Source organism: Blastococcus sp. KM273129, assembly GCF_021698995.1.
Taxonomy (GTDB): domain Bacteria; phylum Actinomycetota; class Actinomycetes; order Mycobacteriales; family Geodermatophilaceae; genus Blastococcus.
On record NZ_SSXB01000013.1, the window covers coordinates 1 to 55,472 of the forward strand.

The 55,472-nt window shown below is 72.6% G+C and carries 66 protein-coding genes and 2 pseudogenes (1 of these 68 running past the window's edge); 60 read left to right on the forward strand and 8 right to left on the reverse strand.

Features of this window, described 5'->3' with window-relative positions; all coding sequences use genetic code 11:
* The 3 genes from E9565_RS05690 to E9565_RS05700 all read left to right on the forward strand — a co-directional run.
* A partial coding sequence (locus E9565_RS05690) for a hypothetical protein (RefSeq protein WP_236834302.1) occupies positions 1–558 on the forward strand: 558 nt, incomplete at its 5' end.
* Positions 559–1,050: 492 nt separating this feature from the next.
* Positions 1,051–4,443: a DNA-directed RNA polymerase subunit beta gene (rpoB, locus tag E9565_RS05695; protein ID WP_374201413.1), complete on the forward strand. Its 3,393-nt coding sequence runs from the start codon at positions 1,051–1,053 to the stop codon at positions 4,441–4,443.
* 93 nt (positions 4,444–4,536) lie between these two features.
* Positions 4,537–8,442 (forward strand): DNA-directed RNA polymerase subunit beta', encoded by a 3,906-nt coding sequence (locus E9565_RS05700; RefSeq protein ID WP_236825803.1) that lies wholly within the window; start codon positions 4,537–4,539, stop codon positions 8,440–8,442.
* A gap of 229 nt (positions 8,443–8,671) precedes the next feature.
* On the opposite strand, the gene E9565_RS05705 is transcribed toward E9565_RS05700, so the two are convergent.
* Positions 8,672–9,712: an LLM class F420-dependent oxidoreductase gene (locus E9565_RS05705; RefSeq protein WP_236834303.1), complete on the reverse strand. Its 1,041-nt coding sequence runs from the start codon at positions 9,710–9,712 to the stop codon at positions 8,672–8,674.
* 522 nt (positions 9,713–10,234) lie between these two features.
* Between E9565_RS05705 and rpsL the strand changes: the two genes are divergently transcribed.
* The 37 genes and pseudogenes from rpsL to truA all read left to right on the forward strand — a co-directional run bounded on the left by rpsL (position 10,235) and on the right by truA (position 33,286).
* Positions 10,235–10,609: a 30S ribosomal protein S12 gene (rpsL, locus tag E9565_RS05710; RefSeq protein WP_224499980.1), complete on the forward strand. Its 375-nt coding sequence runs from the start codon at positions 10,235–10,237 to the stop codon at positions 10,607–10,609.
* Positions 10,609–11,079, forward strand: coding sequence for a 30S ribosomal protein S7 (rpsG, locus tag E9565_RS05715; RefSeq protein WP_091929116.1), 471 nt, complete (start codon positions 10,609–10,611; stop codon positions 11,077–11,079). Before rpsL ends, rpsG begins: the two co-directional genes overlap by 1 nt.
* A gap of 80 nt (positions 11,080–11,159) precedes the next feature.
* Positions 11,160–13,259: an elongation factor G gene (gene fusA, locus E9565_RS05720; RefSeq protein WP_236825801.1), complete on the forward strand. Its 2,100-nt coding sequence runs from the start codon at positions 11,160–11,162 to the stop codon at positions 13,257–13,259.
* A gap of 93 nt (positions 13,260–13,352) precedes the next feature.
* On the forward strand, positions 13,353–14,546 hold the full coding sequence (gene tuf, locus E9565_RS05725) for an elongation factor Tu (RefSeq protein ID WP_236825800.1): 1,194 nt from the start codon (positions 13,353–13,355) through the stop codon (positions 14,544–14,546).
* A 151-nt stretch (positions 14,547–14,697) separates the two neighbouring features.
* Positions 14,698–15,003: a 30S ribosomal protein S10 gene (rpsJ, locus tag E9565_RS05730; protein WP_091929113.1), complete on the forward strand. Its 306-nt coding sequence runs from the start codon at positions 14,698–14,700 to the stop codon at positions 15,001–15,003.
* Between the two features lie 15 nt (positions 15,004–15,018).
* Positions 15,019–15,684 carry a 50S ribosomal protein L3 gene (rplC, locus tag E9565_RS05735; protein WP_236825799.1) on the forward strand — a complete coding sequence of 222 codons (666 nt, stop codon included), beginning with the start codon at positions 15,019–15,021 and terminating at the stop codon, positions 15,682–15,684.
* Positions 15,681–16,457 carry a 50S ribosomal protein L4 gene (rplD, locus tag E9565_RS05740; protein ID WP_236834304.1) on the forward strand — a complete coding sequence of 259 codons (777 nt, stop codon included), beginning with the start codon at positions 15,681–15,683 and terminating at the stop codon, positions 16,455–16,457. Before rplC ends, rplD begins: the two co-directional genes overlap by 4 nt.
* Complete coding sequence (gene rplW / locus E9565_RS05745; RefSeq protein WP_091929110.1) at positions 16,454–16,756, forward strand: 50S ribosomal protein L23; 303 nt, start codon at positions 16,454–16,456, stop codon at positions 16,754–16,756. The genes rplD and rplW overlap by 4 nt, the downstream gene beginning before the upstream one ends.
* Before the next feature lie 44 nt (positions 16,757–16,800).
* Positions 16,801–17,634, forward strand: coding sequence for a 50S ribosomal protein L2 (gene rplB / locus E9565_RS05750; protein ID WP_236825797.1), 834 nt, complete (start codon positions 16,801–16,803; stop codon positions 17,632–17,634).
* Positions 17,635–17,657: 23 nt separating this feature from the next.
* Positions 17,658–17,939, forward strand: coding sequence for a 30S ribosomal protein S19 (gene rpsS / locus E9565_RS05755; protein ID WP_236825796.1), 282 nt, complete (start codon positions 17,658–17,660; stop codon positions 17,937–17,939).
* 20 nt (positions 17,940–17,959) lie between these two features.
* Positions 17,960–18,313 (forward strand): annotated as a pseudogene (rplV, locus tag E9565_RS05760) (50S ribosomal protein L22); the annotation flags it as partial.
* Between the two features lie 113 nt (positions 18,314–18,426).
* Positions 18,427–19,338 (forward strand): 30S ribosomal protein S3, encoded by a 912-nt coding sequence (gene rpsC, locus E9565_RS05765; RefSeq protein WP_236825795.1) that lies wholly within the window; start codon positions 18,427–18,429, stop codon positions 19,336–19,338.
* 3 nt (positions 19,339–19,341) lie between these two features.
* Positions 19,342–19,758 (forward strand): 50S ribosomal protein L16, encoded by a 417-nt coding sequence (gene rplP, locus E9565_RS05770; RefSeq protein WP_014377986.1) that lies wholly within the window; start codon positions 19,342–19,344, stop codon positions 19,756–19,758.
* Positions 19,758–19,991: a 50S ribosomal protein L29 gene (gene rpmC, locus E9565_RS05775; RefSeq protein ID WP_236825794.1), complete on the forward strand. Its 234-nt coding sequence runs from the start codon at positions 19,758–19,760 to the stop codon at positions 19,989–19,991. The genes rplP and rpmC overlap by 1 nt, the downstream gene beginning before the upstream one ends.
* Complete coding sequence (gene rpsQ, locus E9565_RS05780; protein WP_236825793.1) at positions 19,988–20,278, forward strand: 30S ribosomal protein S17; 291 nt, start codon at positions 19,988–19,990, stop codon at positions 20,276–20,278. Before rpmC ends, rpsQ begins: the two co-directional genes overlap by 4 nt.
* A gap of 195 nt (positions 20,279–20,473) precedes the next feature.
* A complete protein-coding gene (gene rplN, locus E9565_RS05785) occupies positions 20,474–20,842 on the forward strand; it encodes a 50S ribosomal protein L14 (RefSeq protein WP_091929103.1) in 369 nt (122 codons plus the stop codon).
* Positions 20,843–20,877: 35 nt separating this feature from the next.
* Positions 20,878–21,192, forward strand: coding sequence for a 50S ribosomal protein L24 (gene rplX / locus E9565_RS05790; RefSeq protein WP_236825810.1), 315 nt, complete (start codon positions 20,878–20,880; stop codon positions 21,190–21,192).
* Between the two features lie 35 nt (positions 21,193–21,227).
* A complete protein-coding gene (gene rplE, locus E9565_RS05795; RefSeq protein WP_374201414.1) occupies positions 21,228–21,782 on the forward strand; it encodes a 50S ribosomal protein L5 in 555 nt (184 codons plus the stop codon).
* Between the two features lie 19 nt (positions 21,783–21,801).
* Positions 21,802–21,987: a type Z 30S ribosomal protein S14 gene (locus E9565_RS05800; protein WP_091929101.1), complete on the forward strand. Its 186-nt coding sequence runs from the start codon at positions 21,802–21,804 to the stop codon at positions 21,985–21,987.
* 167 nt (positions 21,988–22,154) lie between these two features.
* On the forward strand, positions 22,155–22,565 hold the full coding sequence (gene rpsH, locus E9565_RS05805; protein ID WP_236834305.1) for a 30S ribosomal protein S8: 411 nt from the start codon (positions 22,155–22,157) through the stop codon (positions 22,563–22,565).
* Positions 22,566–22,580: 15 nt separating this feature from the next.
* On the forward strand, positions 22,581–23,120 hold the full coding sequence (rplF, locus tag E9565_RS05810; RefSeq protein WP_236825791.1) for a 50S ribosomal protein L6: 540 nt from the start codon (positions 22,581–22,583) through the stop codon (positions 23,118–23,120).
* Positions 23,120–23,542 carry a 50S ribosomal protein L18 gene (gene rplR / locus E9565_RS05815; RefSeq protein WP_236825790.1) on the forward strand — a complete coding sequence of 141 codons (423 nt, stop codon included), beginning with the start codon at positions 23,120–23,122 and terminating at the stop codon, positions 23,540–23,542. The genes rplF and rplR overlap by 1 nt, the downstream gene beginning before the upstream one ends.
* 49 nt (positions 23,543–23,591) lie before the next feature.
* Positions 23,592–24,206 carry a 30S ribosomal protein S5 gene (gene rpsE, locus E9565_RS05820; protein WP_026857030.1) on the forward strand — a complete coding sequence of 205 codons (615 nt, stop codon included), beginning with the start codon at positions 23,592–23,594 and terminating at the stop codon, positions 24,204–24,206.
* Between the two features lies 1 nt (position 24,207).
* Positions 24,208–24,390, forward strand: coding sequence for a 50S ribosomal protein L30 (rpmD, locus tag E9565_RS05825; protein ID WP_236825789.1), 183 nt, complete (start codon positions 24,208–24,210; stop codon positions 24,388–24,390).
* A gap of 19 nt (positions 24,391–24,409) precedes the next feature.
* Positions 24,410–24,847: a 50S ribosomal protein L15 gene (gene rplO / locus E9565_RS05830; protein WP_374201415.1), complete on the forward strand. Its 438-nt coding sequence runs from the start codon at positions 24,410–24,412 to the stop codon at positions 24,845–24,847.
* Positions 24,848–24,977: 130 nt separating this feature from the next.
* On the forward strand, positions 24,978–26,288 hold the full coding sequence (gene secY / locus E9565_RS05835; protein WP_236825787.1) for a preprotein translocase subunit SecY: 1,311 nt from the start codon (positions 24,978–24,980) through the stop codon (positions 26,286–26,288).
* Positions 26,288–26,902: an adenylate kinase gene (locus E9565_RS05840; RefSeq protein WP_236825786.1), complete on the forward strand. Its 615-nt coding sequence runs from the start codon at positions 26,288–26,290 to the stop codon at positions 26,900–26,902. Before secY ends, E9565_RS05840 begins: the two co-directional genes overlap by 1 nt.
* A gap of 92 nt (positions 26,903–26,994) precedes the next feature.
* Positions 26,995–27,798, forward strand: a complete 804-nt coding sequence (gene map, locus E9565_RS05845) for a type I methionyl aminopeptidase (RefSeq protein ID WP_236834306.1) — start codon at positions 26,995–26,997, stop codon at positions 27,796–27,798.
* A 297-nt stretch (positions 27,799–28,095) separates the two neighbouring features.
* Positions 28,096–28,317, forward strand: a complete 222-nt coding sequence (infA, locus tag E9565_RS05850) for a translation initiation factor IF-1 (protein ID WP_012950459.1) — start codon at positions 28,096–28,098, stop codon at positions 28,315–28,317.
* Positions 28,318–28,384: 67 nt separating this feature from the next.
* Positions 28,385–28,498: a 50S ribosomal protein L36 gene (rpmJ, locus tag E9565_RS05855; protein ID WP_012950458.1), complete on the forward strand. Its 114-nt coding sequence runs from the start codon at positions 28,385–28,387 to the stop codon at positions 28,496–28,498.
* Between the two features lie 15 nt (positions 28,499–28,513).
* Positions 28,514–28,894 (forward strand): 30S ribosomal protein S13, encoded by a 381-nt coding sequence (gene rpsM / locus E9565_RS05860; RefSeq protein WP_091929092.1) that lies wholly within the window; start codon positions 28,514–28,516, stop codon positions 28,892–28,894.
* Positions 28,895–28,993: 99 nt separating this feature from the next.
* Positions 28,994–29,401 carry a 30S ribosomal protein S11 gene (rpsK, locus tag E9565_RS05865; RefSeq protein ID WP_012950456.1) on the forward strand — a complete coding sequence of 136 codons (408 nt, stop codon included), beginning with the start codon at positions 28,994–28,996 and terminating at the stop codon, positions 29,399–29,401.
* Positions 29,402–29,436: 35 nt separating this feature from the next.
* Positions 29,437–30,063 (forward strand): 30S ribosomal protein S4, encoded by a 627-nt coding sequence (rpsD, locus tag E9565_RS05870; protein WP_236825784.1) that lies wholly within the window; start codon positions 29,437–29,439, stop codon positions 30,061–30,063.
* Positions 30,064–30,206: 143 nt separating this feature from the next.
* On the forward strand, positions 30,207–31,283 hold the full coding sequence (locus E9565_RS05875; protein ID WP_236825783.1) for a DNA-directed RNA polymerase subunit alpha: 1,077 nt from the start codon (positions 30,207–30,209) through the stop codon (positions 31,281–31,283).
* A 140-nt stretch (positions 31,284–31,423) separates the two neighbouring features.
* Positions 31,424–31,771: pseudogene (gene rplQ / locus E9565_RS23520) on the forward strand (50S ribosomal protein L17); the annotation flags it as partial.
* Positions 31,772–32,022: 251 nt separating this feature from the next.
* The gene (locus E9565_RS05885) at positions 32,023–32,397 is read left to right on the forward strand and encodes a hypothetical protein (protein ID WP_236825782.1); all 375 of its coding nucleotides are present in this window, start codon (positions 32,023–32,025) and stop codon (positions 32,395–32,397) included.
* A gap of 94 nt (positions 32,398–32,491) precedes the next feature.
* Complete coding sequence (gene truA / locus E9565_RS05890) at positions 32,492–33,286, forward strand: tRNA pseudouridine(38-40) synthase TruA (RefSeq protein WP_255725742.1); 795 nt, start codon at positions 32,492–32,494, stop codon at positions 33,284–33,286.
* Positions 33,287–33,317: 31 nt separating this feature from the next.
* Here truA and E9565_RS05895 read toward each other — a convergent pair whose 3' ends face one another.
* Entirely contained in the window at positions 33,318–33,983 is a 666-nt protein-coding gene (locus tag E9565_RS05895) for an NAD(P)H-binding protein (RefSeq protein WP_236834308.1), read from the reverse strand.
* 10 nt (positions 33,984–33,993) lie between these two features.
* Positions 33,994–34,584: a molybdenum cofactor guanylyltransferase gene (locus E9565_RS05900; RefSeq protein WP_236825779.1), complete on the reverse strand. Its 591-nt coding sequence runs from the start codon at positions 34,582–34,584 to the stop codon at positions 33,994–33,996.
* A gap of 40 nt (positions 34,585–34,624) precedes the next feature.
* Here E9565_RS05900 and fdhD point away from each other — a divergent pair, with 40 nt between their 5' ends.
* Entirely contained in the window at positions 34,625–35,458 is an 834-nt protein-coding gene (gene fdhD, locus E9565_RS05905; RefSeq protein ID WP_236825778.1) for a formate dehydrogenase accessory sulfurtransferase FdhD, read from the forward strand.
* An 87-nt stretch (positions 35,459–35,545) separates the two neighbouring features.
* Positions 35,546–36,010 (forward strand): SRPBCC family protein, encoded by a 465-nt coding sequence (locus tag E9565_RS05910; RefSeq protein ID WP_236834309.1) that lies wholly within the window; start codon positions 35,546–35,548, stop codon positions 36,008–36,010.
* Between the two features lie 151 nt (positions 36,011–36,161).
* On the opposite strand, the gene E9565_RS05915 is transcribed toward E9565_RS05910, so the two are convergent.
* The 3 genes from E9565_RS05915 to glp are packed head-to-tail and all read right to left on the reverse strand — an operon-like array spanning position 36,162 to position 38,328.
* The gene (locus E9565_RS05915; protein ID WP_236834310.1) at positions 36,162–36,659 is read right to left on the reverse strand and encodes a molybdenum cofactor biosynthesis protein B; all 498 of its coding nucleotides are present in this window, start codon (positions 36,657–36,659) and stop codon (positions 36,162–36,164) included.
* Positions 36,656–37,129, reverse strand: a complete 474-nt coding sequence (gene moaC / locus E9565_RS05920; RefSeq protein ID WP_308196094.1) for a cyclic pyranopterin monophosphate synthase MoaC — start codon at positions 37,127–37,129, stop codon at positions 36,656–36,658. Before moaC ends, E9565_RS05915 begins: the two co-directional genes overlap by 4 nt.
* Positions 37,126–38,328 carry a gephyrin-like molybdotransferase Glp gene (glp, locus tag E9565_RS05925; protein WP_236834311.1) on the reverse strand — a complete coding sequence of 401 codons (1,203 nt, stop codon included), beginning with the start codon at positions 38,326–38,328 and terminating at the stop codon, positions 37,126–37,128. Before glp ends, moaC begins: the two co-directional genes overlap by 4 nt.
* Positions 38,329–38,388: 60 nt before the next feature.
* Between glp and E9565_RS05930 the strand changes: the two genes are divergently transcribed.
* From E9565_RS05930 to E9565_RS05975, 10 genes are all read left to right on the forward strand, one after another.
* Complete coding sequence (locus tag E9565_RS05930) at positions 38,389–39,399, forward strand: PfkB family carbohydrate kinase (protein ID WP_236834312.1); 1,011 nt, start codon at positions 38,389–38,391, stop codon at positions 39,397–39,399.
* The gene (locus E9565_RS05935) at positions 39,392–39,877 is read left to right on the forward strand and encodes a carbonic anhydrase (protein ID WP_308113092.1); all 486 of its coding nucleotides are present in this window, start codon (positions 39,392–39,394) and stop codon (positions 39,875–39,877) included. The genes E9565_RS05930 and E9565_RS05935 overlap by 8 nt, the downstream gene beginning before the upstream one ends.
* A gap of 146 nt (positions 39,878–40,023) precedes the next feature.
* Positions 40,024–40,467 (forward strand): 50S ribosomal protein L13, encoded by a 444-nt coding sequence (gene rplM, locus E9565_RS05940; RefSeq protein WP_236825773.1) that lies wholly within the window; start codon positions 40,024–40,026, stop codon positions 40,465–40,467.
* Complete coding sequence (gene rpsI, locus E9565_RS05945; RefSeq protein WP_374201291.1) at positions 40,464–40,883, forward strand: 30S ribosomal protein S9; 420 nt, start codon at positions 40,464–40,466, stop codon at positions 40,881–40,883. Before rplM ends, rpsI begins: the two co-directional genes overlap by 4 nt.
* A gap of 11 nt (positions 40,884–40,894) precedes the next feature.
* Complete coding sequence (gene glmM, locus E9565_RS05950; protein WP_236825772.1) at positions 40,895–42,238, forward strand: phosphoglucosamine mutase; 1,344 nt, start codon at positions 40,895–40,897, stop codon at positions 42,236–42,238.
* Positions 42,239–42,317: 79 nt separating this feature from the next.
* Positions 42,318–44,195, forward strand: a complete 1,878-nt coding sequence (gene glmS, locus E9565_RS05955; RefSeq protein ID WP_236825771.1) for a glutamine--fructose-6-phosphate transaminase (isomerizing) — start codon at positions 42,318–42,320, stop codon at positions 44,193–44,195.
* A 108-nt stretch (positions 44,196–44,303) separates the two neighbouring features.
* Positions 44,304–44,690, forward strand: coding sequence for a holo-ACP synthase (locus E9565_RS05960; RefSeq protein WP_236834313.1), 387 nt, complete (start codon positions 44,304–44,306; stop codon positions 44,688–44,690).
* Entirely contained in the window at positions 44,687–46,153 is a 1,467-nt protein-coding gene (locus E9565_RS05965; protein ID WP_236834314.1) for an NAD(P)H-hydrate dehydratase, read from the forward strand. Before E9565_RS05960 ends, E9565_RS05965 begins: the two co-directional genes overlap by 4 nt.
* Positions 46,150–47,286 carry an alanine racemase gene (gene alr, locus E9565_RS05970; protein ID WP_236834315.1) on the forward strand — a complete coding sequence of 379 codons (1,137 nt, stop codon included), beginning with the start codon at positions 46,150–46,152 and terminating at the stop codon, positions 47,284–47,286. The genes E9565_RS05965 and alr overlap by 4 nt, the downstream gene beginning before the upstream one ends.
* Positions 47,286–48,485: an alpha/beta fold hydrolase gene (locus tag E9565_RS05975; protein ID WP_236834316.1), complete on the forward strand. Its 1,200-nt coding sequence runs from the start codon at positions 47,286–47,288 to the stop codon at positions 48,483–48,485. The genes alr and E9565_RS05975 overlap by 1 nt, the downstream gene beginning before the upstream one ends.
* Before the next feature lie 9 nt (positions 48,486–48,494).
* Here the strand turns inward: E9565_RS05975 and E9565_RS05980 are convergent, their stop codons facing one another.
* Positions 48,495–49,181, reverse strand: a complete 687-nt coding sequence (locus E9565_RS05980) for a TIGR04222 domain-containing membrane protein (RefSeq protein ID WP_308113094.1) — start codon at positions 49,179–49,181, stop codon at positions 48,495–48,497.
* 45 nt (positions 49,182–49,226) lie between these two features.
* Between E9565_RS05980 and E9565_RS05985 the strand changes: the two genes are divergently transcribed.
* Genes E9565_RS05985 through tsaD form a run of 6 tightly spaced genes read left to right on the forward strand, consistent with a single transcriptional unit; the run spans position 49,227 to position 52,999 of the window.
* Positions 49,227–49,865, forward strand: a complete 639-nt coding sequence (locus E9565_RS05985) for a uracil-DNA glycosylase (protein ID WP_236825765.1) — start codon at positions 49,227–49,229, stop codon at positions 49,863–49,865.
* Complete coding sequence (gene tsaE / locus E9565_RS05990; protein ID WP_236825764.1) at positions 49,862–50,314, forward strand: tRNA (adenosine(37)-N6)-threonylcarbamoyltransferase complex ATPase subunit type 1 TsaE; 453 nt, start codon at positions 49,862–49,864, stop codon at positions 50,312–50,314. Before E9565_RS05985 ends, tsaE begins: the two co-directional genes overlap by 4 nt.
* Before the next feature lie 44 nt (positions 50,315–50,358).
* Complete coding sequence (locus E9565_RS05995) at positions 50,359–50,883, forward strand: GNAT family N-acetyltransferase (protein ID WP_236825763.1); 525 nt, start codon at positions 50,359–50,361, stop codon at positions 50,881–50,883.
* A 6-nt stretch (positions 50,884–50,889) separates the two neighbouring features.
* The gene (gene tsaB, locus E9565_RS06000; protein WP_236834317.1) at positions 50,890–51,525 is read left to right on the forward strand and encodes a tRNA (adenosine(37)-N6)-threonylcarbamoyltransferase complex dimerization subunit type 1 TsaB; all 636 of its coding nucleotides are present in this window, start codon (positions 50,890–50,892) and stop codon (positions 51,523–51,525) included.
* Positions 51,522–51,968, forward strand: coding sequence for a ribosomal protein S18-alanine N-acetyltransferase (gene rimI / locus E9565_RS06005; protein ID WP_236834318.1), 447 nt, complete (start codon positions 51,522–51,524; stop codon positions 51,966–51,968). The genes tsaB and rimI overlap by 4 nt, the downstream gene beginning before the upstream one ends.
* On the forward strand, positions 51,965–52,999 hold the full coding sequence (tsaD, locus tag E9565_RS06010) for a tRNA (adenosine(37)-N6)-threonylcarbamoyltransferase complex transferase subunit TsaD (RefSeq protein WP_236825760.1): 1,035 nt from the start codon (positions 51,965–51,967) through the stop codon (positions 52,997–52,999). Before rimI ends, tsaD begins: the two co-directional genes overlap by 4 nt.
* Before the next feature lie 73 nt (positions 53,000–53,072).
* On the opposite strand, the gene E9565_RS06015 is transcribed toward tsaD, so the two are convergent.
* Complete coding sequence (locus tag E9565_RS06015; RefSeq protein WP_236834319.1) at positions 53,073–54,311, reverse strand: class I SAM-dependent methyltransferase; 1,239 nt, start codon at positions 54,309–54,311, stop codon at positions 53,073–53,075.
* Positions 54,312–54,506: 195 nt separating this feature from the next.
* Here E9565_RS06015 and groES point away from each other — a divergent pair, with 195 nt between their 5' ends.
* Positions 54,507–54,815: a co-chaperone GroES gene (gene groES / locus E9565_RS06020; RefSeq protein ID WP_014377938.1), complete on the forward strand. Its 309-nt coding sequence runs from the start codon at positions 54,507–54,509 to the stop codon at positions 54,813–54,815.
* A gap of 108 nt (positions 54,816–54,923) precedes the next feature.
* On the forward strand, positions 54,924–55,472 hold the beginning of the coding sequence (gene groL, locus E9565_RS06025; RefSeq protein ID WP_236825758.1) for a chaperonin GroEL. It continues 1,095 nt past the right edge of the window; the window shows 549 of its 1,644 coding nt (coding positions 1–549); its start codon is at positions 54,924–54,926; the stop codon falls past the right edge of the window.

The window sequence follows — 55,472 nt, forward strand, 5'->3', positions numbered from 1 at the left end:
CCCGCGGACCCCGCCCCGCGCCGCCGCACCGGTCGCGCGCCGATCGCGGTCCTGACCGTGCTCTGCCTGCTGGCCGCCGTCGCCACGGGGCTGCTGCTGCGGGAGCGGCTGGACCCGGCCTACGTGCGGACCGGGGTCATCGAGGCCGCCGCGGACGGGGTCCGCGCGCTCTACGCCTACGACTACGAGGACTCCGAGGGCAGCGTCGAGGGCAAGCTCGCGGTGCTCACCGGGGACCTGCGCGAGCAGTACGAGCGCGACCTGTCCCAGGGCGGGATCATCGACACCTACGAGCAGGTGTCGGCCACGACCAGCTACGAGGTCAACGACGTCGGGCTCCAGCAGATCAACGACGCCCAGGACACGGCGACGCTCGTCGTCTTCGGGCAGTACGTGGTCCGCTCGGTGAACACCGGGCAGCAGCAGCCCCCCGAGGGGTCGGAGTGCCAGGTGACGCCCGAGGGGGCCCAGTCCTGCGTGCAGACGGTCCAGGTGCGCATGGTGACCGTGGACGGCGAGTGGAGGATCAGCGAGCTCACGCTGCTGACGACCTCCTGAGCGGCCCGCGTCCCGAGGGGCCGACGGCGTGGCGGTCCCACCGCGCAGCCTCCGCTGTCATCATGGGTCCGGCGCACGCCCCGCCGGGCCCCTCCCGGGCCCACGCGTCCCGCGGGTGTGGCACCGGTCGCACCGGTGCCCCCGACGTGGACACGGCGCTCCGGTGGGGGTAGGGTCTCCTGTTGCGCTGCCCTCTGACTGCCTGCCCGCCGAGACGGGTCACGACGGGTGCCCGGGAATCTCCCGGGCGACGCCCGTGCTGACCTGTGCGGCGAGCGATCGCGGCCGTCGCGGACAGCCTCGCCATCACCGACGACGACCCAGGACGACCCCGCAGCCCACCGCCCGCACGTCGTGAGGTCCTTGGAAGGACGCATCTTGGCAGGCTCTCGCCCCACCAGCATCACCCCCGGCACCACCGAGTCCGGTACCACCCAGACGACCCCGGCCACGCAGGACGGTCCCCGCACCGGCGAGGCCGACCAGCAGAAGATCCCCGGCGCGCCACTTCGCGTCTCGTTCGCCAAGATCTCCGAGCCGCTCGAGGTCCCCGACCTCCTCGCACTCCAGACCGCTTCCTTCGACTGGCTCGTGGGCAGCCCCGAGTGGCGGGCGACGCTCTCGCCGGAGGAGCAGGCCGACGCCGTCGGCGGCCTGGCCGAGATCCTCGAGGAGATCTCCCCGATCGAGGACTTCAGCGGCTCGATGTCGCTGTCCTTCTCCAACCCGCGCTTCGAGGACGTCAAGGCGTCCCTCGAGGAGTGCAAGGACAAGGACATGACCTACGCGGCGCCGCTGTTCGTCACCGCCGAGTTCATGAACAACACCACCGGCGAGATCAAGTCGCAGACGGTGTTCATGGGCGACTTCCCGATCATGACGAACAAGGGCACCTTCGTCATCAACGGGACCGAGCGCGTCGTCGTCTCCCAGCTGGTCCGCAGCCCCGGCGTCTACTTCGACAAGACCCTGGACAAGACCTCCGACAAGGACGTCTTCAGCGCCAAGGTCATCCCCAGCCGCGGCGCGTGGCTGGAGTTCGACGTCGACAAGCGCGACACCGTGGGCGTCCGCATCGACCGCAAGCGCCGGCAGCCGGTCACCGTGCTCCTCAAGGCCCTGGGCTGGACCGAGGACCGCATCCGCGAGCACTTCCAGTGGTCGCCGACCGTCCTGGCCACCCTGGAGAAGGACCACATCGCCGGGCAGGACGAGGCCCTGCTCGACATCTACCGCAAGCTGCGGCCGGGCGAGCCGCCGACGCGCGAGTCGGCGCAGGCGCTGCTGGAGAACCTGTTCTTCAACCCGAAGCGCTACGACCTGGCGAAGGTCGGCCGGTACAAGGTCAACAAGAAGCTGGGCGTCGAGGTGCCGCAGAGCACCAGCACGCTGACCGAGGACGACATCGTCGCCACCATCGAGTACGTGGTGCGCCTGCACGCCGGCGAGCCCGACCACGGCGTCGACGACATCGACCACTTCGGCAACCGCCGCCTGCGCACCGTCGGCGAGCTGATCCAGAACCAGATCCGGGTCGGCCTCTCCCGCATGGAGCGCGTGGTCCGCGAGCGCATGACCACCCAGGACGTCGAGGCGATCACGCCGCAGACGCTGATCAACATCCGGCCGGTCGTCGCCTCCATCAAGGAGTTCTTCGGCACCAGCCAGCTGTCCCAGTTCATGGACCAGACCAACCCGCTCGCGGGCCTGACCCACAAGCGCCGCCTCTCGGCGCTGGGCCCGGGCGGTCTGTCGCGTGAGCGGGCCGGCATGGAGGTCCGCGACGTCCACCCGAGCCACTACGGCCGGATGTGCCCGATCGAGACACCGGAAGGCCCGAACATCGGCCTCATCGGCTCGCTGTCCTCGTTCGGCCGGGTGAACGCCTTCGGCTTCATCGAGACGCCGTACCGCAAGGTCGAGAACGGCCAGGTCACCACCCAGATCGACTACCTGACCGCTGACGAGGAGGACCGCTTCGTCGTCGCGCAGGCCAACAGCCCGCTCGACGCGCAGGGCCGCCTCGCCGAGGAGCGCGTCCTGGTCCGCACCAAGGGCGGTGAGGTCGACTACCTCGCCCCCGAGAACGTGGACTACATGGACGTCTCGCCGCGGCAGATGACCTCGGTCGCGACGGCGATGATCCCGTTCCTCGAGCACGACGACGCCAACCGCGCGCTCATGGGCGCCAACATGCAGCGGCAGGCGGTGCCGCTGCTGCGCAGCGAGGCCCCGCTCGTCGGCACCGGCATGGAGCTGCGCGCCGCCGTCGACGCCGGCGACGTCGTCGTCGCGGAGAAGGCCGGTGTCGTGGAGGACTCCACCGCCGACTACGTGACGGTCATGGCCGACGACGGCACCCGGCAGACCTACCGGCTGCTGAAGTTCCGCCGCTCGAACCAGGGCACCTCGATCAACCAGTCCCCGATCGTGGAGGAGGGGCAGCGGGTCGAGGTCGGCCAGGTCATCGCCGACGGTCCGTGCACCGACCAGGGCGAGATGGCGCTGGGCAAGAACCTGCTCGTCGCCTTCATGCCGTGGGAGGGCCACAACTACGAGGACGCGATCATCCTGTCGCAGCGCCTCGTGCAGGACGACGTCCTGTCCTCGATCCACATCGAGGAGTTCGAGGTCGACGCCCGCGACACCAAGCTCGGTGCCGAGGAGATCACCCGGGACATCCCGAACGTCTCCGAGGACGTGCTCGCCGACCTCGACGAGCGCGGCATCATCCGCATCGGTGCCGAGGTCGTCCCCGGCGACATCCTCGTCGGCAAGGTGACGCCCAAGGGCGAGACCGAGCTGACCCCCGAGGAGCGGCTGCTGCGCGCGATCTTCGGCGAGAAGGCCCGCGAGGTCCGCGACACGTCGCTGAAGGTCAAGCACGGTGAGTCCGGCAAGGTCATCGGCGTCCGCGTGTTCTCCCGCGAGGACGGCGACGAGCTGCCCGCCGGCGTCAACGAGCTGATCCGGGTCTACGTCGCCCAGATGCGCAAGATCTCCGACGGCGACAAGCTCGCCGGGCGCCACGGCAACAAGGGCGTCATCTCGAAGATCCTGCCGCAGGAGGACATGCCCTTCCTCGAGGACGGCACCCCGGTCGACATCGTCCTCAACCCGCTCGGCGTGCCCGGCCGCATGAACGTCGGCCAGGTGCTGGAGACCCACCTCGGGTGGATCGCCAAGCAGGGCTGGGAGGTCAACGGCGACCCGGACTGGGCCAAGAACCTGCCCGAGGCCGCGCGGTCGGCCGCTCCGGGGACCCGCACCGCGACGCCGGTGTTCGACGGCGCCAAGGAGGACGAGATCATCGGCCTCCTCGGCTCGACGACGCCCAACCGCGACGGCAACCGGATGGTGCAGCCGACCGGCAAGGCCCGGCTCTTCGACGGCCGCTCCGGCGAGCCGTTCCCCGAGCCGATCTCGGTGGGTTACGTCTACATCCTGAAGCTGCTGCACCTGGTCGACGACAAGATCCACGCCCGCTCGACCGGCCCGTACTCGATGATCACGCAGCAGCCGCTGGGTGGTAAGGCGCAGTTCGGTGGCCAGCGCTTCGGTGAGATGGAGTGCTGGGCGATGCAGGCCTACGGCGCGGCCTACGCGCTGCAGGAGCTGCTCACCATCAAGTCCGACGACATCCTCGGCCGCGTCAAGGTCTACGAGGCCATCGTCAAGGGCGAGAACATCCCCGAGCCGGGCATCCCCGAGTCGTTCAAGGTGCTGCTCAAGGAGCTGCAGTCGCTCTGCCTCAACGTCGAGGTGCTCTCCGGCGACGGCCAGGCGATCGAGCTGCGCGACACCGATGACGAGGTCTTCCGGGCCGCGGAGGAGCTGGGCATCGACCTGTCCCGCCGCGAGCCCTCCAGCGTCGAGGACGTCTGATCGGCCGCCGGCCGGCCCTGAGCAGTCGGGGCCGGCCGGCTCCCCACCCCAAGCCATAGAAGCGAAGCACTAGCCCCTGAAAGGGGTCACACCTTGCTCGACGTCAACTTCTTCGACGAGCTCCGCATCGGTCTGGCCACCGGCGACGACATCCGCCAGTGGAGCCACGGTGAGGTGAAGAAGCCCGAGACCATCAACTACCGGACCCTCCGCCCGGAGAAGGACGGTCTCTTCTGCGAGAAGATCTTCGGTCCCACCCGGGACTGGGAGTGCTACTGCGGCAAGTACAAGCGCGTCCGGTTCAAGGGCATCATCTGCGAGCGCTGCGGCGTCGAGGTCACCCGCGCCAAGGTGCGTCGTGAGCGGATGGGCCACATCGAGCTGGCCGCGCCGGTCACGCACATCTGGTTCTTCAAGGGTGTCCCGTCCCGCCTGGGCTACCTGCTCGACCTGGCGCCCAAGGACCTCGAGAAGATCATCTACTTCGCGGCCTACATGATCACCTCGGTCGACGACGAGGCGCGCCACCGCGACCTCCCGACCATCGAGGCCGAGATCAGCGCCGAGAAGTCGAACCTGGAGAACCGGCGCGACGCGGACGTGGAGGCCCGCCAGCAGAAGCTGGAGGCCGACCTGGCCGAGCTCGAGGCGGAGGGCGCCAAGTCCGACGTCCGCCGCAAGGTGCGCGAGGGCGGCGAGCGCGAGATGCGCCAGCTGCGCGACCGCGCCCAGCGGGAGATCGACCGCCTCGACGAGGTGATGGACACCTTCCGCAAGCTCGAGGTCAAGCAGCTCATCGCCGACGAGGGCCTCTACCGCGAGCTCCGCGACCGCTTCGGCGAGTACTTCGAGGGCGGCATGGGCGCCGCGGCGCTGCAGAAGCTGCTCTCCGGCTTCGACCTCGACGCCGAGGCCGCCTCGCTGCGGGAGACCATCCGCAGCGGCAAGGGCCAGCGCAAGCTGCGCGCGCTGAAGCGGCTCAAGGTCGTCGCGGCGTTCCAGCAGACCCGCAACTCGCCCATGGGCATGGTGCTGGACTGCGTCCCGGTCATCCCGCCGGACCTGCGCCCGATGGTGCAGCTCGACGGTGGCCGCTTCGCCACCAGCGACATGAACGACCTGTACCGCCGGGTGATCAACCGGAACAACCGGCTCAAGCGGCTGCTCGACCTGGGCGCGCCGGAGATCATCGTCAACAACGAGAAGCGGATGCTCCAGGAGTCCGTGGACGCGCTGTTCGACAACGGCCGCCGCGGCCGGCCGGTCACCGGCCCGGGCAACCGCCCCCTGAAGTCCCTGAGCGACCTGCTCAAGGGCAAGCAGGGCCGGTTCCGCCAGAACCTGCTCGGCAAGCGCGTCGACTACTCCGGCCGTTCGGTCATCGTCGTCGGCCCGCAGCTGAAGCTGCACCAGTGCGGTCTCCCGAAGCAGATGGCCCTGGAGCTGTTCAAGCCCTTCGTCATGAAGCGGCTGGTCGACCTCAACCACGCGCAGAACATCAAGTCCGCCAAGCGGATGGTCGAGCGCGCGCGCCCCGTCGTCTGGGACGTGCTGGAGGAGGTCATCACCGAGCACCCGGTCCTGCTGAACCGGGCGCCGACGCTGCACCGCCTGGGCATCCAGGCCTTCGAGCCGCAGCTGGTCGAGGGCAAGGCCATCCAGATCCACCCGCTGGTCTGCACCGCGTTCAACGCCGACTTCGACGGTGACCAGATGGCGGTGCACCTGCCGCTGTCGGCCGAGGCGCAGGCCGAGGCCCGGATCCTGATGCTGTCGAGCAACAACATCCTGTCGCCGGCCGACGGTCGCCCGATCACCGCGCCGACCCAGGACATGGTGCTGGGCCTGTACCACCTGACGACCCTGGTGCCCTCTCGGCACGAGGCCGACGGTGGGAAGCCCGCGGCCTACGCCTCGGCGGCCGAGGCGCTCATGGCGTTCGACATGGGTGCGCTGGCGCTGCAGGAGCGGGCCTACATCCGGCTCGACGAGGTCTTCGGCGTCGACAACGGCAAGGTCAACGAGCCGTGGGAGCAGCCCGAGGACTGGACGCCGGGCCAGCCCGCGGTCGTCGAGACCAGCCTGGGCCGGGTGCTGTTCAACGAGGCCCTGCCCGAGGACTACCGCTTCGTCAACTACCAGGTGCCGAAGAAGGAGCTCGGGGCGATCGTCAACGACCTCGCCGAGCGCTACCCCAAGGTGCAGGTGGCGGCGACGCTGGACGCCCTCAAGGCAGCCGGGTTCCGCTGGGCCACGCGGTCGGGCGTCACCATCGCCATCGACGACGTCGTCACGCCGCCGGTCAAGCAGGAGATCCTCGACCGGCACGAGGCCGAGGCGGCCAAGATCGAGAAGCAGTACGAGCGCGGCGTCATCACCGACGCCGAGCGGCGTGGCGAGCTGATCGAGATCTGGACCCGCGCGCGGGCCGAGGTCAGCCAGGCGATGGTCGACAACTTCCCGACCACCAACCCGGTCTGGGTCATGGTCAACTCGGGCGCCCGAGGCAACATGATGCAGATCAGCCAGATCGCCGGTATGCGCGGTCTGGTCGCCAACCCGAAGGGCGAGATCATCCCGCGGCCGATCAAGGCCAACTTCCGGGAGGGTCTGTCCGTGCTGGAGTACTTCATCTCCACGCACGGTGCGCGCAAGGGGCTGGCCGACACGGCGCTCCGGACCGCCGACTCCGGGTACCTCACCCGGCGCCTGGTGGACGTCTCGCAGGACGTCATCATCCGCGAGGAGGACTGCGGCACCGACCGCGGCGTCCTCATGCCGATCGGCACGCTCGTCGACGGCGTGGTCACCCGTGACCCGCACGTGGAGACCAGCGTCTACGCCCGCGCGCTGTCCGCCGACGTCGTCGCCGAGGACGGGACGGTCATCGCCCCGGCCAACGCCGACCTGGGTGACGTGCTCATCCAGCAGCTCGTCGACGCCGGCGTCGCGGAGGTCAAGGTCCGCTGCGTGCTGACCTGCGAGTCGCTGCTCGGCACCTGCGCCACCTGCTACGGCCGGTCGCTCGCGACCGGCAAGCTGGTGGACGTCGGTGAGGCGGTCGGCATCATCGCCGCCCAGTCGATCGGTGAGCCCGGCACCCAGCTGACGATGCGCACCTTCCACACCGGTGGTGTCGCGGGTGAGGACATCACCCACGGTCTGCCGCGTGTGGTGGAGCTCTTCGAGGCCCGCGTCCCCAAGGGCAAGGCCCCGATCGCCGAGCTGGCCGGCACGGTCCGGATCGAGGACGGCGAGCAGTTCCGCAAGCTGACCATCACCCCGGACGACGGCTCCGACGAGGTCGTCTACGACAAGCTGTCGCGCCGGTCGCGGCTGCGGGTCGAGGACGGCGCCCACGTCGAGGTCGGCGAGCAGCTCACCGAGGGTGCGGTCGACCCGCACGAGGTGCTGCGGATCATGGGCCCGCGCGAGGTGCAGCTGCACCTGGTCCGCGAGGTCCAGGAGGTCTACCGCAGCCAGGGTGTGTCGATCCACGACAAGCACATCGAGGTGATCATCCGCCAGATGCTGAAGCGGGTGACCATCATCGACTCGGGTGCGACCGAGTTCCTCCCGGGCGCGCTGGTCGAGCGGACGCTGTTCGAGACCGAGAACCGCCGCGTCGTCGCCGAGGGCGGCGAGCCGGCCTCGGCCCGTCCGGTGCTCATGGGCATCACCAAGGCCTCGCTCGCGACCGAGTCGTGGCTGTCGGCCGCTTCCTTCCAGGAGACGACCAAGGTGCTCACCGACGCCGCGATCCAGGGCAAGAGCGACAGCCTGCTCGGCCTCAAGGAGAACGTGATCATCGGGAAGCTGATCCCGGCCGGTACGGGCATCAGCCGCTACCGGAACATCACGGTCGAGCCGACCGAGGAGGCGCGGGCAGCCGTGTACACCATGGCCGGCTACGAGGACGGGCAGTACTACAGCCCGGACGTCTTCGGCCAGGGCACCGGCGAGGCCGTCCGCCTCGAGGAGTACGACTGGCGGGGCTGACACCCCCTAGGTGACGAAAGGGCCCCGTGGCGTCAGTCCACGGGGCCCTTTCGCATCCCCGCCCCAGGGCCGGCCACGATCAGGTGCCCTGATCGTGGCGTGTCCTCACCCTCAGCGCGGACCGTGGGGGAGGACGCGCTGCGGTGAGGGAGGACGACGCCGGCGGCGACGCAGGAGGGCCCCGCGGACCACGACGGTCCACGGGGCCCTCCCGCATGCGTGCCCGGAGCTAGCCGGCCAGGCGCTTCATCGTCTCGACGGTGCGCAGGCGGGCTTCGCGGCTGCCGTCCAGCGGCTGCAGCATCAACGTGGTGACGCCGGCCTCGGCGAACGCGGCGATGCGCTCGGCGACGTACCCCTCGGGCCCGATCAGGGAGGACGCCCGCACCAGCTCGTCGGGCACCGCCGCGGCCGCCTCGTCCTTCCTCCCGTCCAGGTAGAGGTCCTGGATCGTCCTCGCCTCGGCCTCGTAGCCGTACCGGACGGCGAGGTCGTTGTAGAAGTTCTTGCCGCGGGCGCCCATGCCGCCGATGTAGAGGGCGAGCGAGGGCCGCACCAGGTCCAGCAGCGGCTCGACGTCGTCGCCGATCGCCACGGGGACGCCGGTGATCACCTGCAGCTCACCCAGCGCAGCGTCGCGCTTGGCCTTCCCGGCGGCCAGCGACTCGCCCCAGACCGAGGCCGCCTTCTCCGGGACGAAGAAGATCGGCTCCCAGGCCTCGGCGATCTCCGCGGCCAGCTCCACGTTCTTCGGGCCGAGCGCGGCGAGCATCACCGGGATCCGCTCGCGGACCGGGGTGTTGATCAGCTTCAGCGGCTTGCCCAGGCCGGTGCCCTGCTCGGCCGGCAGCGGGATCGAGTACTTCTTCCCCTCGTGCTCCAGCCGTTCCCGGCGCCACACCTGGCGGCAGATCTCGACGATCTCGCGGGTGCGCTGCAGCGGGGCGTCGTAGGGGAGGCCGTGCCACCCTTCGATCACCTGCGGGCCGGACGCCCCCAGGCCCAGGGTGAACCGGCCGCCGGAGACGAAGTCCAGCCCGGCCGCGGTCATCGCCGTCAGCGCCGGCGTCCGGCTGTAGATGGGCAGGATGCCGCTGAGCAGCTCCACGCGCTCGGTCACCGCCGCCAGGTACCCCAGCTGGCTCACCGCGTCGAACGTGTAGACCTCGGCCACCATGGCGAGGTCGAGGCCGGCGGACTCCAGGTCGCGGATCTCCGCCGCCGTGTCCTGGAAACCGCCGCTGTAGCTGGCCTGGATGCCGATCCGCACGTGCGCTCCTCTGCTCCGCGGCGCCACCGTTGGCGCCCACCGCACGGTAGCGGTCGCCGCGAGGGGGAGCGGCGGAGCTGTCGCGGGCTCCCGGCCGGCGGTAGTCTCCCGGGCACCCGGTCGCCGGCCGGCCCTTCCGGTCGACGTGTCGACGGGTGTGAGGGACCCGGCTTTGACCGCCTGTCCGGGCCCGGGTATCGTGGTCAGCCGTGCCCAGGGTGTCCTGGGCCTGCTCCCGTTCGCGGTGCGCCTGGGTGACCAGAGGTGGCAAACCTCCGGCCACCGGGGACCACCTCCCGGTCATGCCGGAGGGTGGCGGCGCCGGAGTCGCGAGGGGCAAACCGATCACGGTCCGGCAGCGGACCGGTCCGGGGGAGGGCAACACGCCCGACCGCGTGGACCGGACGCGGAACACGACCGCGGTCGGGGAGGTTCCCTCCAGGAGCCGGCACCCCAGCACCACCCGCAGAGCAGCAAACAGACGAGCACCACCCCAGCGCAGGTAGGAGATCCAGGCCACCCATGCCCACGATCAACCAGCTGGTCCGCAAGGGCCGCGAGGACAAGGTCACGAAGACCAGCACTCCGGCGCTCAAGGGTTCGCCCCAGCGCCGTGGTGTCTGCACGCGCGTGTACACGACGACGCCGAAGAAGCCGAACTCGGCGCTGCGCAAGGTCGCTCGCGTCCGCCTGACCAGTGGCATCGAGGTGACCGCCTACATCCCGGGCGTCGGCCACAACCTGCAGGAGCACTCCATGGTGCTCGTGCGCGGCGGCCGTGTGAAGGACCTCCCCGGCGTCCGCTACAAGATCATCCGCGGATCGCTGGACACCCAGGGTGTCCGCAACCGCAAGCAGGCTCGCAGCCGTTACGGCGCGAAGAAGGAGAAGAGCTGATGCCGCGCAAGGGCCCCGCGCCGAAGCGTCCGCTGGTCGCCGACCCGGTGTACCAGTCGCCGCTGGTCACCCAGCTGGTGAACAAGGTGCTGGTCGACGGCAAGCGCTCGGTCGCCGAGGCGATCGTCTACGGCGCCCTCGAGGGCGCCCGCGCGAAGACCGACACCGACCCGGTCGTCACGCTCAAGCGCGCGCTGGACAACGTCAAGCCGGCCCTCGAGGTCCGCAGCCGCCGCGTCGGCGGTGCGACCTACCAGGTCCCGGTCGAGGTCCGCGCCTCCCGCAGCACCACCCTCGGCCTGCGCTGGCTCATCCAGTACAGCCGGGCGCGCCGGGAGAAGACGATGACCGAGCGCCTGATGAACGAGCTGCTCGACGCGAGCAACGGTCTGGGTGCTGCTGTGAAGCGGCGCGAGGACACGCACAAGATGGCCGAGTCCAACAAGGCCTTCGCGCACTACCGCTGGTAACGCACCAGCGCCCGCCGTCGGCGGGACTCCCGGGCGACCCCCGGCACCCGCACACGGACAACCAGCAAGAGGGGTAAGGAATGGCCAGCAACGAGGCCCAGCTCGCCAAGACCCGCAACATCGGGATCATGGCGCACATCGACGCCGGTAAGACGACCACGACCGAGCGCATCCTCTTCTACACCGGTATCAACTACAAGATCGGTGAGGTCCACGACGGCGCGGCCACGATGGACTGGATGGAGCAGGAGCAGGAGCGCGGCATCACCATCACGTCCGCCGCGACGAAGTGCTCCTGGAACGGCTTCGACATCAACATCATCGACACCCCCGGGCACGTCGACTTCACCGTCGAGGTGGAGCGGTCGCTGCGGGTGCTCGACGGTGCCGTCGCCGTCTACGACGGTGTGGCCGGCGTGGAGCCGCAGACCGAGCAGGTCTGGCGCCAGGCGGAGAAGTACGGCGTCCCCCGCATGTGCTTCGTCAACAAGCTCGACCGCACCGGTGCCGACTTCTTCCGCTGCGTCGACATGATGGTCGAGCGCCTCGGGGCCAACCCGCTGGTGCTGCAGCTGCCCATCGGTGCCGAGGCCGACTTCATCGGCGTCGTCGACCTGGTCCAGATGCGCGCCCTCACCTGGCGCGGCGAGACCAAGATGGGTGAGGACTACGCGGTCGAGGAGATCCCCGCGGAGCTGGCCGACCAGGCCGCCGAGTACCGCGAGAAGCTCCTCGAGAACATCGCGGACTTCGACGACTCGCTCATGGAGGCCTACCTCGGTGGCGAGGAGATCTCGGTCGAGCGACTGAAGGCGGCCATCCGCAAGGCGACCATCGCCGCGCAGGTCAACCCGGTGCTGACCGGTACCGCCTTCAAGAACAAGGGCGTCCAGCCCCTGCTCGACGCGGTGACCGACTACCTGCCCAGCCCGCTGGACGTCGAGGCGATCGTCGGCACGGCCATGGACGGCGAGACCGAGGTCCTCCGCCACGCCGACGAGGACGAGCCGTTCTCCGCGCTGGCGTTCAAGATCCAGACCGACCAGCACCTCGGCAAGCTGACCTACATCCGGGTCTACTCGGGCCGGCTGGACGCCGGGTCCCCGGTGCTCAACAGCACCAAGGACCGCAAGGAGCGGGTCGGCAAGATCTACCAGATGCACGCCAACAAGCGCGAGGAGCGCGAGGGCGTGGGCGCCGGCCAGATCGTCGCGGTCAACGGCCTCAAGCAGACGACGACGGGTGACACCCTCTGCGACCCGCAGAAGCCGGTGATCCTCGAGTCGATGACCTTCCCCGCTCCGGTCATCTCGGTCGCCATCGAGCCGAAGACCAAGAGCGACCAGGAGAAGCTCGGCACCGCGATCCAGAAGCTCGCCGAGGAGGACCCGACCTTCCAGGTCAAGCTCGACGAGGAGACCGGTCAGACCGTCATCTCCGGCATGGGCGAGCTCCACCTCGAGATCCTCGTGGACCGCATGCGCCGCGAGTTCAACGTCGAGGCCAACGTCGGCAAGCCGCAGGTGGCCTACCGCGAGACGATCCGCAAGGCCGTCGAGCGGTACGACTACACCCACAAGAAGCAGACCGGTGGTTCGGGCCAGTTCGCGAAGGTCCAGATCGCGATCGAGCCGCTCCCCATGGGTTCGGACTCCGCGACCTACGAGTTCGAGAACAAGGTCACCGGTGGCCGGGTGCCGAAGGAGTACATCCCCTCGGTCGACCAGGGCATGCAGGACGCCATGCAGTACGGCGTGCTGGCCGGCTACCCGATGGTGGGCGTCAAGGCGCTCCTCCTCGACGGCCAGTACCACGAGGTCGACTCCTCGGAGATGGCCTTCAAGATCGCTGGATCGATCGCCTTCAAGGAGGCCGCGCGCAAGGCCGACCCGGCCCTGCTCGAGCCGCTGATGGCGGTCGAGGTCACGACGCCCGAGGACAACATGGGCGACGTCATCGGCGACCTGAACTCCCGCCGCGGGATCATCCAGGCGATGGAGGAGCGCTCCGGCGCCCGCGTCGTCCGGGCCCTGGTCCCGCTGTCGGAGATGTTCGGCTACGTGGGCGACCTGCGCAGCCGCACCCAGGGACGGGCGAGCTACTCGATGGTGTTCGACTCGTACGCCGAGGTCCCGGCCAACGTCGCCAAGGAGATCATCGCCAAGGCGACCGGCGAGTAACCGGAATGCGGGCGGCTCCGCCCGCGCTCCCCGAGCACAGCCCGCAACCCCCAGAGCACGCACCACCTGCGTAACCACGAGGAGAGGAACCCAGTGGCCAAGGCCAAGTTCGAGCGGACCAAGCCGCACGTCAACATCGGCACCATCGGGCACATCGACCACGGGAAGACGACGCTGACCGCGGCGATCACCAAGGTCCTGCACGACAAGTACCCGGACCTCAACGAGGCGTCCGCCTTCGACCAGATCGACAAGGCGCCCGAGGAGAAGGCCCGCGGCATCACGATCTCGATCGCGCACGTCGAGTACCAGACGGAGAACCGTCACTACGCGCACGTCGACTGCCCCGGGCACGCCGACTACATCAAGAACATGATCACCGGTGCGGCCCAGATGGACGGCGCGATCCTCGTCGTCGCCGCCACCGACGGCCCGATGCCGCAGACCAAGGAGCACGTCCTCCTGGCCCGCCAGGTCGGCGTCCCCTACATCGTCGTCGCGCTGAACAAGGCCGACATGGTCGACGACGAGGAGATCCTGGAGCTCGTCGAGCTCGAGGTCCGCGAGCTGCTCTCCGAGTACGAGTTCCCCGGCGACGACGTCCCGGTGGTCCGCGTCTCGGCGCTCAAGGCGCTCGAGGGCGACGCCGAGTGGGGCGACAAGCTCATGGAGCTGATGAACGCCGTCGACACCGCGATCCCCGAGCCCGAGCGCGACATCGACAAGCCGTTCCTCATGCCCGTCGAGGACGTCTTCACGATCACCGGTCGTGGCACCGTCGTCACCGGTCGCGTCGAGCGCGGCATCGTCAAGGTGAACGAGGAGGTCGAGATCGTCGGTATCCGCGAGGGTTCGACCAAGACCACCGTCACCGGCGTCGAGATGTTCCGCAAGCTGCTCGACCAGGGCCAGGCCGGCGACAACGTGGGTCTGCTCCTCCGCGGCATCAAGCGCGAGGACGTGGAGCGCGGCCAGGTCGTCGTGAAGCCCGGCTCGATCACCCCGCACACCAACTTCGAGGGTTCGGTCTACATCCTCTCGAAGGACGAGGGTGGCCGTCACACGCCGTTCTTCAACAACTACCGTCCCCAGTTCTACTTCCGGACGACGGACGTGACCGGCGTCGTGACCCTGCCCGCCGGCACCGAGATGGTCATGCCGGGCGACAACACCGAGATGACGGTGGAGCTCATCCAGCCCATCGCCATGGAGGAGGGTCTCCGGTTCGCCATCCGCGAGGGTGGCCGTACCGTGGGCGCCGGGCGCGTCACCAAGATCATCAAGTAACACCCTGACGGGCGGCGGCCGGGGATCCGGCCGCCGCCCGGCCATGGGCTCCGGGCGCGCGACGCCGGAGCCACCCCCGGGTCGCCAGACCCACCGGGTCAGCAGGCCCACTTGATCTTTCACAACCGATCGGCAGGAGCGAGAACAGGCGATGGCGGGACAGAAGATCCGCATCCGGCTGAAGGCCTACGACCACGAGGCCATCGACGCCTCGGCGCGGCGCATCGTGGACACGGTGACGAAGACCGGAGCGCGCGTCGTCGGCCCGGTGCCGCTGCCGACGGAGAAGAACGTGTACGCCGTGATCCGGTCTCCGCACAAGTACAAGGACTCCTTCGAGCACTTCGAGATGCGGACCCACAAGCGGCTCATCGACATCCTCGACCCGACGCCGAAGACGGTCGACGCGCTCATGCGCATCGACCTGCCGGCCTCGGTCGACGTCAACATCCAGTAAGGGCAGTCAGCAGACATGGCGAGCACATTCCGTGGTCTCCTCGGCGAGAAGCTGGGGATGACCCAGGTTTTCGACGAGAACAACCGCCTCGTGCCGGTGACCGTCGTCAAGGCGGGTCCGTGTGTGGTGACCCAGGTGCGCACCCCCGAGGTGGACGGCTACTCGGCCGTCCAGCTCGGGTTCGGTGAGATCGACCCGCGCAAGGTGAACAAGCCCGAGGGCGGGCACTTCACCAAGGCGGGCGTGACGCCGCGGCGCCACCTGGTGGAGCTGCGCACCTCGGACGCGGGGAGCTACACGGTCGGCCAGGAGCTGACCACCGAGGTGTTCGACGGCGTCGCGAAGGTCGACGTCATCGGCACCAGCAAGGGCAAGGGCACCGCCGGCGTCATGAAGCGTCACGGCTTCAAGGGCCTCGGCGCGGCGCACGGCACCCAGCGCAAGCACCGGTCGCCGGGCTCCATCGGTGGCGCCTCGACGCCCGGCCGGGTCTTCAAGGGCCTGCGCATGGCCGGCCGCATGGGTGCGGTCAAGACCACCACCCTGTCGCTGGTCGTCCACAAGGTGGACACCGAGCGCGGTCTGCTGCTGATCAAGGGCGCCATCCCCGGCCCGAAGGGCGGCCTCGTGCTCGTCCGTTCGGCCGTCAAGGGCGGCCCCGTGGGGAGTGACGACAAGTGACCTCATCGACCGAGACGCGCACCGACCGCCAGGTCGACGTCCGCACCCCGGCGGGGGAGACCTCCGGCAGCGTGACGCTGCCCGGTGAGCTCTTCGACGCCAGCGCGAACGTCTCCCTGATGCACCAGGTCGTCGTCGCGCAGCTGGCTGCCGCCCGCCAGGGCACGCACGCCACGAAGACGCGCGGCCAGGTCAGCGGTGGTGGCGCCAAGCCGTACCGCCAGAAGGGCACCGGCCGCGCCCGCCAGGGCTCGACCCGCGCGCCGCAGTTCGCCGGCGGTGGCACCGTCCACGGCCCGCAGCCGCGCAACTACGAGCAGAAGACCCCGAAGAAGATGAAGGCCGCCGCCCTGCGCGGTGCCCTCTCGGACCGGGCCCGCGAGGGCCGGGTGCACGTGGTCTCCGCGTTCGTCGACGGCGACGCCCCGAAGACGAAGGCCGCCCTGGCGACGCTCAAGGCCGTCGCCCAGGCCGGGCGCGTCCTCGTGGTCCTCGACCGCGACGACGTCCTCAACTGGGTGAGCCTGCGCAACGTGCCCGAGGTCCACCTGATCGAGGCCGGTCAGCTCAACACCTACGACGTGCTCGTGTCCGACGAGGTGGTCTTCACCGAGACGGCGCTGGCGGAGTTCGTGGCGGGCCCGGCCAAGGGCAAGCGCTCCGGCGCCGACCTGCCCGACCTCGCCACCCACGAGACGCCGGGTGGCATCCCCTCCATCGCTCCCGCCGCCGGCGAGGGCACCGTCGAAGAGACCACCGAGGAGAAGGCATGAGCGTCCGCGACCCCCGGGACGTCCTGCTCGCCCCGGTCATCTCGGAGAAGAGCTACGGGCTGCTCGACGGCAACCAGTACACGTTCATCGTGCGCCCGGACGCCAACAAGACGCAGATCAAGATCGCGGTCGAGCAGATCTTCAAGGTGAAGGTCCTCGGCGTGAACACGATCAACCGCCAGGGCAAGCGCAAGCGCAGCCGCGGCGCGCAGATGGGCAAGCGCAAGGACACCAAGCGCGCCATCGTCTCCGTGGCTGCCGGCGACCGCATCGAGATCTTCGGTGGTCCCGGCGCCTGACGCGCCCGGACCGTTCGGACCAGAGATAGAGGACTGAGTCAGCAATGGCTATCCGCAAGTACAAGCCGACGACGCCGGGCCGCCGCGGCTCCAGCGTCGCCGACTTCGCCGAGGTCACGCGAGACCACCCCGAGAAGTCGCTGGTCCGACCGCTGCACGGTCGTGGCGGGCGCAACGTGCACGGGAAGGTCACCGCTCGCCACCAGGGCGGCGGGCACAAGCGCGCCTACCGGGTGATCGACTTCCGCCGGGCCGACAAGGACGGCGTGCCGGCCAAGGTCGCGCACATCGAGTACGACCCCAACCGCACGTCGCGCATCGCGCTGCTGCACTTCGCCGACGGCGAGAAGCGCTACATCATCGCGCCGGCGCGGCTCAAGCAGGGCGACACGGTGGAGTGCGGCCCCGCGGCCGACATCAAGCCGGGCAACAACCTGCCGCTGCGGAACATCCCGGTCGGCACCGTGGTTCACGCCATCGAGCTCCGTCCCGGTGGCGGCGCCAAGATCGCCCGCTCCGCGGGGACCAGCGTCCAGCTGGTCGCCCGTGAGGGCCGGTACGCGCAGCTGCGCATGCCGTCGGGCGAGATCCGCAACGTCGACGTGCGCTGCCGCGCGACCGTCGGCGAGGTGGGCAACGCCGAGCAGTCGAACATCAACTGGGGCAAGGCCGGCCGCATGCGGTGGAAGGGCAAGCGCCCGACCGTCCGCGGTGTCGCCATGAACCCGGTGGACCACCCGCACGGTGGTGGTGAGGGCAAGACCTCCGGTGGTCGCCACCCGGTGAACCCGAAGGGCAAGCCGGAGGGCCGGACGCGCAAGCGCAAGGCCAGTGACGCCCTGATCGTGCGCCGCCGGCGCACCAACAAGAAGCGCTGAGCGGGTAGAGGAGTCCGACAGATATGCCACGCAGCCTGAAGAAGGGCCCGTTCGTCGACGACCACCTGCTCGCCAAGGTGGACGCCCAGAACGCCAAGGGCACCAAGAACGTGATCCGTACCTGGTCACGCCGCTCGACGATCATCCCGGACATGCTCGGCCACACCCTCGCGGTGCACGACGGTCGCAAGCACGTCCCGGTGTTCGTCACCGAGGCGATGGTCGGGCACAAGCTCGGGGAGTTCGCGCCCACGCGCACCTTCCGCGGGCACGTCAAGGACGACCGCCGCTCGCGGCGGGGCTGACCAGGTAGAGAGAGATTCAGATGACTTCCCAGTTGGGACAGGAGGCGCCGGTCGCCCGGGCTACGGCCCGGTTCGTCCGCGTGACCCCCATGAAGGCCCGCCGCGTGGTGGACCTGATCCGCTACCTGCCGACCGACGAGGCCCTGGCGCTGCTGCGCTTCGCCCCGCAGTCGGCCAGTGAGCCGGTCGCCAAGGTCGTGGCCAGCGCGGTGGCCAACGCCGAGCACAACCTGCAGCTGGACCCGGCGGCGCTCGTGGTCAGCGCGGCCTACGTCGACGAGGGCCCCACGCTCAAGCGGATCCGTCCGCGGGCGCAGGGTCGGGCGTTCCGCATCAACAAGCGGACCAGCCACATCACCGTCGAGGTGAGCGAGGTGGCCAGCAGCGCCGTCCTCGCGCAGAAGTCGCGCAAGGCGCGCCGGGACACCGGCCAGTCGGGCCCGGCCACCCAGCAGTCCACCAGCAACACGAGGGGAGGGACCCGATAGTGGGTCAGAAGGTCAACCCGCACGGGTTCCGGCTCGGGATCACCACCGACTACAAGTCCCGGTGGTACGCGGACAAGCTGTACAAGGACTACGTCAAGGAAGACGTCGCGATCCGCAAGCTCATGTCCAAGGGCATGGAGCGGGCCGGCATCTCCAAGGTGGAGATCGAGCGCACCCGGGACCGGGTCCGCGTCGACATCCACACCGCCCGCCCGGGCATCGTCATCGGCCGCCGCGGCGCCGAGGCCGACCGCATCCGCGGGGAGCTCGAGAAGCTCACCGGCAAGCAGGTGCAGCTGAACATCCTCGAGGTCAAGAACCCCGAGTCGGACGCGCAGCTGGTCGCCCAGGGTGTCGCCGAGCAGCTCTCCAGCCGGGTCAGCTTCCGCCGCGCGATGCGCAAGGCCATGCAGTCGGCCCAGCGCAGCCCGCAGGTCAAGGGCATCCGGGTGCAGTGCTCGGGTCGCCTCGGCGGGACCGAGATGAGCCGGTCGGAGTTCTACCGCGAGGGTCGCGTGCCCCTGCACACGCTCCGCGCGAACATCGACTACGGCATCTACGAGGCCCGGACGACCTTCGGTCGCATCGGCGTCAAGGTGTGGATCTACAAGGGCGACGTCAGCGGCTCGCGCGCCGAGCGGGAGGCCCTCGAGGCCCTCGCCCAGCGTCAGCAGCGCCGTGAGCGCGCGCAGCGGCCCCAGCGCCGCTCGGGCTCCTCGGGCACCACCGCCGGTGGCACCGAGGCCGGCCGCGCCGCCGCCTCCACGACCGGCCCGGCCGTGGACACCGCCGAGAGCACCGTCGCCGCCACGTCCGGCGAGGTCGCTCCCGAGACGACCGTCGCCGAGGTCGCCGGCCCGGAGGCCACCGCGGCCGCCGAGACGACGGCCACCGAGAACACGGAGAGCTGAGCCATGCTCATCCCACGGCGCGTCAAGCACCGCAAGCAGCACCACCCGAGCCGCTCCGGCCGGGCCAAGGGCGGCACCGAGATCAACTTCGGTGAGTACGCCATCCAGGCCCTGGAGCCGGCCTACGTCACCAACCGGCAGATCGAGTCAGCGCGTATCGCGATGACCCGGCACATCCGTCGTGGCGGGAAGGTGTGGATCTCGATCTACCCCGACCGCCCGCTGACGAAGAAGCCCGCCGAGACCCGCATGGGTTCCGGTAAGGGTTCGCCCGAGTGGTGGGTGGCCAACGTCAAGCCCGGCCGCGTGCTGTTCGAGCTGTCCGGTGTCGCCGAGCCCGTGGCCCGCGAGGCCATGCGCCGCGCGATCCACAAGCTGCCGATGAAGTGCCGCTTCATCACGCGTGAAGGAGAAGTGTGATGGCCGCTGGTCTGACCGCTCCCGAGCTGCGCGAGCTCTCCGTGGACGAGCTCGCCTCGCGGCTGCGCGAGTCGAAGGAAGAACTGTTCAACCTGCGGTTCCAGGTGGCCACCGGCCAGCTGGACAACAACCGGCGACTGCAGACCGTCCGCCGCGACATCGCCCGGATCTACACGATCATGCGCGAGCGCGAGCTGGGTCTCTCGGTCGCCCCGAGCGAGGGTGTGGCATGAGCGAGACCCAGCAGTCGTCCGGCCCCGGCCTGGCCGGCCGTGGCTACCGCAAGGTCCGCGAGGGCCTGGTCGTCAGCGACAAGATGGAGAAGACCATCGTCGTCGAGGTCGAGGACCGCGTGAAGCACGGCCTGTACGGCAAGGTCATCCGCCGGACCAGCAAGCTGAAGGCCCACGACGAGCAGGGGGTCGCCGGCGTCGGCGACCGCGTGCAGATCATGGAGACCCGGCCCACGTCGGCCACCAAGCGGTGGCGGCTGGTCGAGGTCATCGAGAAGGCCAAGTAAGAGGCGACCCTCCGGGGTCGTGACGGGTAGGAGTACCCTGGACGACTGGCGCGCGCCTCGAGTGCGCGCCGCATCCCGGTACCCGCGCTTCGGACGCACCGGCGGCAGCAGTCGCCGGTGCGTCCGCACGCGGGTACCGGACAGCCGGTTCACCGTTCCGGCCCGGCTGTCACCACAAGTATTGGGGAGTAGGACGTGATCCAGCAGGAGTCGCGGCTGCGGGTCGCCGACAACACCGGTGCGAAGGAAATCCTCTGCATCCGGGTTCTCGGTGGCTCCGGGCGACGCTACGCGGGCATCGGCGACGTGATCGTCGGCACCGTGAAGGACGCGCTGCCGGGTGCCGGCGTCAAGAAGGGCGACGTGGTCAAGGCCGTCGTCGTCCGCACGGTCAAGGAGCGGCGTCGTCCCGACGGCTCCTACATCCGCTTCGACGAGAACGCAGCGGTGATCATCCGCGACAGCGGCGACCCGCGCGGCACGCGCATCTTCGGGCCCGTCGGCCGGGAGCTCCGCGACAAGCGCTTCATGCGGATCATCTCGCTCGCCCCGGAGGTGCTGTGATCATGGCTGCCGCCAGCAACGGCAAGACGCCGTCGATGAAGGTCAAGAAGGGCGACACCGTCCTGGTCCTGTCCGGCAAGGACAAGGGTGCCAAGGGGCGCGTCATCGCCGCCTACCCGAAGCTCCAGCGCGTGCTGGTCGAGGGCGTGGGCCGCGTGCGCAAGCACACCCGCATCAGCTCGAACCAGCGCGGCGCCCAGCAGGGCGGGATCGTCACGCAGGAGGCGGCCATCCACGTGAGCAACGTGATGGTGGTCGACTCCGAGGAGAAGCCGACCCGGGTCGGATACCGCAAGGACGAGGAAGGCCGCAGCATCCGGGTCTCGCGGCGCACCGGTAAGGACCTCTGAACCTCATGAGCGCACCCACCCGTGAGCTGCCCCGCATGCTCGCCCACTACCGCGAGACGATCGTCCCGGCGCTCCAGTCGGAGTTCGGCTACGAGAACGTCATGCAGATCCCGCGCCTGACGAAGATCGTCGTCAACATGGGCGTCGGCGAGGCCACCCGCGACGCCAAGCTGATGGACGGCGCGGTCCGCGACCTCACCGCCATCACCGGGCAGAAGCCGGCCGTCGTCCGGGCCCGCAAGTCCATCGCCCAGTTCAAGCTGCGCGAGGGCATGCCGATCGGCGCGAAGGTCACCCTCCGCGGCGACCGCATGTGGGAGTTCCTCGACCGCCTGCTGTCGCTGGCCCTGCCCCGCATCCGCGACTTCCGCGGGCTGAACGCCAAGCAGTTCGACGGCAACGGCAACTACACGTTCGGTCTGACCGAGCAGTCGATGTTCCGCGAGATCGACGTCGACAAGATCGACCGTCCCCGCGGGATGGACATCACCCTGGTCACCACCGCGACCAACGACGAGGAGGGTCGCGAGCTGCTCCGGCAGCTCGGCTTCCCCTTCGCCGGCCAGCCCGTCGTCACGACCGTCCGCTGAGCCGGGCAGGAGAGAAGAGATGGCCAAGAAGGCGCTGATCAACAAGGCGGCCCGCACCCCGAAGTTCAAGGTGCGCGGTTACACCCGCTGCCAGCGGTGCGGTCGCCCGCACTCGGTCTTCCGCAAGTTCGGCCTGTGCCGGATCTGCCTGCGGGAGATGGCCCACGCCGGGGAGCTCCCCGGCGTGCGCAAGAGCTCCTGGTGAAGTAGGCGGACCCGGCCGCCCCCATGACACGCTCCGCGCGTCGTGGGACCCGGCGGCCGGGCCGTTCCATCCCTTTCAGTAGCACCACCGATCGCCGAGAGGCCCGGCGCCAAGTCCCCGAGACCCGGCGCACGAGGAACCGCGGCGAGAGAGGCACCACTCACGTCATGACCATGACCGACCCCATCGCAGACATGCTGACGCGTCTGCGCAACGCCAACCAGGCGTACCACGACTCCGCGGTCATGCCGTCGTCGAAGCTGAAGACGCACATCGCCGAGATCCTCGAGCAGGAGGGCTACATCGCCGGCTGGCGCGTGGACGACGTCGACAAGGACGGCAACCCCTTCAAGCAGCTGGTGATCGACCTGAAGTACGGCCCCAACCGCGAGCGCAGCATCGCCGGGGTCCGCCGGGTCTCGAAGCCCGGTCTGCGGGTGTACGCGAAGTCCACCGCACTGCCCAAGGTCCTCGGCGGACTCGGCGTGGCGATCATCTCGACCTCGACCGGGCTGCTGACCGACAAGCAGGCGACCAAGAAGGGCGTGGGCGGGGAAGTCCTCGCCTACGTCTGGTAAGAGGAGCGAGCGAAGATGTCACGGATCGGACGACTCCCGATCGCCGTGCCCGGTGGTGTCGACGTCGCCATCGACGGTCAGACGGTCAGCGTGAAGGGCCCGAAGGGCTCGCTGAGCCACACGGTCGCCGCGCCGATCACCGTCGAGCGCGACGAGGACGGCACGCTGCGGGTGCAGCGCCCCAACGACGAGCGGCAGAACCGCGCCCTGCACGGGCTCTCGCGGACTCTGATCGCCAACATGATCACCGGTGTGACCGAGGGCTACACGAAGACCCTCGAGATCGTCGGTGTCGGTTACCGCGTCCAGGCGCGCGGCTCGGACCTCGAGTTCGCCCTGGGCTTCAGCCACCCCGTGCCGGTGAAGGCCCCCGAGGGCATCACCTTCGCGGTCGAGTCCCCGACCCGCCTGCGGGTCAGCGGGATCGACAAGCAGCTGGTCGGTGAGGTGGCGGCCAAGATCCGCAAGATCCGCAAGCCCGACCCGTACAAGGGCAAGGGTGTGCGGTACCAGGGCGAGATCGTGAAGCGCAAGGTCGGGAAGACGGGTAAGTGATGGCTCAGGCAACTGCTCCCACCAACGGGAAGACCGCCGGCGGCCGCAAGCCCGTCGGCACCGACATCAGCACGGCGCGCCGCACCTCGCGGCTCCGCCGTCACAACCGGCTGCGCAAGCGGGTCTCCGGTACGCCGGAGCGTCCGCGCCTGGTGGTCAAGCGCAGCTCCCGCCACATCCACGTGCAGGTCGTCGACGACACCGTCGGCCGCACCGTGGTGAGCGCGTCCACCATGGACGCCAGCCTGCGCGGGGCCGAGGGTGACAAGTCCGCCCTGGCCCGTCAGGTCGGCGCCCTGGTGGCCGAGCGCGCGAAGGCCGCCGGGATCACGGCGGTCGTGTTCGACCGCGGTGGCAACCGCTACGCCGGGCGCATCGCCGCGCTGGCCGACGGTGCCCGCGAGGGTGGGCTGGACTTCTGATGACCACCCACCCCACCAGCACGAGCGAGCAGATCGAGAGGGACGTCTGATGCCAGGACCACAGCGACGCGGCGGCGGCGCCGGCGGCGGCAACGACCGCCGGGACCGCCGTGACGGCGGGCGGGGCCCCGGAGGCGCGCCCGCCGAGAAGAGCAACTACATCGAGCGCGTGGTGGCCATCAACCGCGTGTCCAAGGTCGTCAAGGGTGGTCGGCGCTTCAGCTTCACCGCCCTGGTGATCGTGGGCGACGGTGACGGCACCGTGGGCGTCGGCTACGGCAAGGCCAAGGAGGTGCCCGCGGCGATCGCCAAGGGCGTCGAGGAGGCCAAGAAGCACTTCTACAAGGTGCCGCGCATCGCCAGCACCATCCCGCACCCGGTGCAGGGTGAGGCGGCCGCCGGCGTCGTGCTGCTCAAGCCGGCCAGCCCCGGTACCGGTGTCATCGCCGGTGGCCCGGTGCGTGCCGTGCTCGAGTGCGCGGGGATCCACGACGTGCTCTCCAAGAGCCTCGGTTCGTCGAACCCCATCAACATCGTGCACGCCACGATGCAGGCGCTGAAGGACCTCGTCCGCCCGGAGGAGATCGCGGCCCGCCGCGGTCTGCCGCTGGAGGACGTCGCCCCGGCCGCCATGCTCCGTGCCCGTGCGGGTCAGGGGGTCTGAGATGGCGCAGCTGAAGGTCACCCAGGTCAAGTCCGCGATCGGCACCAAGCCCAACCAGCGCCAGACGCTGCGCTCGCTGGGCCTGAAGAAGATCAACGACTCGGTCGTCCAGGAGGACCGTCCCGAGATCCGCGGGATGGTCGCGACGGTGCCGCACCTGGTCACCGTCGAAGAGATCAGCTGAGCAGGGGCACAACATGACTCTGAAGGTCCACCACCTGCGGCCGGCCCCCGGCGCCCACACCAAGAAGACCCGCGTGGGTCGCGGTGAGGGCTCCAAGGGCAAGACGGCCGGGCGCGGTACCAAGGGCACCGGCGCGCGGGGCACCGTCTCCGCGCGGTTCGAGGGTGGGCAGACGCCGCTGAACATGCGGCTGCCCAAGCTCTCGGGCTTCAAGAACAACAACAAGGTCGTGTTCCAGGTCGTCAACCTCGACCGGATCGCGGCGCTGTTCCCGCAGGGCGGTCCGGTCAACCCGGACACGCTGGCCGAGGCCGGCGCCGTGCGCCGCGGTCAGCCCGTCAAGGTGCTCGGCACCGGCGAGCTCGGCGGGGTCAAGGTCGACGTGCACGCGAACGCCTTCTCCGCCTCCGCGGCCGAGAAGATCGCCGCGGCCGGGGGCAGCACCACCCGCATCTGAACAAGGACCCCGTCCTCCCCGCCCTCCGCACGCCCAGGGCGGGTCCCGGGACGGGGCCACATCGGCCCGCCCTGCACTGATGCGGGGCGGGCCGATTGCTAACCTGACTCGACCGACAAGGGGAGGGCACGTGCTGCAGGCGTTCGCCGCGGCGTTCCGGACGCCAGACCTCCGGCGCAAGCTGCTGTTCTCCCTGGCGATCATCGCCATCTACCGGCTGGGGGCCGCGGTCCCCGGGCCGGGGGTCTCGGTCGAGGCGATCAACAGCTGCCTGGAGCAGGCCCAGGCGTCCGACCAGCGCGACCTCTACTCGCTGGTGAACCTCTTCTCCGGCGGGGCGCTGCTCCGGCTCTCGGTGTTCGCGCTGGGGATCATGCCGTACATCACGGCGAGCATCATCGTGCAGCTGCTGGTGGTGGTGATCCCGCGGTTCGAGCAGCTGAAGAAGGAAGGGCAGTCGGGACAGGCCAAGCTGACCCAGTACACCCGCTACCTGACGATCGCGCTCGCCGTGCTGCAGAGCACCGGCATCATCGCGCTGGCCCGCAGCGGGCAGCTCTTCCCGAACTGCTCCGAGCAGATCATCCCGTCGGAGTCCATCTGGACGACCGTGGTCCTGGTGATCGCGCTGACGGCCGGCACCGCCCTGATCATGTGGCTCGGTGAGCTGCTCACCGAGAAGGGGATCGGCAACGGCATGTCCGTGCTGATCTTCACCTCGATCGCCGCGCGGATCCCTGCCGAGGGTGGCTCGATCCTGCAGACCCGCGGCGGCATCGTCTTCGCCGTCGTCTGCGCCTTCGCGGTCGTCATCATCGGCACCGTGGTCTACGTCGAGCAGGCCCAGCGGCGCATCCCGGTGCAGTACGCCAAGCGGATGGTCGGCCGGCGCATGTACGGCGGGACGTCCACGTACCTGCCGCTCAAGGTCAACCAGGCCGGCGTCATCCCGGTCATCTTCGCGTCGTCGTTGCTGTACCTGCCGCAGCTGGTCGTCCAGCTCCAGGGCACCGAGACCGGTGGCGTCCGCCAGTTCTTCGAGACGTACATCATCGACCAGAGCAGCCCGGTCCACATCGCGGTCTTCTTCGGCCTGATCGTCTTCTTCACGTACTTCTACGTGTCGATCACCTTCAACCCGGAGGAGCGGGCCGACGACATGAAGCGCTACGGCGGCTTCATCCCGGGCATCCGCCCCGGGCGGCCGACCGCCGAATACCTCCAGTACGTGCTGTCCCGGATCACCCTGCCGGGGTCGATCTACCTGGGCGTGGTCGCCGTCCTGCCGAACTTCTTCCTGGCCATCACGCAGGAAGGGCAGAACCAGAACTTCCCGTTCGGCGGCGTGGCCGTCCTGATCATGGTCGGAGTGGGGTTGGAGACGGTGAAGCAGATCGAGACGCAACTGAACCAGCGCAACTACGAAGGGTTCCTGAAGTAGTGCGCGTCGTCCTCCTGGGGCCGCCCGGAGCGGGCAAGGGCACCCAGGCGCAGATCATCGCCGGCAAGCTCGGTGTCCCGGCCATCTCGACGGGCGACATCTTCCGGGCCAACGTGAGCGGGCAGACGGAGCTCGGCCGCAAGGCCAAGGTCTACATGGACGCCGGCGACCTCGTCCCCGACGAGATCACCGTCGCCATGGTCAAGGACCGGCTGGCCGAGGCCGACGCCGCGGGCGGGTTCCTGCTGGACGGCTTCCCGCGGACCATCGCGCAGGCCGAGCAGCTGCGTGCCTCGCTGCAGGAGCTCGGGCACGGGCTCGACCGGGTGCTCGAGCTGGTGGTCGACGAGGAGGAGCTGGTCCGCCGGCTCTCCGGCCGGCGCATGCTCGTCGACGGCCAGATGGTCCAGCGCGACGACGACAAGCCCGAGACCGTCCGGCACCGGCTGGAGGTCTACCGGGAACAGACCGCACCGCTGTCGGGCTTCTACGAGGACGAGGGGCTGCTCGCGCGCATCGACGCGATCGGCTCCGTCGAGGAGGTCACCTCCCGCGCCCTGCGCGCGCTCGGCGCCGACACCGACGGCGAGGCCGGTCAGCCGGCCGCCGTCTGACCCTGGCGGTCGGGCGCGGTGGAGGAGCGACGCGGCGGATGACGGCAGGACTCCTCGGCCGTCTTCCGTTGCTCGCGAAGTGGAGTGGACGCATGATCCAGATCAAGACGCCGCACGAGATCGAGCTGATGCGCGGCGCCGGCCTCGTGGTCGCCGGTGCCATCGCCGCCGTCCGCGCGGCCGTCCGGCCGGGCGTGACGACCGGTGAGCTCGACGCGATCGCGGAGGACCACATCCGCGGCGCGGGCGCGGTGCCCTCGTTCCTCGGGTACCACGGGTTCACCGGGAGCATCTGCGCGTCGATCAACGACGAGATCGTGCACGGCATCCCGCGCAAGGACCGGGTGCTCGCTGCCGGCGACAACATCTCCGTCGACTGCGGCGCCATCCTCGACGGCTGGCACGGCGATTCCGCCGTGACGATGACCGTGGGGGAGCCCTCGGCCGAGGACGCGGCGCTCATGGCCGTCACCGAGCGGTCCATGTGGGCCGGGTTGGCCCGGGCGGTGGCCGGCGGCCGGCTGAGCGACATCAGCTCGGCTGTGGAGCAGGAGATCCGCCGGGAGCAGCACCCGTACGGCATCGTCGACAACTACGGCGGGCACGGCATCGGCACCGAGATGCACCAGGACCCGCACGTGCTCAACTACGGTCGCCCGGGGCGGGGGCCCAAGCTCGTCCCCGGGCTGGCGCTGGCGATCGAGCCGATGGTCACGGTCGGGGACCCGGCGACGGTGGAGCTCGAGGACGGCTGGACCGTCGTCACCAAGGACGGTTCGCGCGCGGCGCACTTCGAGCACACGGTGGCGATCACGCCCGAGGGCCCGTGGGTCCTCACGGCTGAGGACGGCGGCGTCGCCGGCCTCGCCCCGTTCGGGATCACCCCCCGCACCTGAGGAAGGACCCCGTCGCCCACGGGGACTGGCTGCGTTGGCCCCGGTCCCTGCGGCGGGGCCGGTCCGGCGCGTCGCCACCATCACTACAGGGGCGGGTTGGTGACTCGTGGGGCAGCGGGGTACGATCCTCTGTGGCGCTAGCGCCGTTCCGTCGTCGTGCTGTGGCCGCATGACGCGGAGCGCCCTCTGCGAGAGCGCCTGCACCACCCGATCTGCAATCTCCGAGCGCGTCCAGCCGGGTACCGGCGTGGGCGTGGGAGGAACCAGTACCACCGAGTCAAGGAGTGCGTGTACGGCATGGCGAAGAAGGACGGGGCCATCGAGGTCGAGGGTCGCGTCGTCGAGCCGCTGCCCAACGCGATGTTCCGGGTCGAGCTGCAGAACGGGCACCGGGTGCTCGCCCACATCAGCGGCAAGATGCGGCAGCACTACATCCGCATCCTGCCCGAGGACCGCGTGGTCGTGGAGCTCTCGCCCTACGACCTGACGCGCGGTCGCATCGTCTACCGCTACAAGTGACCGCCGTGGACCCGCACCTCGTGCGGGGTCCCGGCACATCGATTTCGAGGAATGAGGGGCGGCACCGGTGAAGGTCCAGCCGTCGGTGAAGAAGATCTGCGACAAGTGCAAGGTGATCCGCCGGCACGGCCGGGTCATGGTCATCTGCGACAACGCCCGGCACAAGCAGCGCCAGGGCTGAGGGAGTACCTGAAACATGGCACGACTGGCTGGCGTCGACCTGCCCCGCGAGAAGCGGATGGAGATCGCGCTCACCTACATCTATGGCATCGGCAAGCACCACGCCAAGGAGACCCTGGCCGCGACGGGGGTCAACCCCGACCTGCGCGCCAAGGACCTCAGCGACGAGGACCTGCTGAAGCTGCGCGACTACATCGACGAGCACTTCCGCGTCGAGGGTGACCTCCGCCGCGAGGTGGCCGCCGACATCCGCCGCAAGGTGGAGATCGGCTGCTACCAGGGCCTGCGGCACCGCCGTGGCCTCCCGGTGCACGGTCAGCGCACCCGCACCAACGCGCGCTCGAGCAAGGGCCCGCGCAAGACCATCGCCGGCAAGAAGAAGGCCGGCAAGAAGTAAGCCGCGAGAGCGTGTCGTCGCAGAGCCCGTGAGGGGGGAGCGACGGGGCGCGCGCGTGCTGCCTCTCTAGGCCACGAAGAGAAGGAATCCCACAGACTCATGCCTCCCAGGGCTCGCGCCGCGGCTGGTGCCAAGAAGGTCCGCCGCAAGGAGAAGAAGAACGTCGCTCACGGTGCTGCGCACATCAAGAGCACGTTCAACAACACGATCGTCTCGATCACGGACCCGACGGGCAACGTGATCAGCTGGGCCTCCGCCGGCCACGTCGGCTTCAAGGGCTCGCGCAAGTCGACGCCGTTCGCCGCGCAGATGGCCGCCGAGAACGCCGCCCGCAAGGCGCAGGAGCACGGCATGCGCAAGGTCGACGTCTTCGTGAAGGGTCCCGGCTCCGGCCGCGAGACCGCGATCCGCTCGCTGCAGGCCACCGGCCTCGAGGTCGGGCAGATCCAGGACGTGACCCCGCAGCCGCACAACGGCTGCCGCCCCAAGAAGCGCCGCCGGGTCTGACCGGCCACCGACGAGATCGAACGAGGTAGATAGACGTGGCCCGTTACACCGGAGCCGACTGCCGCCTGTGCCGGCGCGAGAAGATGAAGCTGTTCCTCAAGGGCAGCAAGTGCGAGTCCCCGAAGTGCCCGATCGAGATCCGGCCGTACCCGCCGGGCGAGCACGGCCGGGGTCGCAGCAAGGACAGCGAGTACCTGCTGCAGCTGCGCGAGAAGCAGAAGGCCCGCCGCATCTACGGCGTGCTGGAGAAGCAGTTCCGCGGCTACTACGAAGAGGCCAACCGCAAGACGGGCAAGACCGGTGAGGTCCTGCTGCAGATCCTCGAGTCGCGGCTGGACAACGTGGTCTACCGGGCCGGCTTCGCCGAGTCCCGCGACATGGCCCGCCAGCTGGTGCGCCACGGCCACATCCGGGTGAACGGCCGCAAGGTGGACATCCCGTCCTACCGGGTCAGCGAGAACGACATCGTCGAGGTCGCCGAGAAGTCGCGCACCATGATGCCGTTCGAGGTCGCCCAGGCCCGCGCCGGTGAGCGTCCCGTGCCGCCGTGGCTGGAGGTCATCAGCAGCCAGCTGCGCGTGCTCGTGCACGGCATCCCGGCCCGCCAGGTGATCGACACCCCGGTCCAGGAGCAGCTGATCGTCGAGCTCTACTCCAAGTAGCGGCTCGCCCCCAGGTGCCGGGAACAGCGGTCCCGGCACCTGGGGTCACGGCCCCCGCGGGCGGACAGATGCCCGCACGGAGCCAGCACCACCCCCTCACGGCGTCATATGGCGGGTGCCGGAGGACATGGAGGAGAAACGCAATGCTCATCGCACAGCGCCCCACGCTGACCGAGGAGACCATCACCGAGCAGCGCTCGCGGTTCGTCATCGAGCCGCTCGAGCCCGGGTTCGGCTACACCCTCGGCAACTCCCTGCGGCGCACGCTGCTGTCGTCCATCCCCGGTGCGGCTGTCACCAGCATCCGCATCGAGGGCACCCTGCACGAGTTCACCACCGTGCCGGGCGTCAAGGAGGACGTCACCGAGATCATCCTCAACCTCAAGGGCCTGGTCGTCAGCTCGGACTCCGACGAGCCGGTGACCATGTACCTGCGCAAGCAGGGCCCGGGTGAGGTGACCGCCGCGGACATCGCGCCGCCGGCCGGGGTCGAGGTGCACAACCCCGACCTGCACATCGCCACCCTCAACGGCAAGGGCCGGCTGGAGGTCGAGCTGGTCGTGGAGCGCGGCCGCGGCTACGTCCCGGCCCCGCAGAACAAGCAGCCCGGCCAGGAGATCGGCCGCATCCCGGTCGACTCGATCTACTCGCCGGTCCTCAAGGTGACCTACGCCGTCGAGGCCACCCGTGTCGAGCAGCGCACCGACTTCGACCGCCTCGTCGTCGACGTCGAGACCAAGCCGTCCATCGCCCCGCGCGACGCCATCGCGTCGGCCGGGTCGACCCTGGTGGAGCTGTTCGGCCTGCTGCGCGAGCTGAACGTCGACGCCGAGGGCATCGAGGTCGGGCCGAGCCCGGCCGAGGCCGCCGACATCGCGAACTTCTCGATGCCGATCGAGGACATGGACCTCACCGTCCGGTCCTACAACTGCCTCAAGCGCGAGGGCGTGCACACCGTCGGTGAGCTCGTCACCCGTTCCGAGGCCGACCTGCTGGACATCCGCAACTTCGGGGCCAAGTCGATCGACGAGGTCAAGATGAAGCTGGCGGCCATGGGTCTGGCGCTCAAGGACAGCCCGCCCGGGTTCATCCCCACCTCGATCGAGAGCTACGACGAGGGGTACGAGACCGACGCCTACCAGGGCACCGGCGAGTACGCCGCGGGTTACGACCAGGCGCAGTACGACGACGGCTCCTACCAGGAGACCGAGCAGCTCTGAGGAACGGCGCAGCCGGGCGGTGGGGTGACCCGCCGCCCGGCAGCGCCGTCCGACGCGCAACACTGGACGACGCACCACAGACGCTTTGCACCACGGATGCAGCCGGCACCGAGCGCCCGGCCGCCTGAGGAAGGACCGACATGCCCACCCCCACCAAGGGCCCCCGTCTCGGCGGCTCGCCCGCGCACGAGCGGCTGATGCTGGCGAACCTGGCCACCTCGCTGTTCGAGCACGGGCGGATCACCACCACCGAGGCGAAGGCCAAGCGGCTGCGCCCGCTGGCCGAGAAGCTGGTGACCTTCGCCAAGCGCGGTGACCTGCACGCCCGTCGTCAGGTGATGACGACCATCCGTGACAAGGACGTCGTCCACACGCTGTTCGCCGAGATCGGTCCTCGCTACGAGAACCGCCCGGGCGGCTACACCCGCATCACCAAGGTCGGCCCGCGCAAGGGCGACAACGCCCCCATGGCGGTCATCGAGCTGGTCGAGGCCCTGACCGTGGGCCAGCAGGCCGTCGGCGAGGCCGAGCGCGCCCGCGGCACCCAGTTCGCCAGCGGCGCCGGCGCCGCCGCGGCGGCCGGGGAGGTCACCGCCGACGTCGTCGAGCCGACCGACTCCGCCGACTCCGTCGACAGCCCGGAGTCCGCCGACAGCGTGGACAGCGCCGACAGCGCCGACAGCCCGGACGAGGTCGTCGCCGAGGCGCCCGACGCCGACGCCGAGGGCACGGACGCCCGATGAGCGAGCCCCAGGACGTCCCGGGCGCGGGCGCGGCCGGCGTCTCCGCCGGTGGCGGCGACCAGGGGGCCACGTTCGAGGGTGAGACCACGGGCCCCGGCGGCGACACCTCGCCGGCGGTCACCGACGGCAGCGTGAGCGACGAGGCCCAGGAGGTCGTCACCGACCTCTACAACCCCGACGACGAGCGCCAGGACGACGGTGACGTGACGCCGCAGCCGCAGCGGGAGAACGCCGCCGTCGTGGAGGACCCGGTTCTCTCGCCGGAGGTGGCCCGCGCCGCCGCCGCGGAGGTCGAGGCCGCCGAGCTCGGCGACGCCGCCACGGCCAGCCAGCAGTACCAGGGCGGCGACGCCGCGCCCGACCCGCGATGACACTCAAGATCGCGACCGGTCGCTGACCACGCACCGGCACCAGGACGAGCCCGCCACCGACCCCGGTGGCGGGCTCGTCCGTCTCCGGCTCGACCTGCAGTACGACGGCACCGGCTTCCACGGCTGGGCCCGCCAGCCGGCGGTGCGGACGGTCCAGGAGGAGCTGGAGCGCGGTCTGTCGACGGTGCTGCGCCGGGACGTCGACCTGACCGTCGCCGGCCGCACCGACGCCGGTGTGCACGCCACCGGACAGGTGGCGCACTGCGACGTGCCGGGGGAGCTCTGGGCCGAGCAGGCACCCAAGCTGGTCCGCCGGCTGCGGGGCGTGCTGCCGCCGGATGTCGCCGTCCGATCGGTCACCGAGGCGCACCCGGACTTCGACGCGCGGTTCGCCGCCCTGGCCCGCCACTACGCCTACCGGCTGACCGACGACCCGGCCGGGCCGTCGCCGCTGCGCCGCACCGACACGGTGGCCTGGCCCCGCCGCCTGGATGCGACCGCCATGGACCTCGCCGCCGGGCTGCTGCCGGGCGAGCACGACTTCGCGGCCTACTGCAAGCGGCGCGAGGGCGCGACCACCATCCGCACGTTGCTGCGGCTCGAGGTGTCGCGCACCGAGGACGAACCCGGTGTCGAGGTCGTCCGCATCGACGCCTCCGCCGACGCCTTCTGCCACTCGATGGTCCGCAGCCTGGTGGGCGGGCTCATCGCGGTCGGGGAGGGGCGGCGACCGCTGGACTGGCCGGCGAGCCTGCTCGAGCGCGCCGAACGCGCGAGCGAGGTGCCGGTCGCGCCCGCCCACGGGCTGACGTTGCTCGCCGTCGACTACCCGCCGGACGCCGCGCTCGCCGCCCGCACCGGGGTCACCCGGGCCCGTCGGGACGGGTGAGGCCGCCAGGGCGGGCGTCACCCGCGGGCGGTCACGGCACCGAGGCGACCGCCTCGGGGATCGGTGTCCCGCCCGCGACGAGTTCGACCACCGCGCCGTCGCGGGGGTGGTCCAGGAACTCGAGCAGGACGGCCGCGACGTCGTCGCGCGGGATCTCGCCCCGCTCGACGTGCCGGTCGAGGGTGACCCGCCCCGTCCCCGGCTCGTCGGACAGCCCGCCCGGGCGGAGCACCGTCACCCCGAGGGCGGGGCGCGCCAGCAGGTCCTGCTCGGCGGCGAGCTTGGCGCGCAGGTAGGCGGCGAACACGTCGTCCAGGCCCTCGGGGGTGCCGCCCCCGGCCACGAGGTCGGTGCCCATGGAGGAGACCAGCAGGTAGGTCCGCACACCGGCCCGCTCGGCCGCGTCGGCGAGCAGCACCGCGGCGCCCCGGTCGACGCTGTCCTTGCGCGCGGCCCCGCTGCCCGGGCCGGCGCCGGCGGCGAAGACGACGGCGTCGGCACCCCGGACGACCTCCGCGACGTCGTCGACCGAGGCCGACTCCAGGTCGAGCACGGCGGGCGTGGTGCCGTCGGCCTCCAGGTCGGCCCGGTGGTCGGGGTTGCGGACGAGACCGACGACGGTGTCGCCGCGGCCGGACAGCAGGCGGCCGAGGCGGCGGGCGACCTGCCCGTGGGCCCCGGCGATGACGATGCGCATGCCCCGGCCCCTACCCGGGTGGCCCGCCGGCTACCGCGCGGGCCCACGCCAACTGCTCGGGGGTGTCGCAGTCCAGCCACGGGCCGGGCCGGCCCGGCTCGACCGGCGGTGACCAGCGGTCGACGTCGAGCGCGGAGACCACGCGGTGCAGGGCGCGCGGGCCGGCCGGGTCGGTCACCGCGGTGCGGAGCGCGGCGGTGCGCCAGGCGCCGAGCAGGAACTGGTCCCGGCCCGTGTCGTCGACCACCAGCGCCCCGTCGCGGCGCACCCGCCGGCGCAGCTCCCGCACCAGGCCGGCGGTGAGGAAGGGGAGGTCCGCCGCGAGGACCACGACGGTGGGGGTGTGCACGTGCTCCAGCCCGGCGCGGAGCGCAGCCACCGGGCCTCCGCCGGGCGGGGCCTCCCGCATCAGCAGGACGTCGTCCGGGACCTCCTGCGCCGGCCCGACCACGACCCGGGGCCGCGCATCGGCCACCGCGTCGAGGACGGTGGCGAGCAGCGTCCGGCCCCCCACGCGCAGCTGCGGCTTGGCCTGCCCGCCGAGCCGCTCGGCCCGGCCGCCGGCCAGCACCACGGCCGCGTAGGGCAGCAGGGGGTCCACGCCGTCACGGTAGTTCCGCGGGATGGGTACCGTCGCCCGCGTGGGACGAGTCACCAGCCGCACCCCGGTGCTGCGCATCCGCGGTCCGCAGCGCAGCACCCGGCCCGACACGGTCGCCGCCGAGGAGCCGCTCGAGATCCGCCTGGGCGGCACCGCCCTCGCGATCACCATGCGCACGCCGGGCGACGACTTCGACCTGGTGCACGGCTTCCTGGCGACCGAGGGCGTCATCCACGGGGCCGACGACGTCGCCGGCCTGCGCTACTGCGACTCCGTGGACGCCGACGGCCGCAACACCTACAACGTCGTGGACGTCGACCTCGCGCCCGGCGTCCCGGTGCCCGACACCGGATTGGAGCGGAACTTCTACACGTCGAGCTCCTGCGGCGTCTGCGGCAAGGCCAGCATCGACGCCATCCGCACCAAGACCTCCTTCGACGTCGCGGCCGACCCCGTGGAGCTGCCGCTGGAGGTGCTGCTGGCGCTGCCCGACCGGCTGCGCGCCGCCCAGCAGGTCTTCGACAAGACCGGCGGCCTGCACGCGGCGGGGCTGTTCAGCGCGGACGGGGAGCTGCTCGCCCTGCGGGAGGACGTCGGCCGGCACAACGCGGTGGACAAGGTGATCGGCGACGGCGTCCGCGCGGGCCGGCTGCCGCTGGCCGGGCAGGTGCTGATGGTCAGCGGGCGGGCCAGCTTCGAGCTCACCCAGAAGGCGGCCATGGCGGGCATCCCGGTGCTGGCGGCGGTCTCGGCGCCGTCGTCCCTGGCGGTGGAGCTGGCCCGCGAGGTGGGCATCACCCTGGTCGGCTTCCTCCGCGGCGACGGCTGCAACGTCTACACCCGCACCGAGCGGCTCACGGGGGTCGGCGCCTGACGGATCGGCACGCCGCCTGCACGGGTGACGGCCCGCTCGGGGACAGTGCTGGGACGGCTCCGAGTCGTCTGGACGTCTCGTGCCGGCATGGGAAAGCTACGGCCCATGCAGTCCGTGGAGGCCGCGGCGGTGGTGCCGCTCAGCCCCGAGGAGACGTGGGACTTCTTCTGGAGGGACCCTCGGCAGACCGCCCGGTACCTGGCCAGCTCCGTCACCGTCGAGGACTACGAGGTCCGCGCCGACGGCACGCCGCGGTACCGGATGGTGCAGCGGATCGGCCCTCTGCCGGCGATGAGCTGGATCTCCGACTACCACGTGTTCGACCGCCCTCGACGCCACGTGAACCAGACGCTGGACTCCCCTCTGGGCGGCACGTTCTACGGCACCTTCGAGCCCACCGCAGAAGGCACGAGGGTGACGTGGCGCTGGGACGTCGAGCCGAAGAACCTCCTGATCCGCTCGCTGCTCCCTGTGCTCCGACCGGTTCTCGCCTGGTCGTTGCAGAGGGACTTGGACGCGTGGACCAAGGCGGCGGCCGACCTCCTGGCGTAGCGGTCGCGGTGCGCGGCCGGAGCGCCCGGCAAGCCGCAGTGGTGCACACGGGTGCTGTCCCCCTGCTGGTCCGGCTGCCGAACCGGGGACGCGCCCGGGGCAGCCGGGGACGGCCCCCGGCCGCCGCGCGGCCCGGAGGGCCGCGATGTGCTCAGTGGTCGCCGCCGCGCAGTTGGCTGACCACGTGGGCGAGCAGCGGCGCCAGGACCGCGAGCCCGTCCTTCACGCCGCCGGTCGAGCCGGGGAGGTTGACCACCAGGGTGCGGCCGGCGATGCCGGCGAGCCCGCGGGAGAGCACCGCCGTCGGCACCCCGTTCCCGGCCCCGTAGCGGCGCACCGCCTCGGCGATGCCCGGTGCCTCCCGCTCGATCACCGCGCGGGTCGCCTCCGGCGTCACGTCGGTGGGGGAGAGCCCGGTCCCCCCGGTGGTGACGACGACGTCGAACTCGGCGTCGACGGCGTTCCGCAGCACGTTCTCCAGCTCGGTGGCGTCGTCGGGGCGCACGTGGGGCCCCTCGACGTCGAAGCCGAGCGCGGCCAGGCCGTCGGCGAGGGCCTGGCCGCTGCGGTCGTCGTAGACGCCGGCGTAGGCCCGGTTGGAGGCGGTCAGCACCATCGCGCGGGCATCCGGCGGCAGGGCGGCGGTCACCGGGTCCACTCCCCGCTCTTCCCGCCGGTCTTGCGCAGCAGCCGGACGTCGGTGATCGCGGCCCGCGGGTCGACGGCCTTGACCATGTCGATCATCGTCAGCCCGGCCACGGTGACCGCCGTGAGCGCCTCCATCTCCACGCCGGTGCGGTCGGCGGTGCGGGCGGTGGCGGTGATCTCGACGGCGTCGTCGGCGACCTCGAGGTCGACGGTGACGCCGTGCAGCGCGATCGGGTGGCACAGCGGCACGAGGTCCGGCGTCCGCTTCGCCCCGGCGATGCCCGCGATGCGCGCCACCGCCACCGCGTCCCCCTTGGGCACCCCCTCGCCCCGCAGCAGGCCGACGACCTCCGGGCTGACCAGCACGCGGCCGGCGGCGGTGGCCTCGCGGGCGGTGACGCTCTTCGCGGAGACGTCGACCATCCGGGCGGCCCCGGACTCGTCGACGTGGGTGAGACGCGGCTCGCTCACTGCAGGGCTCCCTCGATCAGCACGACGTCCACGGAGGCGCCGGCGGGCAGTTCGGTGACGTCCTCGGGGACGACCACGAGGCAGTTGGCCCGGGCCAGGTGCGCGACCAGGTGCGAACCGGGGCCGCCGACCTGGGAGACCTCGCCGCCGTCGTAGCGGCCGCGCAGGAACTGGCGGCGGCCGGCGGGGGAGCGCAGCGGCCCGGTGAGCCGGGCCGGCGCCCGCAGCCGGTCGGGCGCGGTGTGCCCGAGGGCGCGGCGCAGCGCCGGCCGGACGAAGACCTCGAAGGAGACGAAGGCGCTGACCGGGTTGCCGGGCAGGGTGACCACCGGCACGCCGTCGACCGTGCCGGCGCCCTGCGGGCCGCCGGGCTGCATCGCCACCTTGCCGAACTCCACGGTGCCCAGCGCGCGGAAGGCGTCCTTCACGACCTCGTAGGCGCCGGCGCTCACGCCGCCGCTGGTGATCAGCAGGTCCGCCGTCGCCACCTCGGCGCGCACGGTGGCGAGGAACTGGTCGACGTCGTCGGGGACGAAGTGCAGCCGCCGCGGGACGCCCCCGGCCTCTTCCACCGCGGCGGCCAGCAGCGCGGAGTTTGACTCGTAGATCTGGCCGCGCGCGAGCGGCTGCCCGGGCGCGACCAGCTCGCTGCCGGTGGAGAGCACCAGCACCCGGGGGCGGCGCCGCACCACGAGCTCCGAGACGCCGACCGCCGCGGCCAGGCCCAGCTGGGCGGCGCCGAGCGGCGCGCCGGCGGAGAGCGCGACGGTCCCGGCGGCGATGTCCTCGCCCGCCGCCCGGAGGTGGCTCCCGGCCGCGGGCCGCTCGCGGATCTCCACGACGTCGGTGCCACCGTCGGTGAGCTCCACGGGGACGACGACGTCCGCGCCCGGGGGCAGCGGGGCGCCGGTCATGATGCGGTGGACGGTGCCGGGCGCCAGCGGGACGACGTCGGTGCGCCCGGCGGGGATGTCCTCGGCCACCGGCAGCCGCACCGGCCCGCCGTCCGCGCCGGCGAGCTCGGCCCACCGGCCCGCGTAGCCGTCCATCGCCGAGTTGTCGAAGCCGGGCAGCGGCACCTCGGCGACGACGTCACGCGCCAGCACCCGCCCGTGCGCCTCGGCCAGGGGCACGGTCTCCTCGGGCAGGGCGGGCAGCAGGGCGCTGACCGCCGCCTGGTGTTCCTCGACCGTGCGCACGGGGCACATCCTCGCCCATCGCCGCGCTCCCGACAGCGGCGGTGGCCGGGAGGTGCGGGCATGGCGGCGGTCGTCGTGCTGGGGCAGGTCGGCCGGGACCTGGTGCTGCGGCTCCCGGCGGTGCCGGAGGCCGGCGGCTCGGCCCCCGCCTCCGATCGCAGGGAGCTGCTCGGCGGGAAGGGGGCCAACCAGGCGGTCGCGCTCGCGCAGCTCGGCGTCCCGGTGGGGCTGGTCGGTGCGGTGGGGGACGACGCCGCGGGGCGCGACGTGCTGGCGCAGGCCGCCGCCGACGGCATCGACGTCTCGGGCGTGGTCCCGCGTCCGGGCGCGGCGACGGCGCTCCTGCTCGACCTGGTCGAGGACGGCGGCCGGCGGCGGCTGGTGGAGCACGTCCCGCCCGCGGTGCTGCTCACCCCCGCCGACGTGGCCGCGGCCGGCGGCGTGCTGGCGGGCTGCGAGGTGCTGAGCCTCCAGCTCCAGCAGCCGGGGGCGGCCGTGCGGGCGGCGCTCGGGCTGGCCCCGCCCACGGCGCTGGTGGTGGCCGACGGGGCGCCGGAGGACGCGCTCACGCGGGAGGCGGTCCTCGGCAGGGCGGACGTCGTCCGGGCCGACGCCGCCGAGGCCGAGCTGCTGGTGGGCCACCGGCTCTCCGGCCCCGACGACGCGCGGGACGCCGCCGCGCGGTTGCTCGCGGCCGGCCCCCGGCTGGTGGCGCTGGCGACCGGTGAGCAGGGCGACCTGGTGGCGTGGCGCGCCGGGCCGGCACCGGGGATGGCGGCCGGGGTGGGGGAGGCCGAGCCGGCGTGGGCCGACGGCGAGGTGCTGGTGCCCCGGCTGGGCGGTGCGCCGGTCGACCCCACCGGTGCCGGGGACGCGTGGGTCGCGGCGCTGGTCGCGGCGTTGCGCGGCCGGGGCGGTCCGGAGGAGGCGGCGTGGCTCGGCGCCGCGGCGGCGGCCTCGACGGTCGCGCACGCGGGCGGGCGCCCGGCGCTGGACCCGGCGGCGCTGGCGGAGGTGATCACCCGCGAGCGCGACGGCGGCGGCTCCCGGTTATCGTCCGGTCGTGGCTGAGATCGACCGGATGCTCGAGGCGAACGCGGAATGGGCCGAGCGGTTCCCCGGCAGCAAGCCGGTGGCCCCGGCGCGCAAGGTCGCCGTCGTGGCCTGCATGGACTCCCGGATGCCCCTGTTCCCCCTCCTGGGCCTGGAGGTCGGTGACGCGCACGTCATCCGCAACGCCGGTGGCGTCGTCACCGAGGACACCGTGCGCTCGCTGACCATCTCGCAGCACCTGCTCGGCACCCGCGAGATCGTGCTGGTCCACCACACCGACTGCGGGCTGCAGAAGAGCAACGACGTCGACTTCGCCGACCTGGTGGAGCGGGAGACCGGCCGGCGGCCGCCGTGGTCGGCGCGCACCTTCACCGACGTCGACGCCGACGTGCGCGAGTCCATGCGCCTGCTCCGCGACTGCCCCTACCTGGTCTCGCACGAGGTGCGGGGGACGGTCTACGACGTCGACACCGGGCGGCTCCGCGAAGTGACCTGACCGAACGGCCGGGTGACGACGGGCCTTCGACTGGTATCGTGCTCGGTTGGCGCGTGTGCCGGCTGGTGCCGCGCGTGCAGATCCGTCTCCCGTGCTCGGCGAGGCGATCCCACCAGCCATCCCGACGACGACGGAGGACGCGCGCCGTGCGCACGTACACCCCCAAGCCCGGCGAGGTCGCCCGGGCCTGGCACGTCATCGACGCCACCGATGTGGTGCTCGGTCGACTGGCCAGCCAGACCGCGCAGCTCCTGCGCGGCAAGCACAAGCCCCAGTACGCCCCGCACGTGGACGTCGGCGACTTCGTCGTCATCGTCAACGCCGGCAAGGTCGCCCTCACCGGGTCCAAGCGGGACGACAAGCTCGCCTACCGGCACTCCGGCCACCCGGGTGGTCTCAAGACCATCAACGTGGGTGACCAGCTGCGCACCCACCCCGACCGCGTCATCGAGCGCGCCGTGAAGGGCATGCTCCCGCACAACACGCTGGGTCGGCAGATGCTGAAGAAGCTCAAGGTCTACGCCGGCCCGGAGCACCCGCACGCCGCGCAGCAGCCCCAGACCTACGAGATCAAGCAGGTGGCCCAGTGACCAGCGCACTGACCGTGACCGACGCCGAGGGGCGTCCGGTGCAGACCGTCGGCCGGCGCAAGGAGGCCGTCGTCCGCGTGCGGCTGCTCCCGGGCACCGGCCAGTTCAAGCTCAACGGCCGCTCCCTCGAGGAGTACTTCCCGAACAAGGTGCACCAGCAGCTCATCCGTGAGCCGTTCGTGACCCTCGAGAAGGCCGAGCAGTACGACGTCGTCGGCATCCTCAAGGGTGGCGGCGTCACCGGGCAGGCCGGCGCGCTGCGCCTGGCCATCGCCCGCGCCCTCATCGAGGTCGAGGCCGAGGACCGCCCGGCCCTCAAGAAGGCCGGCTTCCTGACCCGTGACCCGCGGGTCAAGGAGCGCAAGAAGTACGGCCTCAAGAAGGCCCGCAAGGCGCCTCAGTACTCCAAGCGCTGACCGGTACGTCCGTGGGTCGCCTCTTCGGGACCGACGGCGTCCGGGGTCGGGCCAACTCCGACCTCACGCCGGAGCTGGCCCTCTCGGTGGCACGTGCCGCCGCAGGCGTGCTCGCCGACCGCGACGGGACCTCGCGTCCCGTCGCGGTCGTCGGGCGCGACCCCCGCGCCAGCGGGGAGATGCTCGAGGCCGCGGTGGTCGCGGGCCTCACGAGCGCGGGAGCCGAGGTGCTCCTCGCCGGGGTCGTGCCCACCCCGGCGCTGGCCTGGCTGACCGGCCGCAGCGGCGCCGACCTGGGCGTCATGATCTCGGCCAGCCACAACCCCATGCCCGACAACGGCATCAAGCTCTTCAGCCGCGGTGGGCACAAGCTGCCCGACGCGGTCGAGGCCGCCATCGAGCGGACCGTCACCGCCGGTTCCTCCGACGGGCACCGCCCCACCGGCGGCTCGATCGGTCGCGTCAGCGCGCTGGCCGACGGCACCGACGCCTACGTCGAGCACCTGCTCTCCACCGTCGACCGGCCCCTGGGCGGGCTCTCGGTCGTCGTCGACGCCGCGCACGGCGCGGCCGCCGCGGCCGCGCCCGAGGTCTACCGGCGCGCCGGCGCGACGGTGCACGCCATCGGCTGCGAGCCCGACGGCTGGAACATCAACGACGGCGTGGGCTCCACGCACCTCGGCCCGCTGGTCGAGGCGGTCCGGGCGCGGGGCGCCGACATCGGGCTGGCCCACGACGGGGACGCCGACCGCTGCCTGGCCGTGACCGCCGACGGCGAGGTCGTCGACGGCGACGCCATCCTGGCGATCTGCGCGCTGGACCTGCACGAGCGCGGCGCGCTGAAGTCCGACACGGTGGTCGCGACCGTCATGAGCAACCTCGGGTTCCACCACACGATGCGCGACGCCGGCATCTCGGTGAGCACGACCGCGGTCGGTGACCGCTACGTGCTGGAGACCCTGCGAGCCCACGACCTCAGCCTCGGCGGTGAGCAGAGCGGGCACCTGGTGTTCCTGGAGCACGCCACCACCGGCGACGGCCTGCTCACCGGGCTGGCCCTGCTCTCCCGGATGGCCGGCACCGGCGCCTCGCTCGCCGAGCTCGCCTCGGTGGTGCAGCGGCTGCCGCAGGTGCTGGTCAACGTGCCCGTGTCCGACCGGCTCGCCGTCGCCGCGAGCGACGAGGTGGCCGCCGCGGTCAACGCGGTCGAGGCCGAGCTCGGCGACACCGGCCGGGTCCTGCTGCGGCCCTCGGGCACCGAGCAGCTGGTCCGGGTCATGGTGGAGGCCCCCACGCAGGACCAGGCCGACGCGGTCGCGCAGCGGCTCGCCGCCGTCGTCGCCGGGGTCGGCTGACCCGCCCGGCCTCACCCTTCGGGGCCGTGCGGACGCGCGCGGCCCGGGCGCCGGGCCGGTCCCCGGTACCCTCGGTCCAATGTGCGGCATCGTGGGATACGTCGGCCCCCAGGACGCTCTGGCCGTCGTGCTGGAGGGGCTGCGCCGGCTCGAGTACCGCGGGTACGACTCCGCGGGCATCGCCGTCGTCGCCGACGGCGCGCTGAGCTCGGCGAAGAAGGCCGGCAAGCTGGCCAACCTGGAGAAGGTGCTGGCCGACCAGCCGCTCCCGGCCGCGACCATCGGCATCGGGCACACGCGCTGGGCCACCCACGGCGGCCCCACCGACCGCAACGCCCACCCGCACGTCTCCGCCGACGGCGCGGTCGCGGTCATCCACAACGGGATCATCGAGAACTTCGCCGTGCTCCGGGCCGAGTGCGAGGCCGCCGGTGTGGAGTTCAGCTCCGAGACCGACACCGAGGTGGTCGCGCACCTGCTGGCCGACGCCTACACCGCGACGCCGGAGGGTCCCGGCCGGCTGGCCGAGGCGATGCGCGCGGTCTGCCGGCGGCTGGAGGGCGCGTTCACCCTCGTCGCCACGCACGTCGCCGAGCCCGACACGCTCGTCGCCGCCCGGCGCAGCAGCCCGCTGGTGGTCGGCGTCGGGGAGACCGCAGACGGCACCCCCGAGTACTTCCTGGGCTCCGACGTCGCCGCGTTCATCGGGCACACCAAGCAGGCGCGCGAGCTCGGCCAGGACCAGGTCGTCGAGATCGACCGCACCCGCGGTCTCACCGTCACCGACTTCGAGGGCACGCCGGCCGAGCCGACCGCCTACACCGTCGACTGGGACGCCGCGGCCGCCGAGAAGGGCGGCTACGACTGGTTCATGCTCAAGGAGATCGCCGAGCAGCCGCAGGCGATCGCCGACACGCTGCTGGGCCGGCTCGGCGAGGACGGCGAGCTCGTGCTCGACGAGGTCCGGCTGTCGGACCAGGAGCTGCGCGACATCGACAAGATCTTCGTCGTCTCCTGCGGCACGAGCTACCACGCCGGGCTGATCGCCAAGTACGCCATCGAGCACTGGACCCGGATCCCCGTCGAGGTCGAGGTCGCCAGCGAGTTCCGCTACCGCGACCCGGTGCTGGACCGCTCCACGCTGGTCGTCGTCATCAGCCAGTCCGGCGAGACGATGGACACCCTCATGGCGCTGCGGCACGCCAAGGACCAGAAGGCCCGCGTGCTGGCCATCTGCAACGCCAACGGCTCGACCATCCCGCGCGAGTCCGACGCCGTCCTGTACACCCACGCCGGCCCGGAGATCGCCGTCGCCTCGACGAAGGCGTTCCTCGCCCAGGTCGTCGCCTGCTACCTGGTCGGGCTGTTCCTCGCCCAGGTGCGCGGCGTCAAGTACGAGGACGAGATCGCCGCGATCGTCGACGACCTCCGGCAGTTGCCCGGCGCCGTCGAGCAGGTGCTCGAGCAGATGGAGCCGGTGCGGGCGCTGGGCCGGTCGCTGGCCGACGCGGGCACCATCCTGTTCCTCGGCCGCCACGTCGGGTTCCCGGTGGCGCTCGAGGGGGCGCTGAAGCTCAAGGAGCTCGCCTACATCCACGCCGAGGGGTTCGCCGCCGGCGAGCTCAAGCACGGGCCGATCGCCGTCATCGACCAGGGCACCCCGGTCGTCGTCATCGTCCCGTCGCCACGCAGCCGCAACTCGGTGCACGGCAAGGTCGTCTCCAACATCCAGGAGGTGCGGGCCCGCGGGGCGCGCACCATCGTGATCGCCGAGGAGGGTGACGACGACGTCGTCCCGTTCGCCGACGAGCTGATCCGCGTGCCGCGCACGCCCACGCTCATGGCACCCGTGGTGACGACGGTGCCGCTCCAGGTGCTGGCCTGCGAGATCGCCGACACCCGCGGCTACGACGTCGACCAGCCGCGCAACCTGGCCAAGAGCGTCACCGTCGAGTGAAGGACCCCGTCCTCCCCACCCTGCGCACGCTCAGGGTGGGACCCGGGACGGGGCCTGTCGCCAGGTGACCGATCGGCGGCGTGACCGCCGTCCGGGCAGACTGGGCGGGTGATCATCGGGGTGGGCATCGACGTCGTACCGGTCGACCGCTTCGCGCAGTCGCTGACCCGGACGCCGGGGCTGCGCGACCGGCTGTTCACCGCCGAGGAGCAGCGCACGCCGTCGGGTGTCCCCCGGACCGGGGAGTCGCTGGCCGCCCGGTTCGCCGCCAAGGAGGCGCTGGCCAAGGCGCTCGGCGCCCCCGGTGACCTGCGCTGGCACGACGCCGAGGTGACCGTCGGCGCGCACGGCCGGCCGCACCTCGCCGTGCGCGGCTCGGTGGCCGGCCGGGCAGCCCAGCTCGGGGTCACCTCGTGGCACGTCTCGCTGAGCCACGACGGCGGCATCGCCTCCGCGGTGGTCGTCGCCGAGGGGCTGACCCGGGAGGCGCCGTGATCGACCTGCACACCGCCGCGGAGATCCGCGCGGCCGAGACCCCGCTGCTCGCCGCCCTGCCCGACGGCGCGCTCATGCAACGCGCCGCCACCGGCCTGGCCACCGTCTGCCTGCGGCTGCTGGGCCGCCCGTACGGCGCCCGCGTCGCCGTCCTGGCGGGCGCGGGGAACAACGGGGGCGACGCGCTCTTCGCCGCCGCCCGGCTGGCCGCCCGGGGGGCGCGCGCGACCGCCGTCCTGCTCAGCCCCGACCGCGCCCACCCGGCCGCGCTCGCCGCCTTCCGCCGGGCCGGCGGTCGCACCGTCGACGCGGCGGCGGCCGGGCCGGTGCTCGACCGGGCGGACCTCGTGCTCGACGGGATCGTCGGCCTCGGCGGCTCCGGCGGGCTGCGGGAGCCGGCCGCCGGGCTGGTCGAGCGAGCGGCGGCGGGTCCGGCGCTGATGGTCGCCGTCGACCTGCCCAGCGGGGTGGACGCCGACACCGGCGCCGTGGCCGGGGCCGCCTTCCCGGCGATGCACACGGTCACCTTCGGGGCGGTGAAGACCGGCCTCGTCGCCGGGGCCGGCCGCGGTCACGCGGGCGCGGTGCACCTGGTCGACATCGGGCTCGGGCCCCACCTGCCGGCGCCGTCGGCCCGGCAGCTGACCGACGCCGACGCCGCCGCCCGGCTGCCGCTCCCGGACGCCGACGACGACAAGTACTCGCAGGGCGTCGTCGGCGTCGTCGCGGGATCCGCCACCTATCCCGGGGCCGCCGTCCTCTGCACCGGGGCGGCGCTGCGCACGCGGCCCGGGCTGGTGCGCTACGCCGGGACGGCGGCCGACGGCGTCCGGGCCGCGTGGCCGGAGGCGATCGTCACCGACGGGCGCCCGGGGGACGCCGGCCGCGTGCAGGCGTGGGTCGTCGGACCGGGCATGGGCACCGGGGACGACGCCCGCAGCGTGCTGGCCGAGGTGCTCGCCACCGACCTGCCCGTGCTCGTCGACGCCGACGGGCTCACCCTGCTGGCTGCCGAGCCCGAACTGGTCCGCCGCCGGGCGGCGCCGACCGTGCTCACCCCGCACGACCGGGAGTTCGCCCGTTTCGGCGCCGAGCCCGGGGACGACCGGATCGGCGCCACCCGCCGGCTGGCCGCGGACCTGGGTGCCGTCGTCCTGCTCAAGGGCGACGCCACCGTGGTCGCCGACCCCGACGGCACCGTCTTCGTCAACGGCACCGGCACCCCGTGGCTGGCCACCGCCGGCACCGGCGACGTCCTCTCGGGGATCGCCGGCGCCCTGCTCGCCGCGGACCTGCCCGCCGTCGAGGCGACGGCGGTCGCCGCGCACGTGCACGGGCGCGCCGGGCAGGTCGCCGCGGCGCGCGGGCCGTTCGTCGCCGGCGACGTCGTCCGGCACCTGCCGGAGGCGGTCGCGCGGGTGCGCGGTACCGCGCCGGCCGGCCTGCCAGACTCGGGGGCGTGACGAACGGGACCGGTGCGGAGGTGGTCGTCGACCTCGACGCCATCGCGGCGAACACCGCGGCGCTGCGCGAGCGGGTGCGCCGGCCGCTGATGGCGGTCGTCAAGGCCGACGGGTACGGGCACGGGCTGGTGCCCGCGGCGCGGGCCGCGCTCGCCGGCGGCGCCGACCAGCTCGGCGTGGCCGTCGTGAGCGAGGCGCTGGCCCTGCGGGCCGCCGGCGTCACCGCGCCGGTGCTGGCCTGGCTGAACGGCCCGGGAGCCGACATCGCCGCCGCGCTGGCCGCCGACGTCGAGGTGTCGGTCAACGCGAGCTGGGGCCTGGCCGAGGTGGTGGCCGCGGCCCGGGCGACCGGCCGGACGGCGCGCCTGCACCTGTTCGTCGACACCGGGCTCTCCCGCGAGGGCGCCCCCGTCGCCGAGTGGCCCGGGCTCGTCGCGGCCGCGGCCCGGGCGCAGGCCGACGGCGACGTCGTCGTCACCGGGCTGTGGAGCCACCTCGCCTACGCCGACGCCCCCACCCACCCGACCATCGCCGCGCAGGTGCGGGTGTTCGAGGAGGCGGTCGCGGTCGCCCGGGCGGCCGGGCTCACCGACGCGCGCCGGCACCTGGCCAACTCGGCGGCGACGGTCGCCCTGCCCGGCACCTGGTACGACATGGTGCGCCCCGGCGTGGCCGTCTACGGGCTGGACCCGCTGGGCGGCGACCCCGCCGCGCACGGGCTGCGGCCGGCGATGACGGTGCGCGCCCGCGTCGCGCTGACCAAGCGGGTGCCCGCCGGCGCGGGGGTCTCCTACGGCCACACCTACGCGACGACCGCCGAGACCACGCTGGCCCTGGTACCCGCCGGCTACGCCGACGGGGTGCCGCGGGCGGCGGGCAACGTCGCGCCCGTCCTCGCGGCAGGGGAGCAGCGGACCATCGCCGGCCGGGTCTGCATGGACCAGTTCGTCCTGGACGTCGGCGACGCCCCGATCGCCGCCGGGGACGAGGTGGTCCTGTGGGGGCCGGGGGACGGCGGGGAGCCGACCGCGCAGCAGTGGGCGGACGCCGTCGGCACCATCCACTACGAGCTCGTCACCCGCATCGGGGGCCGGTTCGCCCGCCGCTACGTCGGCTCGGCGGGGGCGGTCTGATGGCCCGGAGGCGCTCGCAGCCGGCCCGGCCCTCCGCCGGGCACCCGAAGGCGCGCGCCGCCGGCGTCGTCGGTGCCGTGGTGGGGCTGGCCGCCGCGGGCACCGCGGCCGGCGTCGCGCTGAGCCGCATCGCGGCCCGAAGAGTGCGCGCCGCCGAGCTCGGCCCGGCGGCGGAGGTGGCGACGGCGCTGGCCGAGAGCCGGCTCCGCCAGGTCGACCCGCTCGGCGCCGACGCGCGGCCGGCCGACCGCACCGCCCTCGTGCGGACCGACGACGGCGTGCTCCTGTCGGTCGAGGAGATCGGCCCCCGCGACGCGCCGCTGACCGTCGTCTTCGTGCACGGGTACACGCTGTCGATGGCGTCCTGGGCGTTCCAGCGCCGGACGCTGGCGGCGGAGCTCGCCACCGGGAACGGGCACCGCCCGCAGGCCCGCCTGGTCTTCTACGACCAGCGCGGCCACGGTTCGTCGGGGCGCGGGGCCCCGGAGCACTCCACCATCGAGCAGCTGGCCCGCGACCTGCTGGCGGTCCTGGACGCCCGCGCGCCCCGGGGCCCGGTGGTCCTGGTGGGGCACTCGATGGGCGGCATGACGGTCATGGGGCTGGCCGCGCTGCGGCCCGAGCTGTTCGGCACCCGGGTGCGCGGCGCCGCGCTGATCTCCACCTCCAGCGGCAACCTCGCCGAGCTCAGCTTCGGCCTGCCCGAGATGCTCACCCGCCTGCGCGCCGCCGTGCTGCCGGTCGCCGCCTGGACGATGCGGCACCGGCCGACCTTCGCCGAGCGCACCCGCCGGATGGCGGCCGACCTGGTGTCGGCCGCGACGAAGGCGCTGTCCTTCGGCTCGTCCGAGGTGGACCCGGCGCTGGTGCGCTACGTCGACGCGATGATCGCGGGTACGCCGGTGGACGTCATCGCCGAGTTCTACCCGGCCCTGGCCGGTCTCGACGAGACCGGCCGCCTGGAGCCGCTGCGCCGGGTGCCCACGCTGGTGCTCACCGGCGACGAGGACACGATGATCCCGCAGGGGCACAGCGAGCTCATCGTCGAGCGGCTCGCGCAGACCGGGGAGAACGCCGTCGAGTACGTCGTCGTGCCCGGCGCCGGGCACATGGTGCTGCTGGAGCGGCCCGACGAGGTCAGCGGGGCGATCGCGGGCCTGCTCCGCCGGGTGGGTGCCGACGCCCGCACCGGCAGCTGACCGCGCGGTTCACGAGCCGCCGCCGTCACCACCGCCGCCGCCTCCGGCGTCGAGCCCGAAGCCGGCCGCGCCGCCCAGCGCGGTGTGCGACTGGTGCGCCCCGAACATCGCGCTGCCGCTCGCCGCGTCCCAGCGGCTCCGCCTGATCCGGCGGCCGATCTCGCCCGCGCTCAGCTGTCGCGGCGTCGGCCGCTCGAAGACGGCCGAGCGCAGCGCCGTGTCGGTCATCGCCGCACGTCCGTGCTGCGCGACCAGGACCGCGCTGCCCCCGTCGAGCGACGGGTCGGCGAGCGGCCCCCGGCGGAGGAGCGCTCGACCCGCCCGCGTCGGGGCCCACCGCCCCCGGCGGTGGAGGGATCGGCGGCGGAGCAGCCCGGCATCGGCGAGCCGCCGGGCGAGGCCGGTGATCCGGTCGTCGTTCACCGAGCGCCAGCGGATCGTGTCGACCGACCGGTGCCCGCGGGCACCCACCGCGTCGAGGACGGCCGCCTCGACCGGGTGCCGGCGGAACGCCTCCACCATGGACAGCTCACCGGGCGGGTGCACCCGCAACCGGCCGGATTCGACGAGGACGACGACGGCGGTGTCGACGACGCGCTCCCGCCCACCGGCGAGGAACGCGAACTCGTACAGGTCCAGGTCGGCCATGGCAGTTCCTCCGCGCCGGGGCGTCGTGAGCGCACGGTCGCACGCCACCGGTCCTCGGGGAAGGGTCCGAGGGCGGCTGGTTAGGGTGCGGGGGTGGCCGCTCCCCGTCCGCCCCGGCTCGACGCCGCCGCCGACGAGGTGGCCCGCGCCGCGGCGGCCGCACCCGACTGGGCGGCGCTCGCGGCCACCGCCCGGTCCTGCGTGGCGTGCCCCGAGCTGGCCACGGCCCGGCAGCACGTGGTGGTCGGGGACGTGCCGCACGCCGGCCGTCCCCGCTTCGTGCTGGTGGGCGAGGCGCCGGGGGCGACGGAGGACGAGACCGGCCGGCCGTTCGTCGGGAGGTCCGGGGCGCTGCTGGACCAGCTCCTCACCGAGGCGGGGCTGGACCGCGCGCAGGCCGCGGTGCTCAACGTGGTGAAGTGCCGGCCGCCGGGCAACCGCACCCCGAGGGCGCCCGAGGTGGCGCGGTGCAGCGGCTGGCTGCGCCGGCAGCTGGAGCTGCTCGGCAGCCCCGTCGTCGTCGCGCTGGGGCTCTCCTCGGCCAAGTGGTTCCTCGGGCCGCGCACCGTGCTGGCCGCCGTCCGCGGGCAGGCGCACGAGGTCGACGGCCGCGCCGTCTGGGCCACCTACCACCCGTCGGCCGCCATCCGCTTCGGCCCGAACGGCGCCCCGCGGGCCGGGCTGCTGGCCGACCTGACCGCTGTCGCCGGATCGCTCGAGGAGCAGGGGTGAAGCGCGAGCACGTGCTGCCGGGCCTCGCCGACACGCACGCCCTGGGCGAGGCGCTGGCCGGCCTCACCCGCCCCGGTGACCTGGTGGTCCTGGTCGGGCCGCTCGGCGCGGGCAAGACCGCCCTCACCCAGGGCATCGGCGCGGGGCTCGGCGTCCGCGAGCCGGTCACCTCGCCGACGTTCGTCATCGCCCGGGTGCACCGCGGCGGCCGCATCCCGCTGGTGCACGTGGACGCCTACCGGCTCGGCGGGCACGCCGACGTCGACGACCTCGACCTGGACGCCTCGACCGACGAGTCGGTGACCGTCGTCGAGTGGGGCCAGGGTCTGGTGGAGCAGCTGGCCGACGAGCACCTGGAGGTGCGGCTGGACCGGCGGGACGACGACGTCCGCACCGCCCTGCTGGTGCCGCACGGCGCGGGGTGGACCGCCCGGCTCGACGCGAGCTGAGGCCCCGACCCGCCACGGGGCTCGCCCCGGCTAGCCTCGCGGCCGTGGAGCGGCGGGTGCAGCTGGTCGCGCTGGGTGCGGTCGCACTGCGCGCCCTCGCCGACGGCGACCTGGCCGCGGCCGAGGCGGCCGCTCCCGTGCCGCTCAGCCCGTACCTCGCCGGGCCGGAGTGCCGCGCGGTGTGGCGGATCCGGGCCGAGCAGGTGGTCGCCGACCCGGGGAGCGCCCGCTGGATCACCCGGGTGGTCCACGACCCCGGGCGCGGCGTCTCGGTGGGCCGGGCGGGCTTCCACGGGCCGCCGGACGCCTCCGGCACGGTCGAGGTCGGCTACTCCACCGACCCCCGGTACCGGAGGCAGGGGTACGCCCGGGCGGCGCTGCGCGCGCTGCTGGCGGAGGCGGCCGCGGCACCCGGGGTGACGGCGGTGCGCGCGTCGGTGGGGCCGGCGAACACCGCGTCCCTGGCCCTGGTGCTCGCCGAGGGCTTCGTCGCCGTGGGGGAGCAGGTCGACGAGGAGGACGGTCTGGAGATCGTCCACGAGGTGGCCGCCGGCCCTCGCCTACGCTGAGCGGTCGTGCTGGTCCTCGCGCTCGACACCGCCACCCCGACGCTCGTCGCCGGCCTCGCGCGGTGGACCCCCGACGGCGGCGCGGAGGTGCTCGCCGAGCGCGCCGTGCCCTCGGGCACGAAGCACGCCGAGCTGCTGACCCCGGCGATCCAGGGCGCCCTCGCCGACGCGGGCCTCGCGCTGGACGACGTCGAGGCGGTCGTCACCGGGCTGGGCCCCGGGCCGTTCACCGGGCTGCGGGTGGGCGTGGTCACCGCCGCCGCGATCGCCGACGCCCGCGGGCTGCCGGTGGTCGGCGTCTGCTCCCTCGACGCGATCGGCAGCGGCGCGCGCACGGTGGTCACCGACGCCCGCCGCAAGGAGGTCTACTGGGCCGCCTACGACGACGCCGGCCGGCGGGTCGAGGGCCCCGGGGTGGTCCGCCCCGAGGAGTTCGGCCGAGGTGGGCCGTTCGTGGGCGACCCCGCGTTCGCCGAGCGGCTCGGCGGCCCGGTGACGCCGGCGGAGGTGACGACGGCGGGCCTGCTCCGCGCGGCCACCGCGCAGCTCAGCGACCCCGGCTCGGCCGCGCCGCTGGTGCCGCTGTACCTGCGCCGCCCCGACGCCGTGCCGCCGACGTCGATCAAGGCGGTGACGCGGTGACCCGGCTGCGGCCGATGACGCTCGCGGACCTGCCCGCGGTGATGGGGCTGGAGGACGAGCTCTTCGCCCCCGACACGTGGACCGCGGCGATGTACCGCGACGAGCTGTCCCGCACCGACACCCGCCACTACCTGGTGGCCGAGGACGACGGCGGGGTCGTCGGGTACGCCGGCCTCATCGCCTACGACGACGAGGCGCACGTGGCCACCATCGGGGTGACCGGGGCGCGGCAGGGCGAGGGCATCGGCGCGCGGCTGCTCGACGCGCTGCTGGCCGAGGCCGACCGGCGCGGTGCGCCGGTGGTGCTGCTGGAGGTGCGGGCGGACAACGAGACGGCGCAGGGGCTCTACCGTCGGCGCGGGTTCGCCGAGATCGGCCGGCGGCGCGGCTACTACCAGCCGAGCGGGCAGGACGCCGTCGTGATGAGGAGGGGGACGCCGTGAGCGAGCCGCTGGTCATCGGGTTCGAGACCTCGTGCGACGAGACCGGGGTGGGCATCGTCCGCGGGCACACCCTGCTCTCCGACGCGCTGGCCACCTCGATGGAGGAGCACGAGCGGTTCGGCGGCGTCGTCCCCGAGATCGCCTCCCGCGCGCACCTGGAGGCGATGGTGCCGACGGTGCACCGGGCGCTCGCGGAGGCCGGTGTGCGCGCCGCCGACGTCGACGCGGTGGCGGTGACCAGCGGCCCCGGCCTGACCGGCGCGCTGCTGGTCGGGGTCGCCGCCGCGAAGGCCTACGCGCTGGCGCTGGGCAAGCCGCTGTACGGGGTGAACCACCTCGCGGCGCACGTCGCCGTCGACGAGCTGCAGCACGGGCCGCTCGCCGAGCCGTCGATCGCGATGCTGGTCTCCGGCGGGCACAGCTCGCTGCTGCTGGTGCCCGACCTCGCCCAGGAGGTGCGGTCGCTGGGCCGCACCATCGACGACGCCGCCGGCGAGGCGTTCGACAAGGTCGCCCGCGTGCTCGGGCTGCCGTTCCCCGGCGGCCCGCCGATCGACCGGGCCGCGCGCGAGGGCGACCCGCACGCCATCGCCTTCCCGCGCGGGCTCACCGGCCCGCGCGACCCCGCCTACGACTTCTCCTTCTCCGGCCTGAAGACCGCCGTCGCCCGGTGGATCGAGGCCCGCGAGCGCGCGGGTGAGCCGGTGCCGGTGGCCGACGTCGCGGCCTCGTTCCAGGAGGCGGTCGCCGACGTCCTCACCGCCAAGGCGGTGCGGGCCTGCCGCGACCACGGCGTCGACCACCTGGTGCTCGGCGGGGGAGTGGCGGCCAACTCGCGGCTGCGCGCGCTGGCCGAGGAGCGGTGCGCCGCGGCCGGCATCGTGCTCCGGGTGCCCAGCCCCAAGCTGTGCACCGACAACGGCGCGATGGTGGCGGCGCTGGGCTCGCGGCTGGTTGCCGCCGGCGTGGCGCCGTCGGCCCCGGACCTCGGGGCGGACAGCTCGCTGCCGATCGACGTCGTCAGCCGCTGAGGCCCTCCGTCGAGATCGCGTGAACCCGGCGCTCCAGCGGCTCTGATGTGCCGAGATCACGCGATCTCGTGCGTCAGTCGGTGGTGACGTCGCAGACGAGTGCCGTCGGGGCGCCGGCGACCCGGGTGACGACGACGGTCGCCGTCCCGCCGCCGGGGCCGCGGAGCTGCCGGGCCAGGGTCTCCGGCTCGATCGCCGAGCCGCGCTTCTTCACCACGACGCGGCCCACCCCCCGCTCGCGCAGCAGCGCCTTCAGCTTCTTGAGGTTGAAGGGCAGCACCGCGTCGACCCGGTAGGAGCTGACCCACGGGCTCAGGACCGGGCCGTCGGAGGACAGGTAGGCGATCGTCGGGTCGACGAGGGACGCACCGAGGTCGGCGGCCACCAGCGAGACCAGGCCCGAGCGGATGACCGCGGGGTCGGGCTCGTGCAGCCAGGCCCGCACCGGTCCGGCCGGGGCCGGCCCGGGGTCGGCGTCCGCGGTCAGCTCGTGCACCTCGCCGTCGCGGACGACGGTCGCCCGCCGCCAGGTGGCCGAGACGGCCGGGCCCCAGAGCAGCGCCTCGACGATCGACCCGCCGACCGACACCCACTCCGCCTCCACGCCGCCGGGCACCCGGTCGTGGTCCAGGCCGGGCGCCACCTTCACCACCGACGTCGGCACCGTGGCGAGCAGCTCCACGACGGTCGACCACGGCGGCGACCAGCGGTCGGGGTCCAGCAGCCGCCGCCCGCCGGCCCGCCGGGCGGGGTCCAGGACGGCGGCCCCGCACCCGGCCACCTCGCCACCGCGCGCTGCGGCCACGAGCTCCACCGCGTCGCCGGCCACCACCCAGACGTCGTCGGCGACCCCGAGCGCCTCGGCGTTCGCGGCGGTCAGCTCCCGGGCCACCGGGTCGACGTCGACGGCGAGCACCCGGGCACCAGCGCGGGCGAGCGCGATCGTGTCGGTGCCCGCGGCGCACCCGAGGTCGGCGACGGAGTCGGCGCCCCCGGCCAGCAGCCGGGCCGCGCGCCGGGCGGCGAGCTCGGGCCGCCCGGCCTGCTCGAGGGTGTCGCCGGTGAACAGCATCCGGTCGGCGTCGGCCCCGAAGGCCGCCCGGGCCCGCTGCCGCTGCCGGGCGGTGCCCCACGCCGGGCCGGCGAGGTCGGTGCCCACCTCGGCGCGCAGCCGCGTCAGCGCGGCCACCGCGTCGACCCCCTCGGCCAGCAGCGCCGCCGCGCGCGCCAGCGCCGCCGTGCCCTCCGGCGTCGTCAGCGCGCGCAGCTGGCGCACCGTCTCGGCGGTCTGCTCCTCGGATGGCCGGTCCACCGGCACAGCGTGGCGCACGCGCTGGTCGGCGCCGACGTCACCCACCCCGGCGACCGGGTTGAGTGGCTGGCACTCTCCTGGGTAGAGTGCCAAACGACACGGGCTGGCGCCCGACCCCCGCGACGGCGGGTGCCTGACCTCGTGCCACAGCATCGAACATCCCTGCCGTCCGACACCGAAGGGGGCGTCACCGACGTGACGACCGCTACCAAGGTCAGCATCAAGCCGCTGGAGGACCGGGTCGTGGTCCAGGCCAACGAGGCCGAGACCACCACCGCTTCCGGTCTGGTCATCCCGGACACCGCCAAGGAGAAGCCCCAGGAGGGCACCGTCGTCGCCGTCGGCCCCGGCCGCATCGACGACAACGGCAACCGCGTCCCGCTCGACGTGAACGTCGGCGACGTGGTCATCTACTCGAAGTACGGCGGTACCGAGGTCAAGTACGCCGGCGAGGAGTACCTGGTGCTCTCCGCCCGCGACCTGCTCGCCGTCGTGGAGAAGTGACCGCAGGTCGCTAGCTCCACCGCGTAGCACCCCGACCGCCCCGGGCGACCCGAACTCGGGTCCCGGGGCGGTCGTCTTTCGCCCTGCACTGACTGATCGGAAGGGCCCATGGCCAAGATCATCAAGTTCAACGAGGACGCCCGCCGAGCTCTGGAGCGCGGTGTCGACAAGCTCGCCGACGCGGTCAAGGTGACGATCGGCCCGCGCGGCCGCAACGTCGTCCTCGACAAGAAGTTCGGCGCCCCCACCATCACCAACGACGGCGTCACCATCGCCCGCGAGGTCGAGCTCGAGGACCCGTACGAGAACCTCGGCGCCCAGCTGGCGAAGAACGTCGCCACCAAGACCAACGACGTCGCCGGTGACGGCACCACGACGGCGACCGTGCTCGCCCAGGCGCTGGTCCACGAGGGCATGCGCAACATCGCCGCCGGCGCCAACCCGATGGCGCTGGGCCGCGGCATGCGCGCCGCCGTCGACGCCGTGCACGCCGCCCTCGACGCCGCCGCCACCCCCGTGGAGAAGCGCGAGGCCATCGCCGGCGTCGCCACCATCTCCGCGCAGGACGCCGAGGTCGGCGAGCTGATCGGCGAGGCGATGGAGCGCGTCGGCAAGGACGGCGTCATCACCGTCGAGGAGAGCAACACGCTCTCCACC

Excerpts from the sequence above, each read along its gene's own strand:
- rpsL (WP_224499980.1), top strand. The coding sequence starts at position 10,235 with ATGCCCACGATCAACCAGCTGGTCCGCAAGGGCCGCGAGGACAAGGTC.
- rpsG (WP_091929116.1), top strand. The coding sequence starts at position 10,609 with ATGCCGCGCAAGGGCCCCGCGCCGAAGCGTCCGCTGGTCGCCGACCCG.
- fusA (WP_236825801.1), top strand. The coding sequence starts at position 11,160 with ATGGCCAGCAACGAGGCCCAGCTCGCCAAGACCCGCAACATCGGGATC.
- rpsJ (WP_091929113.1), top strand. The coding sequence starts at position 14,698 with ATGGCGGGACAGAAGATCCGCATCCGGCTGAAGGCCTACGACCACGAG.
- rplC (WP_236825799.1), top strand. The coding sequence starts at position 15,019 with ATGGCGAGCACATTCCGTGGTCTCCTCGGCGAGAAGCTGGGGATGACC.
- rplW (WP_091929110.1), top strand. The coding sequence starts at position 16,454 with ATGAGCGTCCGCGACCCCCGGGACGTCCTGCTCGCCCCGGTCATCTCG.
- rplB (WP_236825797.1), top strand. The coding sequence starts at position 16,801 with ATGGCTATCCGCAAGTACAAGCCGACGACGCCGGGCCGCCGCGGCTCC.
- rpsS (WP_236825796.1), top strand. The coding sequence starts at position 17,658 with ATGCCACGCAGCCTGAAGAAGGGCCCGTTCGTCGACGACCACCTGCTC.
- rplP (WP_014377986.1), top strand. The coding sequence starts at position 19,342 with ATGCTCATCCCACGGCGCGTCAAGCACCGCAAGCAGCACCACCCGAGC.
- rpmC (WP_236825794.1), top strand. The coding sequence starts at position 19,758 with ATGGCCGCTGGTCTGACCGCTCCCGAGCTGCGCGAGCTCTCCGTGGAC.
- rpsQ (WP_236825793.1), top strand. The coding sequence starts at position 19,988 with ATGAGCGAGACCCAGCAGTCGTCCGGCCCCGGCCTGGCCGGCCGTGGC.
- rplX (WP_236825810.1), top strand. The coding sequence starts at position 20,878 with ATGAAGGTCAAGAAGGGCGACACCGTCCTGGTCCTGTCCGGCAAGGAC.
- rplE (WP_374201414.1), top strand. The coding sequence starts at position 21,228 with ATGCTCGCCCACTACCGCGAGACGATCGTCCCGGCGCTCCAGTCGGAG.
- E9565_RS05800 (WP_091929101.1), top strand. The coding sequence starts at position 21,802 with ATGGCCAAGAAGGCGCTGATCAACAAGGCGGCCCGCACCCCGAAGTTC.
- rpsH (WP_236834305.1), top strand. The coding sequence starts at position 22,155 with ATGACCATGACCGACCCCATCGCAGACATGCTGACGCGTCTGCGCAAC.
- rplF (WP_236825791.1), top strand. The coding sequence starts at position 22,581 with ATGTCACGGATCGGACGACTCCCGATCGCCGTGCCCGGTGGTGTCGAC.
- rplR (WP_236825790.1), top strand. The coding sequence starts at position 23,120 with ATGGCTCAGGCAACTGCTCCCACCAACGGGAAGACCGCCGGCGGCCGC.
- rpsE (WP_026857030.1), top strand. The coding sequence starts at position 23,592 with ATGCCAGGACCACAGCGACGCGGCGGCGGCGCCGGCGGCGGCAACGAC.
- rpmD (WP_236825789.1), top strand. The coding sequence starts at position 24,208 with ATGGCGCAGCTGAAGGTCACCCAGGTCAAGTCCGCGATCGGCACCAAG.
- map (WP_236834306.1), top strand. The coding sequence starts at position 26,995 with ATGATCCAGATCAAGACGCCGCACGAGATCGAGCTGATGCGCGGCGCC.
- infA (WP_012950459.1), top strand. The coding sequence starts at position 28,096 with ATGGCGAAGAAGGACGGGGCCATCGAGGTCGAGGGTCGCGTCGTCGAG.
- rpsM (WP_091929092.1), top strand. The coding sequence starts at position 28,514 with ATGGCACGACTGGCTGGCGTCGACCTGCCCCGCGAGAAGCGGATGGAG.
- rpsK (WP_012950456.1), top strand. The coding sequence starts at position 28,994 with ATGCCTCCCAGGGCTCGCGCCGCGGCTGGTGCCAAGAAGGTCCGCCGC.
- E9565_RS05875 (WP_236825783.1), top strand. The coding sequence starts at position 30,207 with ATGCTCATCGCACAGCGCCCCACGCTGACCGAGGAGACCATCACCGAG.
- E9565_RS05885 (WP_236825782.1), top strand. The coding sequence starts at position 32,023 with ATGAGCGAGCCCCAGGACGTCCCGGGCGCGGGCGCGGCCGGCGTCTCC.
- E9565_RS05895 (WP_236834308.1), bottom strand. The coding sequence starts at position 33,983 with ATGCGCATCGTCATCGCCGGGGCCCACGGGCAGGTCGCCCGCCGCCTC.
- E9565_RS05910 (WP_236834309.1), top strand. The coding sequence starts at position 35,546 with ATGGGAAAGCTACGGCCCATGCAGTCCGTGGAGGCCGCGGCGGTGGTG.
- E9565_RS05930 (WP_236834312.1), top strand. The coding sequence starts at position 38,389 with ATGGCGGCGGTCGTCGTGCTGGGGCAGGTCGGCCGGGACCTGGTGCTG.
- glmS (WP_236825771.1), top strand. The coding sequence starts at position 42,318 with ATGTGCGGCATCGTGGGATACGTCGGCCCCCAGGACGCTCTGGCCGTC.
- E9565_RS05975 (WP_236834316.1), top strand. The coding sequence starts at position 47,286 with ATGGCCCGGAGGCGCTCGCAGCCGGCCCGGCCCTCCGCCGGGCACCCG.